This is a genomic window from Trichocoleus sp. DQ-A3 (assembly GCF_039961975.1).
Taxonomy (GTDB): Bacteria; Cyanobacteriota; Cyanobacteriia; order Cyanobacteriales; family FACHB-T130; genus FACHB-T130.
Genome location: NZ_JAMPKC010000002.1, coordinates 631,694 through 689,364 on the forward strand (window position 1 = coordinate 631,694; position 57,671 = coordinate 689,364).

48 protein-coding genes, 1 tRNA gene and 1 other RNA gene are annotated in these 57,671 nt (G+C 46.8%); 23 read left to right on the forward strand and 27 right to left on the reverse strand.

Annotated elements, in window-relative coordinates; translation table 11 throughout:
* Positions 1 to 74: 74 nt before the first annotated feature.
* From NDI44_RS06000 to NDI44_RS06015, 4 genes are all read right to left on the reverse strand, one after another.
* Positions 75 to 1,874, reverse strand: coding sequence for an EAL domain-containing protein (locus NDI44_RS06000; RefSeq protein ID WP_190412790.1), 1,800 nt, complete (start codon positions 1,872 to 1,874; stop codon positions 75 to 77).
* A 519-nt stretch (positions 1,875 to 2,393) separates the two neighbouring features.
* On the reverse strand, positions 2,394 to 6,482 hold the full coding sequence (locus NDI44_RS06005) for a PAS domain S-box protein (protein ID WP_190412791.1): 4,089 nt from the start codon (positions 6,480 to 6,482) through the stop codon (positions 2,394 to 2,396).
* 461 nt (positions 6,483 to 6,943) lie between these two features.
* Entirely contained in the window at positions 6,944 to 8,071 is a 1,128-nt protein-coding gene (locus NDI44_RS06010; RefSeq protein ID WP_190412792.1) for an aldo/keto reductase, read from the reverse strand.
* A gap of 100 nt (positions 8,072 to 8,171) precedes the next feature.
* Positions 8,172 to 8,672 (reverse strand): bifunctional nuclease family protein, encoded by a 501-nt coding sequence (locus tag NDI44_RS06015; RefSeq protein WP_190412793.1) that lies wholly within the window; start codon positions 8,670 to 8,672, stop codon positions 8,172 to 8,174.
* A gap of 132 nt (positions 8,673 to 8,804) precedes the next feature.
* Between NDI44_RS06015 and NDI44_RS06020 the strand changes: the two genes are divergently transcribed.
* Positions 8,805 to 8,975, forward strand: a complete 171-nt coding sequence (locus NDI44_RS06020; RefSeq protein WP_190412794.1) for a hypothetical protein — start codon at positions 8,805 to 8,807, stop codon at positions 8,973 to 8,975.
* A gap of 88 nt (positions 8,976 to 9,063) precedes the next feature.
* A complete protein-coding gene (locus tag NDI44_RS06025) occupies positions 9,064 to 9,771 on the forward strand; it encodes a riboflavin synthase (protein WP_190412795.1) in 708 nt (235 codons plus the stop codon).
* A gap of 33 nt (positions 9,772 to 9,804) precedes the next feature.
* On the opposite strand, the gene NDI44_RS06030 is transcribed toward NDI44_RS06025, so the two are convergent.
* Complete coding sequence (locus tag NDI44_RS06030) at positions 9,805 to 11,478, reverse strand: M23 family metallopeptidase (protein WP_242037061.1); 1,674 nt, start codon at positions 11,476 to 11,478, stop codon at positions 9,805 to 9,807.
* 118 nt (positions 11,479 to 11,596) lie between these two features.
* Positions 11,597 to 12,424 (reverse strand): biotin--[acetyl-CoA-carboxylase] ligase, encoded by an 828-nt coding sequence (locus NDI44_RS06035; RefSeq protein ID WP_190412796.1) that lies wholly within the window; start codon positions 12,422 to 12,424, stop codon positions 11,597 to 11,599.
* Between the two features lie 95 nt (positions 12,425 to 12,519).
* Between NDI44_RS06035 and pgeF the strand changes: the two genes are divergently transcribed.
* Positions 12,520 to 13,311: a peptidoglycan editing factor PgeF gene (gene pgeF / locus NDI44_RS06040; RefSeq protein WP_347276905.1), complete on the forward strand. Its 792-nt coding sequence runs from the start codon at positions 12,520 to 12,522 to the stop codon at positions 13,309 to 13,311.
* Positions 13,312 to 13,536: 225 nt separating this feature from the next.
* Here pgeF and NDI44_RS06045 read toward each other — a convergent pair whose 3' ends face one another.
* The 3 genes from NDI44_RS06045 to NDI44_RS06055 all read right to left on the reverse strand — a co-directional run bounded on the left by NDI44_RS06045 (position 13,537) and on the right by NDI44_RS06055 (position 19,847).
* Positions 13,537 to 16,080: a hypothetical protein gene (locus NDI44_RS06045; RefSeq protein ID WP_190412797.1), complete on the reverse strand. Its 2,544-nt coding sequence runs from the start codon at positions 16,078 to 16,080 to the stop codon at positions 13,537 to 13,539.
* A 467-nt stretch (positions 16,081 to 16,547) separates the two neighbouring features.
* Complete coding sequence (locus NDI44_RS06050) at positions 16,548 to 18,701, reverse strand: iron uptake porin (RefSeq protein WP_339380669.1); 2,154 nt, start codon at positions 18,699 to 18,701, stop codon at positions 16,548 to 16,550.
* A 453-nt stretch (positions 18,702 to 19,154) separates the two neighbouring features.
* A complete protein-coding gene (locus NDI44_RS06055) occupies positions 19,155 to 19,847 on the reverse strand; it encodes a RibD family protein (protein ID WP_190412798.1) in 693 nt (230 codons plus the stop codon).
* A gap of 263 nt (positions 19,848 to 20,110) precedes the next feature.
* Between NDI44_RS06055 and NDI44_RS06060 the strand changes: the two genes are divergently transcribed.
* Complete coding sequence (locus NDI44_RS06060) at positions 20,111 to 22,282, forward strand: sensor histidine kinase (protein ID WP_190412799.1); 2,172 nt, start codon at positions 20,111 to 20,113, stop codon at positions 22,280 to 22,282.
* Positions 22,283 to 22,459: 177 nt separating this feature from the next.
* Here NDI44_RS06060 and NDI44_RS06065 read toward each other — a convergent pair whose 3' ends face one another.
* The 3 genes from NDI44_RS06065 to NDI44_RS06075 form a co-directional block, all read right to left on the reverse strand.
* A complete protein-coding gene (locus NDI44_RS06065) occupies positions 22,460 to 23,542 on the reverse strand; it encodes a Gfo/Idh/MocA family oxidoreductase (protein ID WP_190412800.1) in 1,083 nt (360 codons plus the stop codon).
* 89 nt (positions 23,543 to 23,631) lie between these two features.
* Complete coding sequence (gene rnc, locus NDI44_RS06070) at positions 23,632 to 24,261, reverse strand: ribonuclease III (RefSeq protein ID WP_190412910.1); 630 nt, start codon at positions 24,259 to 24,261, stop codon at positions 23,632 to 23,634.
* Positions 24,197 to 25,606: a DICT sensory domain-containing protein gene (locus tag NDI44_RS06075; protein ID WP_190412801.1), complete on the reverse strand. Its 1,410-nt coding sequence runs from the start codon at positions 25,604 to 25,606 to the stop codon at positions 24,197 to 24,199. Before NDI44_RS06075 ends, rnc begins: the two co-directional genes overlap by 65 nt.
* A gap of 220 nt (positions 25,607 to 25,826) precedes the next feature.
* On the opposite strand from NDI44_RS06075, the gene NDI44_RS06080 reads away from it, so the two are divergent.
* On the forward strand, positions 25,827 to 25,949 hold the full coding sequence (locus NDI44_RS06080; protein WP_277877569.1) for a hypothetical protein: 123 nt from the start codon (positions 25,827 to 25,829) through the stop codon (positions 25,947 to 25,949).
* Between the two features lie 71 nt (positions 25,950 to 26,020).
* On the opposite strand, the gene rnpB is transcribed toward NDI44_RS06080, so the two are convergent.
* Positions 26,021 to 26,436: RNase P RNA component class A (gene rnpB / locus NDI44_RS06085), an RNA gene on the reverse strand.
* A gap of 176 nt (positions 26,437 to 26,612) precedes the next feature.
* Here rnpB and NDI44_RS06090 point away from each other — a divergent pair.
* The 3 genes from NDI44_RS06090 to NDI44_RS06100 all read left to right on the forward strand — a co-directional run bounded on the left by NDI44_RS06090 (position 26,613) and on the right by NDI44_RS06100 (position 29,622).
* Positions 26,613 to 27,491 (forward strand): 6-carboxytetrahydropterin synthase, encoded by an 879-nt coding sequence (locus tag NDI44_RS06090; RefSeq protein WP_190412802.1) that lies wholly within the window; start codon positions 26,613 to 26,615, stop codon positions 27,489 to 27,491.
* A 264-nt stretch (positions 27,492 to 27,755) separates the two neighbouring features.
* Positions 27,756 to 28,814 carry a tetratricopeptide repeat protein gene (locus NDI44_RS06095; RefSeq protein WP_190412803.1) on the forward strand — a complete coding sequence of 353 codons (1,059 nt, stop codon included), beginning with the start codon at positions 27,756 to 27,758 and terminating at the stop codon, positions 28,812 to 28,814.
* Between the two features lie 421 nt (positions 28,815 to 29,235).
* Positions 29,236 to 29,622 (forward strand): CAAD domain-containing protein, encoded by a 387-nt coding sequence (locus NDI44_RS06100; protein WP_347275920.1) that lies wholly within the window; start codon positions 29,236 to 29,238, stop codon positions 29,620 to 29,622.
* Between the two features lie 293 nt (positions 29,623 to 29,915).
* Here the strand turns inward: NDI44_RS06100 and NDI44_RS06105 are convergent, their stop codons facing one another.
* From NDI44_RS06105 to NDI44_RS06115, 3 genes are all read right to left on the reverse strand, one after another.
* Positions 29,916 to 30,512 (reverse strand): pentapeptide repeat-containing protein, encoded by a 597-nt coding sequence (locus NDI44_RS06105; RefSeq protein WP_190412805.1) that lies wholly within the window; start codon positions 30,510 to 30,512, stop codon positions 29,916 to 29,918.
* A gap of 168 nt (positions 30,513 to 30,680) precedes the next feature.
* Positions 30,681 to 31,517 (reverse strand): pentapeptide repeat-containing protein, encoded by an 837-nt coding sequence (locus NDI44_RS06110; protein ID WP_190412806.1) that lies wholly within the window; start codon positions 31,515 to 31,517, stop codon positions 30,681 to 30,683.
* Entirely contained in the window at positions 31,504 to 31,695 is a 192-nt protein-coding gene (locus tag NDI44_RS06115) for a hypothetical protein (RefSeq protein WP_190412807.1), read from the reverse strand. Before NDI44_RS06115 ends, NDI44_RS06110 begins: the two co-directional genes overlap by 14 nt.
* A gap of 662 nt (positions 31,696 to 32,357) precedes the next feature.
* Between NDI44_RS06115 and ilvD the strand changes: the two genes are divergently transcribed.
* The 4 genes from ilvD (at position 32,358) to NDI44_RS06135 (ending at position 37,315) form a co-directional block, all read left to right on the forward strand.
* Complete coding sequence (gene ilvD / locus NDI44_RS06120; RefSeq protein ID WP_190412808.1) at positions 32,358 to 34,043, forward strand: dihydroxy-acid dehydratase; 1,686 nt, start codon at positions 32,358 to 32,360, stop codon at positions 34,041 to 34,043.
* A gap of 109 nt (positions 34,044 to 34,152) precedes the next feature.
* On the forward strand, positions 34,153 to 35,484 hold the full coding sequence (locus tag NDI44_RS06125; protein WP_190412809.1) for a cytochrome P450: 1,332 nt from the start codon (positions 34,153 to 34,155) through the stop codon (positions 35,482 to 35,484).
* Positions 35,474 to 36,067, forward strand: a complete 594-nt coding sequence (locus tag NDI44_RS06130) for a hypothetical protein (protein WP_190412810.1) — start codon at positions 35,474 to 35,476, stop codon at positions 36,065 to 36,067. Before NDI44_RS06125 ends, NDI44_RS06130 begins: the two co-directional genes overlap by 11 nt.
* Positions 36,068 to 36,457: 390 nt before the next feature.
* Positions 36,458 to 37,315 carry a DUF559 domain-containing protein gene (locus NDI44_RS06135; protein WP_190412811.1) on the forward strand — a complete coding sequence of 286 codons (858 nt, stop codon included), beginning with the start codon at positions 36,458 to 36,460 and terminating at the stop codon, positions 37,313 to 37,315.
* Between the two features lie 222 nt (positions 37,316 to 37,537).
* Here NDI44_RS06135 and groL read toward each other — a convergent pair whose 3' ends face one another.
* Positions 37,538 to 39,175, reverse strand: coding sequence for a chaperonin GroEL (groL, locus tag NDI44_RS06140; protein WP_190412812.1), 1,638 nt, complete (start codon positions 39,173 to 39,175; stop codon positions 37,538 to 37,540).
* 121 nt (positions 39,176 to 39,296) lie between these two features.
* Positions 39,297 to 39,608, reverse strand: a complete 312-nt coding sequence (groES, locus tag NDI44_RS06145) for a co-chaperone GroES (RefSeq protein ID WP_190412813.1) — start codon at positions 39,606 to 39,608, stop codon at positions 39,297 to 39,299.
* A gap of 305 nt (positions 39,609 to 39,913) precedes the next feature.
* Here groES and NDI44_RS06150 point away from each other — a divergent pair, with 305 nt between their 5' ends.
* Both NDI44_RS06150 and NDI44_RS06155 read left to right on the forward strand, forming a co-directional pair.
* Positions 39,914 to 40,366, forward strand: coding sequence for a ferredoxin (locus tag NDI44_RS06150; RefSeq protein ID WP_190412814.1), 453 nt, complete (start codon positions 39,914 to 39,916; stop codon positions 40,364 to 40,366).
* A gap of 201 nt (positions 40,367 to 40,567) precedes the next feature.
* Positions 40,568 to 41,215, forward strand: coding sequence for a response regulator transcription factor (locus tag NDI44_RS06155; protein ID WP_190412815.1), 648 nt, complete (start codon positions 40,568 to 40,570; stop codon positions 41,213 to 41,215).
* Between the two features lie 58 nt (positions 41,216 to 41,273).
* On the opposite strand, the gene NDI44_RS06160 is transcribed toward NDI44_RS06155, so the two are convergent.
* The 4 genes from NDI44_RS06160 to NDI44_RS06175 all read right to left on the reverse strand — a co-directional run bounded on the left by NDI44_RS06160 (position 41,274) and on the right by NDI44_RS06175 (position 44,627).
* Positions 41,274 to 41,519 carry an NIL domain-containing protein gene (locus NDI44_RS06160; protein WP_347275919.1) on the reverse strand — a complete coding sequence of 82 codons (246 nt, stop codon included), beginning with the start codon at positions 41,517 to 41,519 and terminating at the stop codon, positions 41,274 to 41,276.
* 99 nt (positions 41,520 to 41,618) lie between these two features.
* The gene (cysW, locus tag NDI44_RS06165) at positions 41,619 to 42,500 is read right to left on the reverse strand and encodes a sulfate ABC transporter permease subunit CysW (protein ID WP_190412817.1); all 882 of its coding nucleotides are present in this window, start codon (positions 42,498 to 42,500) and stop codon (positions 41,619 to 41,621) included.
* Positions 42,490 to 43,347: a sulfate ABC transporter permease subunit CysT gene (gene cysT, locus NDI44_RS06170; protein ID WP_190412818.1), complete on the reverse strand. Its 858-nt coding sequence runs from the start codon at positions 43,345 to 43,347 to the stop codon at positions 42,490 to 42,492. The genes cysW and cysT overlap by 11 nt, the downstream gene beginning before the upstream one ends.
* A 134-nt stretch (positions 43,348 to 43,481) precedes the next feature.
* Positions 43,482 to 44,627 (reverse strand): sulfate ABC transporter substrate-binding protein, encoded by a 1,146-nt coding sequence (locus NDI44_RS06175; RefSeq protein ID WP_190412900.1) that lies wholly within the window; start codon positions 44,625 to 44,627, stop codon positions 43,482 to 43,484.
* A gap of 268 nt (positions 44,628 to 44,895) precedes the next feature.
* On the opposite strand from NDI44_RS06175, the gene NDI44_RS06180 reads away from it, so the two are divergent.
* From NDI44_RS06180 to NDI44_RS06200, 5 genes are all read left to right on the forward strand, one after another.
* Positions 44,896 to 44,967 (forward strand) — tRNA-Thr (locus NDI44_RS06180).
* A 373-nt stretch (positions 44,968 to 45,340) separates the two neighbouring features.
* The gene (locus NDI44_RS06185) at positions 45,341 to 45,808 is read left to right on the forward strand and encodes a GNAT family N-acetyltransferase (RefSeq protein ID WP_190412820.1); all 468 of its coding nucleotides are present in this window, start codon (positions 45,341 to 45,343) and stop codon (positions 45,806 to 45,808) included.
* 198 nt (positions 45,809 to 46,006) lie between these two features.
* Entirely contained in the window at positions 46,007 to 46,822 is an 816-nt protein-coding gene (locus tag NDI44_RS06190; protein ID WP_190412821.1) for a hypothetical protein, read from the forward strand.
* Between the two features lie 6 nt (positions 46,823 to 46,828).
* Positions 46,829 to 47,275, forward strand: coding sequence for a DUF488 domain-containing protein (locus tag NDI44_RS06195; protein ID WP_190412822.1), 447 nt, complete (start codon positions 46,829 to 46,831; stop codon positions 47,273 to 47,275).
* A gap of 539 nt (positions 47,276 to 47,814) precedes the next feature.
* A complete protein-coding gene (locus NDI44_RS06200) occupies positions 47,815 to 48,720 on the forward strand; it encodes a DUF4394 domain-containing protein (protein ID WP_242037062.1) in 906 nt (301 codons plus the stop codon).
* 79 nt (positions 48,721 to 48,799) lie between these two features.
* Here NDI44_RS06200 and asnS read toward each other — a convergent pair whose 3' ends face one another.
* On the reverse strand, positions 48,800 to 50,191 hold the full coding sequence (gene asnS / locus NDI44_RS06205) for an asparagine--tRNA ligase (protein WP_190412823.1): 1,392 nt from the start codon (positions 50,189 to 50,191) through the stop codon (positions 48,800 to 48,802).
* A gap of 109 nt (positions 50,192 to 50,300) precedes the next feature.
* Positions 50,301 to 50,678 (reverse strand): DUF2203 domain-containing protein, encoded by a 378-nt coding sequence (locus NDI44_RS06210; RefSeq protein ID WP_190412824.1) that lies wholly within the window; start codon positions 50,676 to 50,678, stop codon positions 50,301 to 50,303.
* Between the two features lie 37 nt (positions 50,679 to 50,715).
* On the opposite strand from NDI44_RS06210, the gene NDI44_RS06215 reads away from it, so the two are divergent.
* Entirely contained in the window at positions 50,716 to 50,997 is a 282-nt protein-coding gene (locus NDI44_RS06215) for a DUF6439 family protein (protein WP_190412825.1), read from the forward strand.
* A gap of 12 nt (positions 50,998 to 51,009) precedes the next feature.
* Here the strand turns inward: NDI44_RS06215 and NDI44_RS06220 are convergent, their stop codons facing one another.
* Positions 51,010 to 51,459 carry an ATP-binding protein gene (locus NDI44_RS06220; RefSeq protein ID WP_190412826.1) on the reverse strand — a complete coding sequence of 150 codons (450 nt, stop codon included), beginning with the start codon at positions 51,457 to 51,459 and terminating at the stop codon, positions 51,010 to 51,012.
* A gap of 446 nt (positions 51,460 to 51,905) precedes the next feature.
* Positions 51,906 to 53,333, reverse strand: coding sequence for a 23S rRNA (uracil(1939)-C(5))-methyltransferase RlmD (gene rlmD / locus NDI44_RS06225; RefSeq protein WP_190412827.1), 1,428 nt, complete (start codon positions 53,331 to 53,333; stop codon positions 51,906 to 51,908).
* Between the two features lie 75 nt (positions 53,334 to 53,408).
* Between rlmD and apcD the strand changes: the two genes are divergently transcribed.
* The gene (apcD, locus tag NDI44_RS06230; RefSeq protein ID WP_190412828.1) at positions 53,409 to 53,894 is read left to right on the forward strand and encodes an allophycocyanin subunit alpha-B; all 486 of its coding nucleotides are present in this window, start codon (positions 53,409 to 53,411) and stop codon (positions 53,892 to 53,894) included.
* A gap of 437 nt (positions 53,895 to 54,331) precedes the next feature.
* A complete protein-coding gene (locus NDI44_RS06235; RefSeq protein ID WP_190412829.1) occupies positions 54,332 to 54,760 on the forward strand; it encodes a hypothetical protein in 429 nt (142 codons plus the stop codon).
* Positions 54,761 to 55,031: 271 nt separating this feature from the next.
* On the opposite strand, the gene NDI44_RS06240 is transcribed toward NDI44_RS06235, so the two are convergent.
* On the reverse strand, positions 55,032 to 55,832 hold the full coding sequence (locus tag NDI44_RS06240; protein WP_190412830.1) for a hypothetical protein: 801 nt from the start codon (positions 55,830 to 55,832) through the stop codon (positions 55,032 to 55,034).
* Positions 55,833 to 56,033: 201 nt separating this feature from the next.
* Between NDI44_RS06240 and NDI44_RS06245 the strand changes: the two genes are divergently transcribed.
* Positions 56,034 to 57,623 (forward strand): FkbM family methyltransferase, encoded by a 1,590-nt coding sequence (locus tag NDI44_RS06245; RefSeq protein WP_190412831.1) that lies wholly within the window; start codon positions 56,034 to 56,036, stop codon positions 57,621 to 57,623.
* Positions 57,624 to 57,671: the final 48 nt, after the last annotated feature.

Sequence of the window (57,671 nt, forward strand, 5' to 3'; positions counted from 1 at the left end):
TATTGTCTGGTAAGAATTGCTAATGGTTCCAGCGATTGATTCAGCGAACGGTTTGTAAATAAACGTAGATTAATTCATACAACTTGCATCGGCAACCGTTTACCGGCACTTAACAAGGTTTCAAATTCTGCTGCGGGTACGGGACGACTAAATAGATAGCCTTGCATGGCATCGCAATGCTGCTGGCTTAAGAAAGCTAGTTCAGCGCGAGTTTCTACCCCCTCAGCCGTAACTTTCAAATTCAGATTGTGAGCGAGTTGAATCACGGCGGTCATAATCGCTCGGTTTTGGGTATCGCTAGTAACATCCTGAACAAAGCATCGGTCAATTTTCAAAGTGTCAAAGGGAAATTGTTTGAGATAGCTCAAGGAAGCATAGCCAGTACCGAAATCATCAATTGCGATGTGAATCCCCAACTGTTTCAGTTCATTTAAAGTAGCGATCGCCATCGAAGCATTTTGCACGAGGATACTTTCAGTCAGCTCTAATTCCAATGCATCTGGGTTCAAACCTGTAGTTTCCAATACTCGGACAATTCGCTGGCTTAAATCAGCTTGGCTAAATTGACGCCCCGACAAGTTCACTGACACGCGGAACGATATAAATCCAGCGTCTCGCCATTTTTGCGTTTGGGCACTGGCAGTTTGCAATACCCACTCGCCAAGCGGGACAATTAAACCCGTTTCTTCTGCCATAGGAATAAATTCAGCGGGTGAAACCAGCCCCCGCGTCGGGTGCTGCCAACGCACTAAGGCTTCTGCACCGCTAATTTCTCCGGTTTGGAGATTTACTTGGGGCTGATAATACACGTGAAATTCACTTTGTTCTAAGGCACGGCGCAGACTCGCTTCTAGCACCAGCGCTTCGCCATAATCAGCCTTGATGTCCGTCGCATAAAACTGATAGTGATTTCCTCCCAGCTTTTGGGTGTAGGACATCGCCGCTGCTGTCATCTTCATCAGGGTGTCTAAATCTTGCCCGTCGTTGGGATAGAAGGTAATGCCAATGCTGGCAGTGAGGAAGATTTGACCGTCTTCTAAGGAGAAGGGTTCATTCAGCGATGACAAAATCGCTTGGGCGACACTGGCAACCGTTTGTCTTTGACTTAAGGTTGCCAGAATAATTGCAAATTGATCTAAATTCAATCGCGCAATCGTGTCCTGTCGGCTGAGACAGGTGGTGATTCGTTCGACAATTAGTTTAATTAATCGGTCACTCCCTTGATTTCCCAAGGTGTCACTAATCCGTTGAAACCGATCTAATCCTAGAAACAGCAGCGGGACAGGTTGAACGTTGAGTGGCTGCTGGGCAGAGGCAAGAGGCGATTCGTTCTCCTGGGTTTTGGAATCGCTTTTGTGTTCATCTTGTCGCTTACTGATAACTTGATTAAACCGCTCTCGCAATAGCAAGCGATTGGGAAGGTTTGTCACGCTATCGTAATGAACTAAGTGATTGAGTCTTTCTGCTGCTTGCCTGAGCGCTAAGGTATAGGGTTGAGTAATGGCTCGTTGTCTTTCGAGTCGGGCAGCGATCGCTTTGAGTATTTCCTCAGGCGTACAAGGCTTGGTTAAATAGTCGTCTGCCCCTAATTCCATCGCTTGACGCAAATCGGCTTTTTCAGCTTTGGCAGTCAGAAAAATGAAGGGAATTGTTGCGGTGACAGGATCTTGACGCAGCGCCATCAAAACACCAAAACCATCTAAATCGGGCATCATGACATCGCAAATAATTAAATCTGGGCGAATCGTTCTTGCTATCTGTACGCCAGCAAGACCATTTTCTGCACCTGTCGCCTCGAACTCTTCTGCCTCCAATAGTTCTAATATGTTTTCGCGGATTGCTTCTTCATCTTCAATAACTAGAATTTTTGCCATTTCTCTAAATTTCCTTTAATTTATGGTTTTTCTTACAAAATCAAACTTTTTATTTCCCCGATGTTGTGCAAACTATTTAATTTATAAAGGTTGTCCTACTTCCTGAGTTTAGATTTTATCAATCTGTAATAACATTTGTTTAAGTGAAATTATGCACCCCCTCACTGGATAAAAGTCTATTTTTATACTTTTTCAAAGCCAGATTTACCAGCAATATCTATGGGGTTATCCATAAATATTAGACAATTAATTCATTATAATTTCACTTGCAAGGGAAAGTAAAATAATTGGATTCAAAATTTTATATTTAATGCTTATCAAAAATAAATATAAGAAGTTCTTACCTTCCTATAGTAACTAACCTTATTAATCGAACCTAGGTAACGGTCAAGCCGCCTAGAATGAAAAAATCAGCGAAGACAGGAAAAGAATGTAGAGGAAGATTTTTGCCAAGTTTGGTATATAAAGATACCGTTATTAAAATCCTTGCTATAACGGGTTAAAACTAGCCCCTGAAGCTTAACAATCCCCGCTCAACGGTAACTTAATCGTAAAGGTTGTACCCACTCCGACTTCACTTTCTACGGTGATTTTGCCTTTGTGTAAGTCTACAAAGTTTTTAATAATCGCTAATCCTAAGCCAGTTCCAGGAATATTGCCAACATTAGAAGCTCTATGGAAGGTTTCAAACAATCGTTGCCGATCTTGTGGAGGAATGCCAATTCCTCGATCTTTAATTTGGAAGATGGCTTCCCCATTGTGGCAGCTAAGTTCGCATTTTATAATACCCCCCCCTGGGGTATATTTGATAGCATTTGAGAGTAAATTGCTGAGGATGTGGCGCAGCAGTTTTTCATCAATGCAAGCTGCGAGACATTCTCCCTGACTTGAGAAAATTAGGGAATGGCGATCGCCCGCTGTTAGTTGCATTTCTGCTACAAGGTCTTGGCAGAATGTTTCTAGCTGTATCGGGGCGGGGTTAAACTCTGTCTTGCTAGCTTCATTTTTGCCAATAAGCAACACTTCATCTAACATCCCGTCCATCCGTTGAACAGCAGTTTTAATTCGATGCAGATGAATCCTTTTCTTCTCTTCTGTCCATTTAAAGCCGTAATTTTCAAGCAATCCAGCCGAAAACAAAATAGTCGATAACGGGGTACGAAATTCGTGAGAAGTCATAGAAACAAAACGGGATTTTAGTTCGTGCAGTTCCTTTTCTTTTTCCAAAGCATTGCGAATTTCTTCTTCTGCTCGCTTGCGCTGCATGAATAATCCCAATTCAGTTGAAGCGGAAATCAGTTCGATGAGTCGTTCGTCTTGTTCGCAAGATTCAAACATATAAAACACAAGGACAGCCAAAACAGTATCATCAGCAATAATTGGAATTCCTAAAGCGGCTTTTAATCCAATTTTCATTGCCAAATTTACCCTGAAATAAACTTGATGCGACTCACCGGAAACATCTCGTTGCCACTCTGGTTGTTTTGAGACCCAGACACGACCGGGTAACCCAATCCCTGGTGCAAAGGTCAAGTTCTCGCCTCCTTGCCGGAATTCCTCTAGACAAGTGGCACGGCTATACCAACCTCGACTGCATTCGAGAACGCTGTTGTCAGATTGTGGAATCCAGGCTTCCCCAAAATCCCAGCCAGTGGCTTCACACACTTTCTGGAGTGCTACGAATAGCGCTGAGTGAAAGTCTGGAGACTCAAAAATAGCTTGGGTCATGGTTTGCAGAAAATAAACCTCCTCCTCCGTTCGCTTGCGATCGCTAATATCCTCCGCAATTCCGGCAATTCGATAGACTTGCCCTGTCTCGTCCCGAACTGGAAAGGAGCGATCGCGTATCCACCGAATCGTCCCATCCGGGCGGATAATCCGATATTCGTAGTCGTCCACTTCTTGCTGGCGTTTTTCAAGCCCATCTATCACCGACTGCCGATCTTCTGGATAAATAGAATCCAGCCAAGATTCAGGCTGCTGATAAAGGCTTTCGCAAGTTTGCCCCCATACCTGCTCGTAAGGGGGACTGATATAGAGTATTTGTTTCTCATCGGGAGTCGTCATCCAGAAAACTTGCGGAATATTTTTCGCTAATTGGCGGAAACGCTCTTCCGATTCCCGTAGCGCTGCTTCTATCTGCTTGCGTTCGGTAATGTCTTGAATGGTGGCAGTACTAAATTGCGGGGCACCACTGGCAGTGCGAATCAAAGAAACGGTCAAATAGCCCCAAGCCACATGACCATCCTTGCAGATATAGCGCTTTTCCAATTGGTAAGAATCCTGCTTTCCAGTCATTAACTCTTGGTAAAGTTCCCGGTCTTGCATGGCGTCATCTGGATGCGCCAACTCACTGAAAAGCATCCCTTGTAGTTCTTGTTCGCTATAACCTAAAATTTCCCGAAACTTGGGATTACTTGCCAAAAGCCGCCCCTCTAAAGTGGTCAGGACGACACCCATGGCTTCTCTTTCAAAAATTGTTCGGAATCGCTCTTCACTTTCCCTCAGAGCTTCTTCAGCTTGTTTGCGTTCGGTAATATCCCGATCTATACCGCGATAGCCACGAAATTTTCCAGAGCTATCAAAAACTGGGACGCCACTGGTTTCCAGAACAACTCGATGACCGTTTTTGTGGATGTTGATATTTTCTAGGCAAGAGAATGGTATTGCTTGGGCAGCAATTGGCCCAAAAGTGTTCGCAATCCGGAAGGCTTCTTCCGGCGGCATTAAGTCAAAGGGCGTTTTTCCCAAAACTTCTTCAGGTTCGTAACCTAAGATGTCGCGCACTTTGGGACTTGTGTAAATATAAACAGCATTCTCATCTACCTCCCATACCCAATCGCTGGTAGTTTCCAGCAAATTGCGGAACCGTTCCTCGCTTTTTTGCAATGCCTCCTCTGCCAGTTTGCGTAGCGTGACGTGCCGGAGGCTTTCGCTGATATCCCGAATAATACTTAATAAAACTCTTTGATTGTCAATTACCCAGCTTTGGGAACTGACTTCCACTGGAAAAGTGCTGCCATCTTTGCGGCGGTGAGTGGTAGTAAATAAGATGCCTCGCTGTTCTGCTTGCTCCAGTTGTTGAGCGATCGCTGTATGAGTTGGAGGATCTCGCAAGTCCTGAATGTTTAAGGCAACAATCTCTTCGCGTTCGTAACCGTATGTCTGAATTGCCGCCTGATTCGCTTCGATAATTTGCCCTTGATTCCCAATAAACAAAACAATGTCACGGGCATGTTCCGATAGCAATTGATAATGCTTTAAGGTTTCTTGAGCGAGCTTGCGTTCGGCAATCTCTCCTTGGAGTGCCTGGACAACATCTTCTAGCTCAACGGTACGCTCTTGGACTCGGATTTCTAACGCCTCATTTGCCTGCCGTAAGGCTGTTTCTGCCTGCTTGCATAACATCGTCTGCCGCTGCCTTTCGCTGATATCTGCGGTACTGCCGTAGTAATAGAGAACGCCATCCTCTATGGCAGGTCTCGCTGTAATTTCAAACCAGCGATCGCCTCTATGAAGAGTGTGAAAAAGATAAACAACCTGATAGGGTTCGCCTTTGGTAATTGCTTCCCAAGCTATCCGAATTGCTTCTTGGGATTCATGCCCTAAATCGACTCGATCGTCCCAAACTTGATAATTCTCAAAAAATGCCTGTGTAGAAATGCCACTGAGTTCGGTTAGAATATCGCTGGCATAGATAAACTGGGTGGTCGCAGGGCAGAACTTCCAGACAAAACTGGGCAGCATATTAAAAATTTGATTAATCTCGCCAGCACTTCGCTGAAGTAACGCTTCAGCGGCTTTGCAGTCTGTGATATCTTGCAATGCCCCCAAAACCCGAATAACTCTTTGTTTTTGCTCATCCCATTGCGATCGCGCATAATTTCGTAACCATCGAACTTCACCGCTACGGGTCACGATCCGGTGTTCGCTAATCTCAGAGTGACCAGAAACTAGGTTGAGAAAATTTTGCTGAACTTTTAACCAGTCGTCGGGATGAATAAGCGGCCGCCAGCCATCAAGAGTGATAATTTCCGCGAACGTGTAACCGCTCACTCGCAAAAAGGTCTCTGACACCCATTCGGTTGTCATTTGACCGTCAGGGGCAACTGTTACGCAATAGGTATCAGAGGTCAGTTCTGAGATAACGCGATATTGTTCCTTACTGTCGAACAGTGCTTGCTCTGTTTGCCTACGGCTGGTAATGTCTTCAACGGTGCCTTCGTAGTAAAGTAGTTTGCCACTGCGATCGCGCACAGCACGGGCATTAGAAGAAATCCAAATGCAACTGCCGTCGGGGCGATTAACCTGAGATTCAAATCCCGTTACGGCATCAGTTTTTTGGAGTAATTGGTACAACTCCAAATTGCTTGCGTGCCAATGAAGATTGCCAATAAGTTCATTTGGTGAGTTGTAGCCATAAATGCGTGCTAGTGCTGGATTTGCATTCATATAGCGTCCATCATCCGTAACTTGATAAATTCCCTCAACGGTGTTCTCAAAGATACGGCGATAATTATGCTCGGATTGTTGCAATTGTAAGCCAGCGCGAATTAGAACATACAACAACCCGCTAATAGATAGAATAAATCCCCACTCTTTCAGCATCTCTAACTGGATTAAAAACGCTAAATTCTTGCTCAGTAAATTAAGTATTTCATTCCCAGAAACAATATAAATAATGCTAATTAATATATAACATAGATACAATTCTGCGAACTAGATTTTCTGTAGAGGTAAGCTGATTTTTCATGACTACCAAATATAGTTATGGAATATTCAAAGCCCACCTTCTCAAAGTCAAACTTTAAACCAACCTTAACCAATGGATTAGCAAAATTCTTTTTTAAGCTATTTTACATAAATCAATGTGTCGGTAATCCAGATCACTAAACATCTTAACAAGAATATATCTTTAGATAGGTGTAAAACTTAAACCAATAAGCTAAAGATACTGTTCATCGTCGGAGTGATAACAGCATCAGGCAAGGGCACAAATACCCTGTCCATACATCCTGGTTGCCTTAAAATCTGTTCACGCAACTATCTTTACGCAACTACCGTTACGATTATTCCCAAAGCCGACGCCTAGGTTGTCCATTCAGACGCTGGTGAGAATCTCGCAAAAGGGCTGGAATGTCTAAATGTTGAGGGCATCGGGGCAGACAGTCACCACAGTCAGTGCAGCGATCGCCTTTCATCCCCGGAAACCAGTGACCGGCATTTTCAAACATTCGGTAGCGGTATTGACCATACGCTGTCATGTCATAGGCAACCGCTAAATTACGCAGGCGCAATATTTCTGGAATATTGATATTTTCTGGGCAGGGCAAACAAGCGTAGCATTGACTACATAAATCTGGAGAAATTACTCCTAAATGAGCTTGTAAGCGGTCGAAAACTGCAATTTCCTCTGGTTTCAGCGGTTCATCGCGCTCAGCAACCGCCAAACATTCCGTCAATTCGCTGGGGTTCGCTGGGCCAACACTGAGCGTGGTAACGCGGCGATCGCTCAACAGAAACCGATAATTTAGTTCTAGGGGTGAAAAGGGATGGCACAGATGTTGAAGCGTTTCCGGTGGCGTGTAGAGTAGCCCCCCCTTATCCGCTGGTGAAATAATAAAAATTCCCATATCCTTTTGGTTGGCTAACTCAACCGCCGGGGCATGGCGCTGGAAAAAGTAATAATAATGCAGGTTGATGAATTCAAATAAATTGCTGTTAATCGCCGCTAGAATCACATCCAGCGCCCCGTGGGTAGAGAAGCCAACGTGTCGAACTCTGCCATCTGCCACGGCTTCCTGCACCGCCTGCATACAACCTCCATCCGCTTGCACCCAGTTTAAATGTTCCCAGGTGTTAAGGCCATGAATCGCCAGACAATCTACGAAATCAGTCTGGAGGTTCAATAGCGACTCATCAATCCACCGACGCATTGTATCGGCGTCATTACTTGGGGGAAGTTTGGTAGTGATGTAAAGCTGTTCTCGCGACTGGGGCAATCCCGCAGCTAAAGCGGCACCGAGATATTCTTCGCTTTTGCCGTAACCCCTCGCGGTTTCTAAGTGATTAATTCCACAAGCAACGGCTTGATGCACCGTCTGGTAGGCATCTTCAAAGGAAGCCAGACAGCGCATCGTCCCGCAAGAAAACACTGAAAGCGGTAAATTTGTTTTTCCAAACCGCCGATAACGCATAAAAAGTAAAAAGAAAGAGCAAGAGAAAGCCGCGATCGCTAAGTAAAAAGTTCATTTTCTGGCTTTTGGCTTTTGCCTTTTTACTTTTATCTTTGGTGTGCTATGATTCCGTGCTGGAGCCTCCTCGCTGGATCAAATCTTCCGGTCGAAGCTTCGATACAAAATCACGGAAGGCTCGGCGTTCTGCCTCATCGGCATCGCGATCGACAGGGATAGAAGCATCAGCAATGACTTCTTCCATCACCCAAATCGGACTGCCAGTGCGGATGGCGATCGCGATCGCATCACTAGGCCGAGCATCAATCTCCTTTTTTACCTCACCCTGCCGGACACTCAAGATCGCATAAAAGGTATTGTCCTGAAGCGAGTGAATAATGATCCGCTCTAAGGTCATATTCCAAACGTCCAGGATATTCACCAGGAGGTCATGAGTCAGGGGACGGGGAGGGGTTTGTTTTTCCAAAGCGCTGATAATTGCCTTTGCCTGATCTTGTCCAATATAAATTGGCAAGGCTCGTCGCTCCGAGGCATCTTTGAGCAACACAATCGGGCTGCGCGTCACGGCATCTAATGCAATTCCAGCGACTTTCATTTCAATCATCAGCTTGGCCTCTAGAACACGGTAGGCGTCGGGGGGGATAAAGCAAAGCTATAAACTGGTACTGGAGGTAGTGGGGTTTAACAAACACGCTTGCGGTTCTAATCACCTTACCAAGCGAAGGCACAACCAGCTATGAAGACTTGGTTAAGTTGGGATCAACAAAGCTGTATCTCCCAGTATGCCTCAGTCTTAGGACGATTCGCTGGAGATTTTACTAAAAAATATAGACCGATTGCCTTCATCCCTTCGCTGGTTGTTCGCTATCAGTTATCAGTAGGTCGAAATCCGATTAATTACATCTAAAAACAAGTTGTTTTTCGGTTTTTTCACTGAATCATGAGCGACGATCGTTTGCCAATGACCGTTATTTACCTAATTTCACTTAAAAACAGTGTTTACCGGATTAATTCAAGCTCTAGGAACTATTAATTCTCTGGGAGAAGACCGTTTTGGGCTTTCCTGCATGGGAGATACTTGTCAGTTGATACTGTCAGATTTAGCGATTGGCGATAGTGTGGCGGTGGATGGCGTTTGTCTGACGGTAGAGGAAATTTCGCCTCAAGGCTTTGTGGCAACCGCTTCTCCGGAAACTCTTAGTCGCACCACCTTAGGACAGCGAGAACAAGCCGCCGCCTACGTGAATTTAGAAACCTCTCTCCGGGTTGGCAGCAAGCTAGGAGGACATTTTGTGACAGGGCACATAGACGGAATAGGCTGTCTGCAAGAGTCGGTACAAACTGCTACTTCCTGGGAAATGCGCTTTGAGATACCGGCAGCAGAGGATGGGGAGCAGCGCCAGATTGCTCGGTACATTATCCCCAAAGGCAGTATTGCCGTTAATGGGGTGAGTCTGACGGTGGCAGATTGCGACCCTGATGGAAGTTGGTTTACGGTAGCGGTGATTCCTCATACTTATGCCGAGACAAACCTACCTTATTTACAGACTGGCAGTTTGGTGAATTTGGAAGGAGATATTCTGGGCAAGTACGTGGAAAAATTTCTGCGTTATCCAGCACGAACATCTGAGCAGAATGCACCCGCTACGATCGGGATGGATGGAATTACACCCGCTTTCTTGGTAGAACACGGGTATTCTTAGAAATCAAAATTCAAAAAGATGAATTTTTAATTCTTAGCTACCTGGTTGCGGGGTTAACGCAGCTGATGACGTTGCTGGAGCTGCGGGAGCAGAATGGGCGGTTTGCAAAGCTTTAATCATTTGCGCCAGACCATATTCCAAGTAGGCATCTGAGTCCACCGCCATCCAGCCTTCTTGCGTTAGCTGGCGGATTTCAAAGTGAAGGTGGGGACCTGTGGAATTGCCGGTACTACCAACCCGCCCAATCACGGTTCCTTGTTCGATCTGTTGACCGGGTTGAACCAAAATTTCCGACAGGTGAGCATAGAGAGTTTCTTGGGTTTCGTTGTGTTTGAGGACAACAGCTTGACCATAGCCGCCCATCCAGTCAGCGATCGCAACCTTCCCCGCAAAAGCTGCCAGGACGGGTGTACCCAGAGGTGCCCCCAAGTCAGTACCCGCATGGAACCGGCGAGTGCCGGAAATTGGATGCGTCCGCCACCCGAAAAGCGAGGTAATTGGCGCAGGAATCGCCAGTGGGAAAATTAAACTGGTATTGCCGTTAGCCAAGCCCCGGAAAATGGTCGGAATCGGGGCTTTGTATTCGGGCACATTGAATGGAATAGAGCTTTGGCTGCTGCTAACGTTATTAGAAGCGATCGCCGTCGCTCGAGTAACGGCAGAGGAACCCAAAGACCTGGAGCGACGACGGTTAATTGAGCGAATGCCTTGAGGGCGATCGCGAAGTGGGCCAATTGCGACAGGACTTGCAGAGGCAACCAAGATTTGCTGACGGATCTCCCGTTCTGGCTGGTTTACCGCCAAACGGGCGCGGCTGACTCTACGATTCGCCAAGCCAGAGGTCCGTAATGCTTCCGGTACGTCTGTGTCACTTGCGTACTCCCTACGGCTTCTGGTCGGGTAGGTTAATCTAGCAGTTTCCCTTAGACGGTTGGTGTTCCTAGAAGGGATCCGTGCAACACCACAGCTTCCACCAGATAAACCTTGCCCGCTCTGCAAGACTCTTTGACATCCTGTTGACCGTTCCGACAGCACAACGGCAGGTGGTTCATCGTAAGAACGAATCGGCTCCTTGCCTCGACTCGTTGCACCAAGACTATAGTCAGTCGGATCGATATAACTATTGTTGTAATCGCTGGAACTTATCCCGCTCTTTTCAGCTTTGCTCGGTCTAAGCTTGGGAGGCTTTACATAAGAAATCGTGTTTGGCTCCACCAACCTGGGAGGAGAAAGTTTTGCTTTTCTTGGAACAGCAACCGAAGTCTCTGGTGCTGATACTGGAAGCGAGCGACGACGGACAACAGCAGGTTCTGGAGCTGAACGGCGACGACGGACAGATGTTGTCTCTAACGCACGCTGACGAGCCAAGCGGCGGCGACGGACACCCGCTGAAGCCTTCTCTGCGGCTGGAGCCGGAGCCGAGCGACGGCGTACAAAATTTGGCTCTGGTTCTGGCGCTGAAACTGAACGGCGACGAACAACAGTCCGCTCAGTCCCTTTCCGGGGGTTAATCTCCATTTTTACAGTAGGCGGTGCCTCTTGGGTAGTAGGCGTGCCTATTGTGTCTATGCTTGGATCGCTTTGTGCCCAAACAAAGCCGCTGCTGAGGACACCAAGACCCCCAATCCAACTAAGCCCCTGCACTAGCAGAGGACGGCGGCAAAACAGACCAAACGGAGTACAACTAGGGTGGTTTCGCTGGCTCATTTCCGAATCACTCCTCATCTCACTCACTCTATGGGGTCATACTGGTTAGTGTTTTTGGTATAAAGACATGGCTATCGTCTCTACCCCATCCATTTTCACTTCCAGAGCTTGTGTAAAATTACTGATCGTAGCCAAGACTGATTGTACCGGGCTTGAGGCAGATTTCCTCAGCAGCGGCTAAAGAGTTCAGGCGGACTTGAAGTTCGCCGGTGGATGCGACACCCACAATGACTCCAGAGCGTCCGTCTACGATGACAGAACGCCCTCTGCAACTGAGAAGCTCCACGTAAGCGGGAAGTAGGGCGTCTATTCCTTCTAGGGAAACGTGTCGATATCCGGATAAAATGCCCTGCAAAGTTATTGCCGCTAATCTTTCCAAGGCGTTAGCGAAACATGCGTGTAAGGCATTCGCTTCGATTGGCTGCTGCTCCAAAAACGATTCCAGATTGATGCCAGTTTCCGGGACTGGATTCGCCCAGTTAATTCCCACACCCACAACGGCTTTGGTAATCCGTCCTTGTTGCACTCTAGTTTCGGTGAGAATGCCCCCTAATTTGCGTTTGCACAAGATTAGGTCATTTGGCCATTTAATCAACGCTGGGATGCCGTAACTCCGCAATGTGGTAGCAATTCCCCAAGCGCTGCATAGGGTCAAATGAGCGCTATTGGTTGCAACTAAATCGGGAGCTAGCGCGATAGATAGGTAAAGTCCGCCTGTACTGGATTGCCACTGGCGTCCCCACTGACCCCGCCCAGCGGTTTGCTGAAGGGCAATGACAACGGTTCCCGGTGTTGCTCCTCGATCGAGCAGTTCCCAAAGAGTTTGATTTGTGGAAGGTAAAGTCTCAAAGATATGGAAAGAAAGCGGTAGAGAAACATCCCCTAAAAAGGCTTCCAGACAATGCCAATCGAATGCCACGGTTGCTAACAAATTGATTCGTAGCATAAGTTAGCATAATGTCACCGATATTTCAGGAGTTCCGAATGGCGATGCTTTCCCGCACCAATTTGAACCTGGGCGCAGGAGAATCACAAACTTCTATAAATACCTGGCACTGGCGGACTTGGGAAGGATTGCCCTATCTAACTTGTAGCTTGCTAGAACGCTGGTCTCACGGATTTTTTACTCAACAATTTTCGCCCCGTTCTCCGGCTGAATTAGTCAACGTTTTACAGCCGGATGCTAGGGTTTATCGAGTGAAACAGGTGCATGGCAATACGGTGATGACGCCCTCAGAGATCGAAGCGGCAACCAGTGAAGGCCAAGAGGGGGACTCACTACCCCCCGCTGATGGGATTGTCAGCGAGCAGGTTCAGCAGGCAGTGTGGGTGTGCAGTGCCGATTGCACGCCGGTTTTAATTGCCGACCCCCAGACGGGACAGGTGGCAGCGATTCATGCGGGTTGGCGCGGGACTGCTACCCGAATTGTCCCCCAAGCGATCGCCCGTTTCCTAGCTTCCGGCAGTCAACTCCAAAATCTGCTGATTGCGATGGGTCCAGCGATCGCAGGTGATGTCTATCAGGTGTCTGTGAATGTCGCATCCGAAGTGGGAGCCAGCATTTTACCAGATAAAGATCCGCAGCAAGATACAGAATCCATTCTTGATGCCTTGCAGCAGTTGCCCTATTCACCGTTATTAGAAGATTCGCAACCAGGACGGGTGCGACTAGACGTGCGGCGAGTCAACCAGCTGCAACTGGAACAACTAGGAATTTCTAGCGAACAGATAGCGATCGCGCCTCACTGCACCTACCAAGAACCCGATTATTTCTTCTCTTACCGGCGGGACAAGCTGAAAAAAGTCCAGTGGTCGGGGATTGTGAGTAGATAAGCTGCTTTAACCCTTAGAAGGGAGCGCACTTCAACGTGCGCCCCTTTGTTGTTTATGGACATCTACAAAAAATCGCCTCCAAGTCATGACTTGGAGGCGATCGCTACACAATTGGTCTAACTCAAACTAGAACACCTTGTTGTTGGTCTATTTTCCTGTTTTCAGGAGCATGAGCGAAACCTTTGTCTTCAAACATATAGCGATCGCTATATGTTTGAGTTGTGACTATTGTTGAGTGGCAGGGGCTGTTGTATCGCTGGATGGGGCAGCATTTAAGCCTTCTGTACCACCTGTGGTTGGAGTAGTAGTCGATGTGCTGGCGTCATCGTCATCGCCATCATCATCGCCATCATCATCGCCATCATCATCGGCTTCAGGAGCTGATGTTTCAGCATCATCATCATCACCATCGTCATCGGCTTCAGGAGTCGATGTGTTGGCGTCGTCATCCTCAGAGGTGTTTGTAGTAGGAGCTGGCTCACCCGGTGCAACAGTTGCGGGAGTAGACGGAGTGGTGGTTGAAGTCGTGCCTTGAGTTTCCGTTGTGGTAGAAGTTTGTTCAGCGCCAGCGTCACCTTCGACATTAGAAACCTCCTCGGTCGAAATCTGACGGAGACCGACCAAACCAAAACCCAAACGGCTTTCTGGTCCTAATTGCTGATAGGCTGCGACTGCCCGACCTTTCTTTTGCTTGTAGGTACCGAGAGCCAGACCCTGGCTATTTTGGCGTACAACCAGTAACCTTTTCTTGCCACGACCTTTCTCCACAAAGACTCCAACAGGGCCGCTGGATGTAGAAGCAACGTTGTAGACCTTATTAGAACTCTGGACGAAGGAATTAGACAGAGAAATCAGATTGAAGGTTGTGCTGTTGTAAATGGTGATAAGCGATCCGCCATTCCCCCCGGCGCTAGTGCTGCCGCCGCTGCCGCCGCTGCTACCGCTGGTGCTACCGCCTGTGCTACCACCTGTACTGGTGCCGCCGCCTGTGCTACCACCTGTGCTACCGCCGAAGCTACCACCGCCGCTGTTGCCGCCGCTGCTTCCTGTGCCTATGCTGCCACTACCGAAGCTGCCGCTAGAGTTGTCGATAACGCTGTTAAAGTTACCACCATTTTGGAAGATGAGGTTGTAGCTCAAGCTTGTTTTAGAACCAAAGCCTGTGTTTTGACCTGTAGTTGCGCCTGCGCCACCTGAGTAGTTGCTGTTGGAGCTATTGTAAGAGAAATTGTTCGTAGCAACATTGTATCCACTCGTTCCATTCAATTGGCTGGCAACTGCACCAACAGTGAATTGGGTACGACCTTGACTTTCACCTTTGAGTTTGAAGGCATTCGATCCTTCTTGCCCAAATTCAAACTGGGTTTTGCTGTTATCGCTCAAATAGCCAACCGTGGTGTTGCCATTTATCGTGGTGATGCCATTCCCTTCGCCTGTAACTTTGAACTTGATTGCAGAATTACTAAAAGAGCTAGGATTTGTCAGCTCAAGCTTAGTGGTACCACCGAGTTTAATATCTGTGCCAACCCCGGTACCCTCAATCTTGAATTTTTGACCGCCCTGGCTGCTATCACCTTCAATTTTGAATTTGGTTTGAGCATTATTGCTGCTGAAGGCTACTTTGTTAGTGCTGCTAAAGGTTTGTGCGTCGGCAGTGCCACTAGCGCTTGTAATTTGACTGCTTGTTTGTGAGTCGTCGCTATTGGTTGTAGTTGCAGTATCAGTATCGCAGCCGCAGGGAGTTTGAGTCCCAGATTGGGTGCCGCCAGTTGCGGTTGTAGTGCCGCCAGTTGCGGTTGTGGTGCCGCCAGTTGTGGTGCCGCCAGTTGTGGTGCCGCCAGTTGTGGTGCCGCCAGTTGTGGTGCCGCCAGTTGTGGTGCCGCCAGTTGTGGTGCCGCCAGTTGTGGTGCCACCTGTTTGCGTGCCGCCAGTTGTGGTTGTGGAGCTTTGAGTTGTGGGTTGATCCGAAAAAGTGCTGCTTAAGGTTCCGAATCCTGCCCCTTCCAGCTCAAATTTTGTCTTTTGCCCCAAGCTAGTAGATGGAGGAAGAGGAACAGAGCTGCCTCCATTGAACTTCAGGGATGTTGGCAAGCCGATATTGCCTGCGGTTAGTTTGCCTTCAAAATTACCAACTTCTAAGACCCCAGATTTGGTAGTGTAGTTAGCCTGAGACTGAGTAGATAGTTGGACATTTGTAACAGGCAGGAAGACCAGCGGAGCCGAACCTGTCTCCTTAGGAGAAATCAACGAACCGCCCAAAAAGGCGCTGCTGGCAAAGGAATTCAGAGTAAACTGTAGTTTCGTGGGGATGTTCGAGAAGGGAACAGCCGCGCCACCAGAAGTGAAGGCTAGACCTGATAGGGTACCGATGAAGGTACCTGTGTCATCTTTTCCAGGACGACCAACATTTCCAGCACCGACATCTTTGAAGTCTGCTGCCTGCGGTACGAAGCGAGCAGAGCTGGTGTTACCGGAAGTTGTTTGCAGTTGCAGCGTGGTGACGGCAGCGTCAAACAAAACCGGGCTACTTGCACCAGCAGTAGTCCCAGAAGTCGTCTGTGACTGTAAAGGTGAAAAGAAGGCTGCTTGTCCTCCTAACAGACCGCCTGTGATCGAGATCGACTGAGATTGAGTGCTTGTACCGGAAGTAGCAGTCGTACTAGGAGCAGCAGTCGTAGTCGTCTGAGCGTGAGCTGTGGGAGCCAGAGCGATCGCCAAGCCTCCAGCGATACCGAAACAAACAGCATACTTAGTTGATTTCGCAATCATGTTAGGACTCCATCAGTGAGTATAAGAGGACAGGGTGAATAGCAGAATCTAGCTCAATTCGATAGTCAACAGGGGATCATAAGTTTCTTCAGCATTCATCCTGAGCAAGCTCAGAACTACAAGTATTAGAAGAGAGTAATAACAGCATCCTGATTGAATAAGCATTAGGGCACGTGTGACTAGCATTAAGTAAAACTAGGTCATACTTGCTTAGCTTTGCTTGTGCCGTGTTTGGATAAATGACTGTCTGGTTTCTCAACGAGTTCCCAGATTTTTGCAAAGTTTCTGTAAAGTTATTTACCAATTTTATATACGTAAATACACTTAAAAAATTGTTCTATTTTCGATTGCTACAAGGTTTGCGTTGAAATTACTTAAGAAGTTATTTGTAATGTTTTTATAAAGTTATCAGGGAGACCCCTGAAGGAATCTCCCTGACAAAGCGATCGCTACTTTTCAGCCCACTTTTAAAAAGTAAAAGTGGTTCTGATGGCACCGATTGTGATTGTGTCGTTGTCCTGGTTGTGAAGCGGATTAAATAATACGATCACCCCTGGCGTAACCGTGATATTCTCAGAAACCCGGAAGCGGTAGAAAGCTTCTACGTGAGTTGTACTTCCTGGCTGACCGCCTTCATCCCCAAAGCCACCCTCACTAATAAAATCAGGGTAGTTTCTTCCAATTGGCAGGTCACTACTGGTAATTTTAGGCGGCTGACCGACATAAATACCGCCGAGGTTGCCTTCACCAAGCAGATCGGGGAAATTGAGGTAAGCCATCCAGTTGAATGTTTCTACATTTCCGGATATTCCTTGCGCGTCAGAAGTCGTGTAGCCGCCCCAACCGCCAATTGTAATGTTGGGCGTTGCTCGGAATTCTAAACTGGCACCAAAAGCATTCGTATTAATTGGCCCTCTGCCTGCCGGAGTCGGGAGGAGAACTAAATCGTCGCCAACGCCAGTCCCCAATCTTCCAAACGGAGAGTAGGAGTTGATGTATTGCAGACCAATATCAAGCGTATCTAGGGGCGATACGACTAACTGCAAGCCAGCTGCGGTTTCTCCATCTTGTCCACCGCCGATACCCCCACGAAAAGCATCTGCGGGTCTGCTGGCAGAGTAGACGCCTTGTAAACTGATCCGTGGACTGACTTGCCAGTCAAAGCCTAAGCCTCCGCGCCCCCCGGTATTAATAATCGGGTTGCGTTGAGCAAAGCGGGAAAGCGGTCCTTGACCGGCACTTTCTACGCGGTTTGCTCCCCGGAAAACGTTCACTGGGTTAACCCCTTCCGGACCGATGATGAAGGCAAAGTTATTACCGATTAACTGACGATAAGTTAGGTCGCTCAGTACAATGTCGTTCCCAGTGTCTCCTTCATATCCCAAGAAGACCATGTCGTTATTGAGCAAACGAGGTCCCGAATTTCCAGAACCCGCTTGCAATCCAGTCAACAGCAAGCTGCGAGGACTGAACTGGGTGAACAAACTTAACTGGACGTTGCTAATGACGTTGGGATTTGTATTCCGGTCTTCCAATCGGTTCCCAGTTGATTTTCGGTTCAGGAACAACTCAAATTCATTCTCATTGCGTCCCTGAACGCCGACGACTGCCTGCCCAAATAGCTTCGTCGTGGTTGAGAACTGATGGCTTTCCAAGAAGGCAGTCCGACCTTCCAGGTTATCTACCCGCGTCCGTAGGGTCGCCAGTTCCGGACCAAACTCATCAACGAGTCGTCGCAGAGTTTCTAAATCTGCTTCGGTAGCTGCATCAGCCGAGCTAGCGGCAATTAATTTCTCAATTTGCTGGAGACAGGCATTCACCCCTGCGGCAAATTCATAGCGACTGAGTGCCCGGTTGCCGCGAAAAGTGCCATCGGGATAGCCGGCAATACAGCCGTAACGCTCTACAAGACTTCGCAATGCTTCGTAAGCCCAGTCGCTTGGTTCCACATCGCTCAACTGGGAAACATTGGTGACTTGATCCAATGGGTTGGCTTCCATATCCTCTGGGTTTCCCATTTCCAAAGGATCGCCCGCTGGAAGCATTTGTTCGCTAGCCTCTTCAGAGGGCAGCGCTTGAGCTTGCAGGGTGTTGGGATTGCTAACAGTTGCTGCGTCTACAAGAGTGCGAGCCTCTTTTGTTGTTGCAGATGCAGTGAAAGATGTATTCAAGCTGCGACGGCTAGCAGACAAAATAGGAGACTTTGTAGTCGAAAATTTTGGTAAACTAGCTGCCGGTTGCAACTGGCTTGTTTCAGTTGGGGGGGTTAAATTTACCGCAGTGGCAGATTCTTGAGTTGCCGCTAAACTAGGCGAACTTGCTGCCGGTTCCGTCTGCGATGCTTTTAGTTCTGGCAGTACATTCGCCGATGCGAGTGTGCTCTCGGATGCAGCTACGGCCAGCGAATTTGCTGTCGTTTTTGCCTCGGTTACATCCGTTCCCGTCGCTAAATCTGTAGATGTCGAGAATCCCTGGGTTGAAGACTGGACTGCCTCAGCAGCTGTGGTTGGGTCGATATCGGTGGCTGCAATCGCCGGGGAGAGGCTAACTGCTAGTAAGCCAAAGGCTGTAAACACTAGCGCTGAGGATGCTGTTTTCTCTATTCTCCACTGGGATTTCACGGGTCTAAAACTCCTCAAAACACACCATACTTGCTGAAATTTTACAACAATATTGTGTCAGTCGCTACTAACGCTTTGGATTCCTTTTCATTCGCTAGGGATTGAGGTTGGCAGTTGACGTTTACCCAAAAGGAAAGTTCCTGGCTGAGTTTCTTTTTTTTATAATCGCTGACAAAAAATTGCTCCTAGGGATTAACGGAGAAGCAATTTTTATACACGGAGGTTTGATACTCCGCGCCTAATTACTCAAGGTCATCTGAGGCAAGTGTGCGATCGCGCACTTGTCTGGGATGTACACAGCCGAAACAGGCGCGATCGCTTGTTCTGGGTCAAATTAGTTTATAAATCCTAACAATGAGTCTCCGAGCGATTTTCATCATTATTTCTGTTTCGTTCGTGCAAGGGAGATTGTGCAAATAATTGTCAACTTTCATCTACAATTACCAAATTCAACTAACGCTGCCGCCGGTAGTGTAGAAAAACTTCTTGCTCAATCGACTCGACTGACAAGAGTTCTAGCCGAGGTGCAAAATCTGCCAAAAATCCAGAACCTTCTACCGGCGTCGGTGCTGTCGCTCCTCCTAAAATTAATGGACAAACCGTGAGCCAGAATTCATCGATTAAATCAGCCGCCACTAAAGCACCGACGAGTTCCCCACCTCCCAGGACAGCTAGATGTTCCAAACCTAGCTCCCAGAGCTGTTGAAAAGCCGCAATCCAGCTAATTCCATCGGTCGTCGCCTCTACTTCTAGAACCCGCTCAAATTCTGAGCATCCTTGCCAGCGCTTGGCACCCGCCTCTCCTGTAAGTAACCACCGAGGTACGGGTTGACTAAAAAAGCGCCATTGGGAGTCGAAATTGGCTGATTGAGAGCAAACAATTTGGACTGGTTGGGGCGATCGCCCTCTCTGTTGTCGCCAGTCCAGCAAATCGGGATTCCTTACGCTCAGCGTCGTACCGTAGGCACGGAGAGTACCCGCGCCAAATAAAACCCCATCTGCTTGTGCAATTTGTTTTTCCAGGTGCGCCAGATCCGCTGGAGACGAAAATCGGGCGCGATCGCGACGAATATCCGCAATCTTGCCATCGGCACTCATTGCCAAAACAACTGTCGTAGAAGGGCGTTTCCAGACAAATCCCGTCATCGCTGCTGGTCGCTCAAATATTTAATTAAAGTTTAAGAATTGCTTATATTACGGGAATTAGTGTAGAGATTCCACAAAGTCAACCTTTCCAGAGTATACGAGGATCTGGAACCGTTCTAGGATGGAATGGATCTGTCAAACAGTATCGCTCTACCAACACGATTAACCCAGAAAAAAGTAGGCTAATCAATACCCCCACTCTGATGGGGTGATTTTTGAGAATTCTTGCTATTGGGTTTTACACCTCAAATTAGAGAAGTCCTATGGCTAAGCCGGGTCAATCCTCCTTCCGTCGCATCCTGCTGTCACGCATTTTGCTTTTGAGCGTCCCGGTACTGCTGATGGGGGTGTATGTAACCTACAGAAAAGCACGATCTAGCATACTGGAAACCGCTCGCCAAAATCTTACCGAAAGTGCAGTGAGAAAAGGAGAGAGCATGAGCGAGTCAATTAAAGCGCTCTCTGCCAACTTAGTGACTGCAAGTGAAGCAGTCGTACTGCAATCGCGATCGCCCGAAGCGCATCAAAAATTTTTAAACCAACTCGCCCAACAATTGCCAACGCAAGTCCAGTGCATTCAACTCATCAACGTCGAGACCGGAAACATTGCTGCCAGCACTTGTGGGGAGAAACCCATTAGTACGCTAGATGCAAGTCACTGGCCCCAGCAGCAACAGGAATTACTGTTAGACACTTCCAAGGTGCAGGTGAAATCGCTGCTTCCAGGCATCTCCCCCCTGAATTCAACTGTTAAAGAGAATCAACCCAGCCCAAAGAGCCAACTAAGATTGATTTTCAGTGCGCCTGTTTATGACAGCACGGGTTCTCTGCGTTATGCCCTGAGTGTCCAATCAGCTCTACTGAAACAAGAGCGTGCCAAACCAGGGTCTCTGAGTGGCTATCCAGTGGTGATTGACCAGGATGGAACCATTTTGGCGCATCCGATTACCCAGCGAGTTGGAAGAAATATTAAGCAGGAGGCAGATGGGGAAAGGCTCGAAACGGTCATGAAAAACGCGATCGCGGGTAGAAATGATTTTCTGCACTTGTTTTCTTTCGAGAAAAACGGTGTGGAATTACTCGCAGGGTATACCCCAATTCTCAGCCCGATTAGCAACCAGCCAGATCGCCAGTGGGTTATCTTAGCCGTCACTCGCTTAGATAGTGCCTTATCGGGTCTAAAAGAAATTCAACAGGTGTTGGTGATTCTGACATTTGGCTTAATCGCCGCTAGCCTGCTGGCAACGCTGTATATCTCTCGCGAACTGGCGCTGCCATTGGAGCAATTGAGAGACTACGCTGGGTCGAAAGGGCACTTTCACTCTACAGATCGAGTTCCTCAAAACTTCAAAATCCGGGAATTCAATCAATTATCGGAAGCCCTCGATAATATGGTGGAGCGACTGAAAGCATGGGCAGAAGAAATCGAAACAGCCTGGAAAGAAGCACAAGCAGCGAATCAGCTGAAAAATGAGTTTCTAGCGAATACTTCTCACGAACTAAGAACTCCCTTGAATGCGATCATTGGTTGCATTCGCCTGGTACGCGATGACTGCTGCGATGACCGCGAAGAAGAGATGGATTTCTTACAGCGAGCGGATGATGCAGCGATTCACCTCCTGGGAATCATCAATGACGTTCTGGATATTGCCAAAATTGAAGCGGGTAAGCTTTCCGTCGTTATGGAGGCAGTCGATCTGCGAAAGTTGCTTAAGGAAGTGATTGATTTACAGGCTGTTCCGATTCAGCAAAAAGGTTTGCACTTTAATACGCCAGATTTGCCAGAATCGATTCCTGTTCGTACTGACCCCGCAAAACTCAAGCAGGTGCTGCTAAATGTGGTTGGCAATGCGACTAAATTTACTGAAAAAGGCAGCGTTACGATTACCACCCGGATAGATACTAGTTATGGCAAAGAACAGGCAGTGGGGAATTCTGTCCCTCCTAGCTCTCATTTATCGAATGGGGTCGCTCAAGCCGCGACAGTGAGTCATGAAGAACAAGCAAAAATCCAGGCGGCGGCATCTGTGGGCAATGGGCAAGAAGTTAGAGGAGAAGATGCCTCTAGCATCTCGAATGGAGCTTCTAACATTTCTCGAAGCCTTCTAACAGGAACTACGAACTCTCTCAAAGAGCGTCTCGTCCCTTCTGCGCGTGTTGTTGTAACAGTTCACGATACAGGGATTGGTATTGATCCGAATCAACAGCATAAGCTCTTTCGCCCCTTTGTCATGATTGATGGCACGACGACTCGGAAATTTGGCGGCACAGGTCTGGGACTCGCAATTTCTCGGAACTTAATGGAACTGATGGGAGGTAGCATTACGCTATCAAGTGCAGGAGCTGGTCTGGGCACAACTGTGGAGATTGCCGTGCCCATGATTGATACTTCAGTGTTGCCAACTCTTGAGTCTACGAATGCGGCAAAAAATTAAGAATTCAGCTATCTGTTTGACTGCGGAATGAAACCCCTCCTCGTTAACGAGGAGGGGTTTATAGAAGGCATCTCAATGATGAAAATTTACCTCAGACTCTTTCTCAATCTCTCTGTTTACATACAGGGAAACGTAAGATTTCGCGATCGCCTTGAAAGAGGAAAAATTGAAGAAGCTTTAATTTTTCACGGACTGGGGAACTGTAACCGTCAGTCCTCCCTGTTGTAAAGATTCGCTCAGACATCGAAGAATCTGTACCAGCTGGGCACCCACCCATCCCGAAGAAATCTCTGAAGATTGATTCTGGTGGATACAGCTCAAAAAGCGATCGCAAACTCGCCCTAAAGGTTCGCCCGGTTCTATGCTCAATACTTCCCGGCTTTGATTGGCGGGCGTATAAGGACCAGCACTGGTATTTTCAAAGCGTCCATGCTGAATGGTTAGCGGTGCCTCTACTTGTAACTCATCAAAAATCAAAGTTCCCTCACTCCCCACCACACACAGGCGACGCTGTTTATCAGGATTCAGCCAGCACAGATGAATGAAGGCTTGAAAGCCGCTAGGGTAGGTGAGTGTCGCCCAAACAAGGTCTCTTAAAGGATGAAGAATCAGGGATGAGGGAGGAGTCTGAGAATTGACTTCATCTTTCATTCCGGCTTCTTGGTGCAAAAAAACGGTGCCGCTGGCTTGCACCTGAGTTGGCGTTGCCTGAAGCCAATTGTTGAAAATATTAATATCGTGGATGGCTAAGTCCCAGAGTGCGTCAACATCCTGGCGCACAGGACCTAGATGGGTACGGGTGGCGTAGCCATAGCGCAAATCTCCGAGAATTCCAGATTGGATTGCGGTTTTACCGCGTTCAACCGCTGGGTGAAACAAATAGGTGTGGTCTACGAAGAGTTGCCGGTGCTGTTGTTCTGCTAATCGGCACAGTTCCAAGGATTCAGACGGATCGAGGGTGAGTGGTTTTTCTGATAAGACGTGATAGCCTTGCCGGAGAGCGTCGGCGATCAAGGTGTAGTGTGTCGTGGCTGGGGTTGCGATCGCAACTGCCTCGACTTCCGGCATCTGCTGCACCTGGGACCATTCGGTTGTTAGCAGCACGCTGTCATCTAACTTAAACCGTTCTCGAAGTGCTTCCAGGCGCTCCTGCTTCGGGTCTAATACCGCGACCAAGCGGGATTGAGGATGCTCTAGGAAATTCCGCACGAGATGTACACCCCAGCGTCCAGCCCCCAACACAGCAATTCCAGTTTTCATCGTTGTTTATTGTTCGTTGTTTATTAAAGACTGGCTAATTGTTCATTGTCATTCGCCATTAACCAGTCTTCAATTAGCCATGAACTAGGCTAATTGCTAATGGCTAAAAAAGCTTCCCTCGCCGCAGCTTGTTCGGCAGCTTTTTTAGAATGTCCCTTACCTTGACCCAATCGACGCCCTTGCAGCCAAACCTCGGCGGTGAAGCGCTCTGGATCGCCGTGAATTCGTCTGGTTTCCTGGACGCGATATTCTGGCAGCATTTGGTAATGACCTTGCGTCCATTCCTGGAGGGCGTCCTTGTAGTTTTGGTAGGCTGGGTCTGTCCGAATTTCGGATGCCAGTTGTTTAAAATGAGAATCTAGCCACGGACGCACCAGCTCTAAGGTATGCGTACTCAGGTACAGGGCACCCAACACCGCTTCAAAGGCGTCTGCCAACCGCGAGGTAAGACCTGCTTTGTCACCTGCTGCACTTTCAGAAATTAACAGGTAGCGATCTAGTCCGTAACTATCTGCAATACCGGCTAAGGTGCGATCGCTCACCAGTACCTTCCGAATTGCCGAAAATTCACCCACAGAACAATCAGGATAAACTTCCCATAAAAATTCAGACGCTGCCATCCGCACTACCGCATCCCCCAGGAACTCCAATTGCTCATAGTTCGCCGTTGTCGAAATTGTGGGGTGGGTGAGCGCTAAGTTGAGGAGCGACCACTGCACTGGTACCTGCGGTGGAAGCCCTAACTTTTGGATCAGACTTTGCAGCTGCTTTTGACGAGGAGGATAGCTGAGATTCATGGGAATGCGTTGGACTTAGGGGAACCCCAATCATTTTTGCAACATCACTGAACAGCGCCTCAACCTGAGCCATCAGTTCTCGTTGAATTGGTAAGAGGTGGACTTCTTCCCGGAGTTTTTGCTGCAAATCGCGCAGGCGGGCGATGGGTTGACGCAACTTGGAGATTGTCTGCTCTAAGTGTTTGGCACGTCTGAGTTGTAACACGACATCCCCGCTGAGCTGGGTCTTCTGTTCGATGAGTACCGCCAGCATTTTAGCGATCGCCATCACAGTCTGACCGTCTTCCTCATTCCATTGCTTCGGTTCTCTACCACCAACCGTCACCACACCGTAAACGCGACGACGACCTTGCAACGGGGCTGCCATTAACGTTTGAGCCGTGGGCATCAGGGGTTCCATCAAACCATTCTGGCGTACATCTTCGACATAAATCAATCTACCCTCACCGATTGCTTTACCGCTAGCTCCATCGCTAATTCCGACAATTGGTTTGTTGGTGCTGATGTTGCCTGCTGCGGAAACCACCATAAAATTGTCATTGTTCAAGTTGAGGGCAATGACGGCATCGGCGGCACCAAAATTGGTAAATAATATCTGCACCGCATCTCGCAATATACAAGGCAAAGGCTGATACTGCGATAGAGCGGTGGAAAATTTATGCAAGGTAGAAAGCTGCACCCAACGGCGGTGACTCGTGAGTTCGGCTTCTTTGAGCCGTCCCAGCAGGCGTCCATTAATTTCGGCAATGTGGGCACTTTGCTGAACGTAGTTTCGCGTTCGGATCGGCTGGTAAAACGTCCCCATAACTTGGGACATCAGCAACGAAACCCGCGCCACTACCTCTTCATCGTAAGACCACAGCCCATCAAAGCTTTGACTACTGCTGTTGCGTTCTGGCCCTTCCACAGCTTGAGTCAATACCGCCGTCCAGAAATCGGGGGTATCAACCAGCCAAAACCGCTCCCTGGACAAGGCTGAGTTAGGCTCAAGCCCAATAAATTCGATTCCCGGAATTTCGGGGGGATGAACGTCGGGAACACCAAATATAAAGACCCGCCGACATACCTCGCCTAAGTAACTATATCGACGGAGATGTTCGAGGAAGTGAGAGAAACGCTGGAAGCCAGCAAACAAATCAACCGGAAGTTTGTGGTTGAGCAACTGATCTTCGAGCAGATCGCCGATAACGTTCATCGTTGCGATCGTGTGAATACCGCGCAATTCTTGGTATTGGTTCGCAATCGAGCGGAACAATGATATGTCCACTAAGCCACCCTGATTAACAAGAGTTCAAAATCGTGTAAATATCGCTTCTGGCAGACAGATTACCGCTAAATGCTACGGGTGGCTATGCAAAATTTCTTGAAGTCTTGACTTTTGTGACTGCATCAAGAGAAAAACAAGCTCATTTTTACATGAAGCTTCACTGAATTCATTAATTAAATTGATTTAGCCTTAGAAAAGGATTACTTTTCCGACCGCTCGTTTGTACAGCCTCTACAAGCGCGATCGCGATCGCCAACTAACACTGGGCTTTGCTCGTCCTGTTTTTCCGGGAAGACTCGATAGGCGATCGCTCAATTTACCCAATTTTTCAAATGCCTGTTGAGCCGGAGAGTTTCTCGAGCTAGACTCACCCTCGCCTCTCTAGCTCTTGTTCACAACAGTAAAGCAATTTAAGGGAGAGAGTCGGTCATAAGCCGGGTTCTGTTCTCCACAGCAGCAGTGCCGCTGGAAGGGCGGTTATCTATCTGGGACGCCTGTTACCAGACGCCTCAAGCGGTTTTAAAACGGAATCGGAAAAAGACCAACCGTGATTCCCTACCTTGCTCCCAACCGGGGTTTACCGAGCCAGCGCCTCTCGACGCTGCTGGTGCGCTCTTACCGCACCTTTGCACCCTTACCGGGATAATTAAACATTAAAAATTCTTCATTTTGCATTTTTAATGTTTAATTATCCCGGCGGTATCTTTCTGTGGCACTATCCTCACGGTCGCCCGCACTGGGCGTTACCCAGCAAGTTTGGTCTTTCGGGAGCCCGGACTTTCCTCAGACTCGCACAAACGGCAAATCTGCAACCACCTGCGCCTACTCTCTCCCGTTCTTCAGTGTGGCATATTCAAGAGCTTTAGAGAGCGAATCTTCGCTTTTGAATTCTCACTTTGCTGATGCAGTTTTTCAAGAAAGATTGGAGATCCCCGCCTAAATTTCGATTATCCTGAATAAAGGGAATGATTTACGTAACTTAATAATTCTGCTGGTTACTGGACTTATGAGATGCATCATCAACCGCCGCGCTCAGTTTTCGGCGAGCCACCGTTATTGGCTGCCAGAACTGAGTCAAGCGGAGAATATACAAGCGTTTGGTCGCTGCACTCAGTCGCCCGGACACGGACACAACTACGTTTTGTTTGTCTCCCTTGCCGGGGATCTGGATGAGTATGGCATGGTGCAAAACTTGTCTGAAGTCAAACGGGTGATCAAACAGGAAGTCACCAGTCAGCTAGACTTCTGTTATCTCAACGATGTGTGGTCGGAATTTCAACAAACCCTGCCCACTACAGAAAACATCGCGCGAACCATTTGGCAGCGTCTAGCACCTCACTTACCGTTGGTAAATATTCAACTATTTGAACATCCCGAACTCTGGGCTGACTATCAAGGAAACGGAATGGAAGCTTATCTGACAATTGGTACCCACTTTAGCGCCGCTCACAGACTGGCTCATCCGAACCTCAGTTACGAAGAGAACTGCGAGATTTATGGCAAATGCGCTCGTCCCAACGGTCACGGGCACAACTACCACATGGAAGTAACAGTTCAAGGCGAAATTGATCCGCGCACAGGGATGATTGTAGATTTAGGAGCCTTAAACAAGGTAGTAGAAGATTATGTGGTTGAACCGTTTGACCATACTTTCCTGAACAAGGATATCGCCTACTTTGCCCAAGTTGTTCCCACCGCTGAGAATATTGCCATTCATATCCGGAATCTTCTGCAAGAGCCTATCCGGGAATTAGGGGCAAAGTTGCATAAGGTAAAACTGGTTGAAAGTCCGAATAATTCGTGTGAAGTATACTGTAGCGAAACCGCTCAAAACTTAGCGGGAATTCAACAGAGCGATCGCTCTCTAACGCCTGTATCTACTTGATGTTTTAGCCGGGAGGCGCAAGTTTTTAGAAAATGTCGGGAACAAACCCGCTATCGATTTGCGTCTACCGAATCCTAAGCAGCGTTCGTCCAGTGGCAAGCAAGGGTTGCATTCCAACGCCTAAAGCGATAAATTGTAAGGTTTTTTGAAAAATTTGTTTAAAGCATGAGAGCTTAACCAGCCGATCCGGGAACACTAAAAAGAGACGACCTAGCCTTATACCGCAAGTCGGTGCTAAGCGAATCAAGGTGTTGAGAAAAATATATGGATCGCCGCGTTAACCATCACAACAGCCAACAGGAGGGCGACCTACCTGAGGAGGAACGCATCACTGTTGTTCCTCCTACAGATATTAGCGCTCATAGCCAGCATCAGCCAAAAACCGATAATTACACTAAGGGAGAAGCCGATCGACTGCTGGAGCAAGGTGCCCAGCAGCACCAAAACGGTCATTTCGAGGCGTCACGACTATCCTTTCATCAAGCACTCACGGTCTACGGCGAACTTCAAGACCAGCGAGGACAAGGAAGAACGCTCGGCAATTTGGGGCTAGTGTACTATGCCTTGGGAAATTTTGCCAAAGCGGTTGAGTATTCTGGGCAAAGTTTAGCGATCGCCCAAAGTATCAACGATCAGCGATTGGAAAGTCAAGCGCTGGGAAATATCGGCAATGCCTACCGTCACTTAGGCAACCATGCCAAAGCCATTGAGTTTCAGCAACAAAGTCTGCTAGTCGTGCGGGAACTGAAAGACTTGAGTGCAGAAGTGGCGGCGCTGAATAATCTCGGACTAGCTTACAAGGCACTGGGAGACTACTCAGCCGCCATTGAATACCAGCATCAAAGTCTGATAGTGGCGCGGGAACTCCAAGACCAAGAGGCAGAGGGTCAGATCCTGAGAAATTTGGGAAATGCTTGCTACGCTTTGGGCGACTATGTCAAAGCGATCGCCTACTATAAGCAGCGTTTAGCACTCGTGCAGCAGACTGGAGATCACCGTATTGAGGTACAGATTCTGAGAAATCTGGGGAACGCCTGCTACGCAATCGGGGACTACTCTGCGGCAATTGACTATGGAGAGCAACGCCTAGCGATCGCTTCGGCAACGGATGACCTCCGCTCCCAAGAGCAGGCACTTTCGCATTTAGGAGTGGCTTACGAGGCATTGAGCAACTACGCTAAAGCAATTGACTACTATGAACAACGCTTAAGGATAGCGCGAATCCTCCAAGACAGCCGAGTCGAAGGGCAGGCTCTGGGAAGCCTCCGAGTTGCTTGCTATGCTTTGGGCGATTACGCCAAAGTGATGGAATACGACCAATAGTATTTAATTAAAAATAAAAATTTATAAGGCAATCTATGTATTGCCGAGAGCTTAGTTGCGCCCGAAAAGCTTACTCTGTATGTTTTTCAGCTTTAGTTTCTAATCTATATCCATACAGCGTAGATTGAGCTAAAAAGTTTCTTGATTTTTAATTTTTTATTTTCTCTAGCTACGTCCCGCTTTTGGGAGATGCATGGAGACCGCTCGCCCGATTATCACTAAGTTTTAACCGGAAAATTCTGGACTCAGCGAAGTGGTCTTGGGGTGTCTGATAATATGAGCAAGAGGAATTCACCCCGCAATTGTACCCAGCTATCTTGCCTAAACGATACACAATCGTACCTAAAACAACGATATGGAGGATATGGACACCATGCAAACTGATTATTCCGCTCCAGAGACCGAAAAAACCCAGGTAGAAATGAGAGTTGACGCCCCAGGCGAATTGGCAGCTCTACCCCCAGCCACCCAATCAACGGAAAAGTGGCAGCAAATTGGAGAACAAATTTCCGCATTTTTCGCAGAACTACCCGAATACTTAGGTGAGTTCTTCTCAGAGTACCAGCGCCCCTTGACCACTCTAGGTCTAATATTAGCTGGCATCATTACCGTGAAGGTGACACTGGCGGTTCTGGATGCGCTTAATGATATTCCTCTGCTAGCGCCGACCTTTGAACTGGTAGGAATTGGCTACTCAGCCTGGTTTGTGTACCGCTACTTACTCCGAGCTTCTAATCGTCAGGAGTTGTCCGAGGAGTTTAAAGCTCTCAAGTCGCAAGTTGTCGGCGGGGATTCCAATAACTCGTAAATTTCTCATTTCCGCATAGCTCATTTCCGCACAGCATTGTTGCCCTGCGTCTCTGATTTTCTGACTTAGGGGTAGCACACTAGTGACTGCCCCTAATAATTTTAGTTGTAAATTTCTTAATACTGGTAGAAAGCGCGTGTGCCCATCACGTGATATTTTTAAGCGAGTCGAATCCAAAATGATATTTTGGATTTTAGCTTCTAGATTGTAGAAGACTGGCAGGAATTGCATCTCTACCACTAAGTTTGGCGCGATCGTGGGATTTGATCGTTGAATTTACCAGCGATCGCGGCTCATTTGCTCTCGCTGGGTGTAAAGTGTTCAACTGGCATAATTGTCCCGCTCAATTCCGCTCCACTTAAATCGGCTCCGTTCAAATCAGTTTCACTTAAGTCGGCTTGACTCAAATTCGCCTTAATTAAGTCGGTTCTATTCAGATTTACTCCAATGAGGAGGGCGCTAGTCAGATTGGCTTCACACAAGATTGCATCGCTGAGGTTGGCGTAGCTCAAGTTTGCCCTTCTCATATCTGCGCCAGTTAGATTTGCGCCAGTTAAGTTCGCTCCAGTTAGCTCAGCACCAATCGGTTCGGTTTTAACAAGCCTTGTTCCAATCAGTCTGGCTTTATCAAAATTGGTTCCGATCAAGTCAGCACCCGTGAGATCGGCACCCGTGAGATCAGCACGACTCAAGTTTGCTCCACTCAGATCGGCACCTGTTAGGTTCACCCCCCGCAGGTTGGCTCCGGCTAGGTTAACTCCCTCCAGAATCGTCTCGCTGAAATCGACCTGGCGTAGGTTAGCTCCTTCCAGATTTGCCGCCTTCAAATCTAACTTCTGGAAATCCCGTTCTCCAGCAGCATATCGTGTTAAAACCTCATCCCCATCCATTTCTATTGCCTCTAAATTGCTTCCAGTTAGCGTGGACTTAGGAATTTTGGATTTTAGATTGATTTTCGATGAATTGCCAATCTAAAATCTGGCTGGCGATCGCGTACAGCCCTTTGGGCATGAAAACAGCGAAGCAAGGCGTTAGCCTAGCGCTGACTTGTCACTTCGCTACTCGTGCGTGGCTGCATTAGGCATGATGGCACCAGTCATATCGGCGTCACGGAAATTGACCCGATTTAGGTTAGCGTCAATGAGAACCGCTTCAGTGAGAATTGCCCCAGTCAGGTTTGACCAGCATAGTTTTGACCTGTACAAGTTAGCTCCGGTGAGATTCGCTCCTCGCAGAGTCGCCCAACTTACATTTGCTCCCCTCAGATTGGCTTTAATTAAGATGACATTTGTCAGATTGGTTCCGCTCATCTTGGCGCGGCTCAAGTCTGCTTGCGTGAGATTTGCTCCAATTGCACTGGCTCCATTTAAAACAGCGTTCGCTAAGTTGGCTTTCTCCAGGTTGGCTCCAATTAGAATGGCATTCGTTAAGTTTGCACCTTCCAGCACAGCTCCAATCAACGTAGCATTCGTCAAGTTGCTTCGACTCAAGGGTGCATCAATCAGTTTGGCTCCAGTCAGATTGGCATCGCGGAGAATAGTCTCGCTCAAAAGAGCGTGACTCAGGTTAGCTCCGGCGAGGTTGGCTCCGCTGAGATTGGCAGCTCGCAAACTCGCTTCAGTTAAAATCGCTTCGCTCAGGTTGGCGTCAATCAGGCTAGCGCCGATAAGATTTGCCTCACTGAGATTGGCGCGGAGAACCGCTCCATTTAGATTTGCCTCGCGTAGGTTCACTCCGATGAGGTATGCCCCAATTAGATTTGCTTCACGCAGGTCTGCTCCCCGCAGGTTCGCTTCGCTCAGGTCAATTCCCATTAGGTCTGCTCTCCGCAGACTTACCTCTCGAAAATCTCGTTCGCCTGCTGCGTAGAGACGTTTCAGTTCATCGGCATCCATCTAGACCTCCCTTCAGGGTACTGCCGCTACAGTCGTTAGGGATGGGGTTCAACCCCTCTCCTAGAGTGGCAGGAAAATAGCGATCGCAGTCTATGCCAACTGCCCAAGGGTGGGATGACAGACGCTCAAAGCCAAAAATAAAGGTTCTAATCGACGATTGGGATCGACACAGAACCATGACACGTTGAAGCAGGAGGCGACACTCCCTAACCCTTGAGTGCGTAAAACCTCCTGGGTACACAGGTAGAGCGAACATTTGTTTAGATCCTTCACTTCGAGCGGGATTCAAAAACGGTGGAACTCGCGTTTGGAGCCTGGGTCAGTTTAATTGTTGGACATTCAGTCAGTGTAGATGCTAGAGCGAGTTTGCCTGTTGGATACTAGAACCAGTAGCCGTGAGGTTGAGAAAGCTTACACTATAACCGTAAGGTTAAGTGTGGGATAAAGTCACTATGCTTCACCGCGCCTAGAATTTTGACGGAGGGGTGGCAATAGCGTACAGCCCTTTGGGCATGAAAACAGCGAAGCGAGGCGTTAGCCTAGCGCTGACTTGTTAGTTCGCGCATTTTCTATCAAAGATTTACAAGGCTGGAAACTCCTAAATAATCATGAGAACTAGAGGTTAATCTCTAGCTACTGAATCTTATTCCTAACTTGAGCGCTCAACTCCGCTCAATTAACTCTAATTGTTACAAAATAGCTGCCACCTGGTAGCTGTCAGCGGGTAGCTCTTTGACAAGAAGATTCCTGTAATCTAGTTATATGGGGAGACCTTCTCTCAAACACCAAACCTGCAAAGAGAATAGCCGATCCACCGAAAAGCAATCTTAAGGACAGAGAATGCCGGAGAATTTGAGAAGCCAAGTCGTCACCCAAGGCGTACAGCGATCGCCCAACCGGGCTATGTTACGTGCTGTTGGTTTTGGAGATGAGGATTTTACGAAACCCATTGTGGGAATTGCCAATGGGTACAGCACCATTACCCCCTGCAATATGGGGTTAAATGATTTAGCGAAACGGGCTGAAGCTGGAGCCAAGGTGGCTGGGGCGATGCCTCAGATGTTCGGCACGATTACCATCAGCGACGGCATTTCGATGGGCACCGAAGGGATGAAGTATTCCCTGGTGTCGCGGGAAGTCATCGCCGATTCGATTGAGACTGCCTGCAACGGGCAGAGTATGGATGGAGTGCTGGCAATTGGGGGCTGCGATAAGAATATGCCCGGAGCGATGATTGCGATCGCTCGGATGAATATTCCGGCTATTTTCGTGTATGGCGGTACGATTAAACCGGGACATCACAACGGGCGCGATTTGACGGTTGTGAGTGCTTTTGAAGCGGTGGGGCAACACAGTGCCGGGAAAATTGACACGGATGAGTTGCTGCAAGTAGAACGCAAGGCTTGTCCGGGTGCCGGTTCTTGCGGCGGAATGTACACTGCCAATACAATGTCTTCCGCTTTTGAAGCGATGGGGATGAGCTTGCCTTATTCTTCCACAATGGCAGCAGAAGATGCTGAAAAAGCAGAAAGTGCTGAGAAATCTGCTTTTGTCCTAGTAGAGGCAATTAAAAAACAACTTTTACCGCGACAGATTGTTACCCGAAAAGCGTTTGAGAATGCCATTTCTGTAATTATGGCAGTGGGCGGTTCTACGAATGCCGTGCTGCACTTACTCGCGATCGCCCATACGATTGGGGTCGAATTATCCCTGGATGATTTTGAAACGATTCGTGCCCGCGTTCCAGTTTTGTGCGACCTCAAGCCTAGCGGTCAGTATGTCGCCACTGACCTCCACAAAGCCGGTGGAATTCCCCAGGTGATGAAGATGCTCCTGGTCCGCGATTTGCTACACGGAGACGCCCTGACTATCACCGGACAAACCATTGCTGAAGTCTTGGCAGATGTCCCAGAACAGCCCCGTGCTGATCAAGATGTTATCCGTCCCTGGGATAACCCGATGTATGCTCAAGGGCACCTAGCCATCCTGAGAGGCAATCTGGCAACGGAAGGGGCTGTTGCCAAAATTACCGGCGTCAAAACCCCTTCAATAACCGGCCCAGCGCGGGTGTTTGAATCTGAAGAAGCTTCTTTAGCAGCCATTCTGGCTGGCAAGATCAACCGTGGAGATGTCCTAGTGATTCGCTACGAAGGTCCCAAGGGTGGCCCTGGAATGCGAGAAATGCTGGCTCCCACTTCTGCCCTGATTGGTGCGGGATTAGGGGATGCTGTTGGCTTGATTACCGATGGACGCTTCTCTGGTGGGACTTACGGCATGGTTGTCGGTCACGTAGCCCCAGAGGCGGCTGTAGGAGGCGCGATCGCTCTCGTGGAAGAAGGCGATACGATTACAATTGATGCACGCGATCGCCTGTTACACCTTCATGTACCCGATGAAGAGCTAGAGCGTCGTCGCGCTGCTTGGCAACCGCCTAAACCGCGTTATACAACTGGCGTACTGGCAAAATATGCCAAGTTAGTTTCTTCTAGCAGTGTCGGTGCCGTGACGGATTTAGATTTGGGTTGAAAACAGTCTTTAACTGTTAGATAAACCAAAAAATGAAGTATAAAAGAAGAACCCTGAAGTTTCTCTTTATACTTCATTTTTTTATAACTTTTAACGCAGATTAACAATAATGAACAGTGATAAACTTCCTCCTGGTAGGATGGGGTTGCCGGTGCTTGGCGAAACACTCGCGTTTGTGTTCGACCCCAAATTTATCGAAAAGCGCTATCAGCAATATGGCTCTATCTTTAAGAGTCATGTTATTGGCAAACCTACGGTTTTTATGGTGGGGCCAGAGGCAGCTGAATTTGTTCTCTCCAGCCACATGGATTGTTTCTCGTGGCAGCAGGGGTGGCCCGACAATTTTAAAATGCTGCTGGGCGAATCACTATTTGTGCAAGATGGCGAGGAGCATCGGAGAAATCGCCGCCTGATGATGCCAGCTTTGCATGGCGCAGCGTTAGGAAACTACGTTGCCACAATGGAGTCAATTACGCAAAGCTATCTCGAAAAATGGCAGCAGAAACAGGAATTTACCTGGTTTGATGAATTCAAACTGCTAACGTTTGATATTGCTAGTCAATTATTGCTGGGTACGAATCCGGGGCCAGAAGCGGTACGGTTGAGCCAGTTGTTTACAAGACTAACGAATGGGCTGTTTGCCATCAATCCGCTGCCTTTACCGTTTACGCAGTTTGGGAAAGCGATCGCGGCCCGTAACGAAATCTTAGAGCATTTGGGCAACGTGGTACGCGATCGCCAGCAACATCCGACTAAAGACGTTCTCAGCCTTTTATTACAAGCTAAGGATGAAGACGGTAACGGCATGAGCGAAAAGGAAATCCGCGCCCAAGCAATGCTGTTACTCTTCGCTGGGCATGAAACGACCACTTCAATGCTGACTTGGTTGTGCCTGGAGTTAGCCCGTCACCCAGAGGTTCTGCAACGCGCCAGGGAAGAACAGCAGCAGCTTGCCGCTAGGGGAGGAGTAAATTTAGAACAATTAGGGCAAATGCCTTATCTAGACCAAATTCTCTGCGAGACTGAACGACTGCATCAGCCCGTCGGGGGTGGTTTTCGCGGTGTCGTCAAACCATTTGAGTTTAATGGCTTTCAAGTTCCATCTGGGTGGCAGGCGGTGTATTCGATTATCGGGACTCATCGACTAGCAACGGTTTACCCCGAACCAGAGCGTTTCGATCCCGATCGCTTCAGCCCCCAACGGCAAGAACACAAGCAGCGTCCCTTTAGTTTAATTGGTTTCGGTGGTGGGCCACGAATTTGTATTGGAATCGCATTTGCGAAAATGGAGATGAAAATTGTAGCCGCCCACTTACTACGGGGTTATCAGTGGGAACTATTACCAAATCAACGCCTAGATTCAGTAGAGATTCCCACCAGCCACCCAAGAGATAGGCTGCGCGTTCGGTTTCAACCGTTGCAAGTGCTATGTGAAACATAGGTGTGACGCGATCGCACTTGTTCGGGAAAACGATAACATCACAATTGAGGAACCAAAGGCTCTATACGAACAAACGCAGCAAAAAGCGTTTAGCTCTGGTGGTGTTATGTCTAATCCAATTCAAACAGCGATCGCTTCTTCTATCAATGAGTGGCTGCAAGCTCACCCCTCCGTCTTGCGGCTACTTCAGATATTCATCTGGGCGACGAATCACCCAATTGTCAGCTTAGTTATTTTATTGTTTGCAGTAGCGATCGCAGGGAGCTTAATCAAAGGTGTCGGTCGCTTAATTGAAACAACTAGCTTATCAATATTGAAAGCTCCTTTTAAGCTAATTCAGCTCTTATTTGGAGTTAGTTTCCAATCAATCTCCAAGTTTGGAGGCTTAGCTTTCAAACAGTTAACGGGTGCTAAGAACGCTGAAATCCCAGCTTTACCGGATTCAAATTCTCCACCAACTCAGCAAGAGCAACAGCAACGACTAGCAGAGATTGCCTCTAGACTAGAATTAATTCAAAAGGAACAAAACGAGCTTTTACAAGAAGTGGCAACAATCCTCGCTTCCGAGAAAATCCATATATAAGTTTGAATTTAATTTTAAAATATCTGCAAATTGTTCTGAAAGGGCTAATATAATTAACATAGACAGATGTCTCTCTCCTATCTTAGCTATTCTTTCTGATAGTCTAAAATGTAAACAATAATTTCACAAAAATTTATAAATTGCTGAATATTGCGTGGTCAATGTACTACATACAATATCAGGTACTTGCTTTTGGGATCGCTGATACTGGGAGTAGGCGGATTATTATCCAGCCTCAACTTTGACCAGTATTTACAATTTCTTCGCTTGAAGAAGCTTTACAGCGCGGTTTTCAAACGTTAACAGTCGCCAGTAGTGCGTAGTTGTTGGTATACCTGCAAGCAGTATAGGAACAAAATACATGAATGCAAGAAGTGGGCTTGATTAAATATGAAAGAAAAAATACCCGCTAATTTTAATTGGAATAAATTTTCTGATATTGATAAGGATGTCGAGTTACTAAAGAAAGTTCGTGAAAATTTTACTAGCAAAGAGTTGACTTTATCTGTCATAAATTATAGAATTGATAAACTTTGTAAAAATTTATATTCATTTCTCTTGTCTTATGAAGATTTATCTTTATTTAAAGAAATTTTAAAATTTTCAGCAAGTAATAACGTAGATATAATCTATAAATATTCTGAATCACCAATAGAATTGATTTTTTTTAATTCCATAATTACTCATTTTCTTTTCCCTTCAGCGAAGGATTTATTATTAATTCCTCCTATACCAATTTTTACTTTACCTATTCATAATGCTACAAAAAGCATACATGAATTCATCCAAGGTTATAAAGAAAGTGTTGATATTTGTAGTCGTGGTAATATATATGAAACTATAAGTAAAGTACAGTTATTAGCTGATGATGGAACTATATCTTCAGACTTAATGAGTTCTTTTGAAGAATATTTATTACAGCATCGCCTTAACGACTACAGATATAAAACTTATCACTTTACAATTCAAGCTAGCTTTCCAGAATTAAAAATAGATGGAAAGTCAATTAGAGCCGATCTTTTAGTTTGGAAACCAGAAGATGAAAATTTTAAACTTATAGTGGAATGTGACGGTTTCGAGTATCATTCAGGAAAAAAATCGTTCGTGAATGATAGAAAAAGAGATCGTTTATTGAAGTCAAACGGATACGAAGTTTTTAGGTATTCGGGTACAGAGATATTTAATGAACCGTTTAAAGCAAGTATGGATTTATTTAATTACTTAAATGCAAAAGAGTTTCGGAAGTAGATAACTCAATAGAACTTACATAGTTCTAAAAAAGGTATTTATATCTTATTGATTCATTAATAACAATAGGTTGCAATATCCATATAGTTAAGGCTTTTTCTTGTTCTCCTATGTGACTCATTTGAGTTTCTTTCAGTAAAAAAATAAAACATCCGCTTCCTGGTAGAGGCAGATGTTTTATGAAGCGGGCGGGCAAAATGCCCACCCCACAAAGAACTAGAATTAGTAGTCGAAGTCGCCGCCCATGCCAGCGCCAGCGCCAGCAGGAGCGCCATCTTTTGGCTCAGGCTTGTCAACTACGATGCACTCGGTGGTCAGCACCATGCCAGCGATAGAAGCGGCATTTTGCAGAGCGGAACGAGTCACCTTAGCGGGGTCAACGATACCGGCTTCAAACATATCGACGAACTCATTCGTCGCGGCGTTGTAGCCGACGTTGAAGTCCTTCTCTTTGACGCGCTCAGCAATGACAGCGCCATTCTGACCGGCGTTCTCAGCAATCCGCTTCAGAGGAGCAGCCAAAGCACGAGAAACAATCATCGCACCTGTCAACTCTTCATTCTTCAGGTTGGCAGTTGCCCACTCTTCCAACTGAGGAGTCAGGTGAGCTAGGGTTGTGCCACCGCCAGGAACGATCCCTTCTTCCACAGCAGCTTTAGTCGCGTTGATGGCATCTTCCAGACGCAGCTTCTTATCCTTCATTTCGGTTTCGGTCGCAGCGCCCACTTTGACGACGGCGACGCCACCAGCCAGTTTAGCTAGACGCTCTTGCAGCTTCTCGCGGTCGTAGGAAGAATCGGTTTCGTCCATTTGACGGCGGATTTGCTCGCAACGAGACTTCACAGCAGCTTCGTTGCCTTCGGCGACAATTGTGGTGTTGTCCTTGGTGATGTTGATGCGGCGAGCTTTGCCCAGCATTTCTAACCGGGTGCTTTCCAGCTTCAGACCAGCATCTTCGGTGATCAGCTGACCGCCAGTGAGAACGGCAATGTCTTCTAGCATTGCTTTACGGCGATCGCCAAAACCAGGAGCCTTGACAGCAGCCACATTCAGCACACCCCGCAGGCGGTTAACCACTAGGGTTGCCAGTGCTTCTTTCTCGATGTCCTCAGCGATAATGATCAGAGGACGACCAGCACGAGCGACTTGCTCCAGAACGGGCACTAAGTCTTGGACAAGCGTGATTTTCTTGTCGGTCAGCAGGATGAAAGGCTCTTCCAGAACCGCTTCCATCCGCTCCATGTCGGTAGCGAAGTAGGGAGAGATGTAGCCTTTGTCAAAGCGCATCCCTTCGGTGATTTCCAGTTCGGTGGTCATGGACTTCCCTTCTTCCAGGGAGATGACGCCTTCCTTACCCACCTTATCCATCGCTTCAGCGATCATCCGACCAACTTCTTCGTCGTTACCAGCAGAGATGGTACCAACTTGAGCGATCGCTTTGGAATCTTCTACTTGTTTGGCGTGTTCGGCAATTCTTTCCACCAGGAAGCCAGTGGCTTTGTCAATCCCGCGCTTCAGAGAAATTGCATTTGCACCCGCAGCAACGTTTCTCAAGCCCTCTTTTACAATTGCATGAGCGAGAACGGTTGCAGTCGTGGTGCCATCACCAGCAGCATCATTGGTCTTAGAAGCGGCTTGACGAATTAAGGAAACACCCGTGTTTTCAACGTGATCTTCTAATTCAATTTCTTTGGCAATGGTGACACCATCATTCACGATTTGTGGTGCGCCGAACTTCTTCTCTAGTACCACGTTGCGGCCTTTAGGGCCGAGAGTGACAGCCACAGCTTCAGCTAGGATGTCCATCCCTTTTTCCAGGGCGCGACGAGCGTTTTCGTTGTAAATAATGCGCTTAGCCATAGTTCCTCAGTTGTTTTGAGTTTTGAGTTTTGAGTTTTGAAGGAGTGTTGAGCATTGAGTTTTGAGTGTTGAGTTAAGCAGATGTGTTTAACTGGGAACTCTCAACTCAGAACTCATAACTTTATGAAACGACTGCTAAAATGTCCTTCTCTGAAAGCAGAACATACTCTTCTGTGCCGAGTTTGATGTCTGTGCCAGCGTACTTGGAGTAGAGAACCTTGTCGCCCACAGAGACTTCCAACTCAACACGAGTGCCTTTGTCATCGCGCTTGCCAGGTCCCACAGCGACGACTTCCCCTACTTGAGGCTTTTCTTTGGCATTATCAGGAAGAAGAATTCCACCAGCGGTTTTCTCTTCAGCAGCGCTCACTTTCACAAAAACGCGATCGCCCAGCGGCTTAACAGTGGATACGCTTAGAGATACAGCTGCCATACAAACTTCGCTCCTATTACAGGTTTGACTCAAGACACACGATTCGTTCGTTGAGAATTAGCACTCTCAACCTCTGAGTGCTAATTTAGCCCAACCAGTGTGCGATCGCAACAAAATTCTTTGTACGGGTTCCCGAACTTATCCGGTTGTCGGAAGACTTTAGTAGAAATGCTTAAGACACAAAGAGGGCTTTAGTCATTGGGATGGCATAGCGCGATCGCACTCAATCTGCTAAAAAAAATTGGAACCGCTAAAATCTCCTAAAAAACGGATATCTCGCTTCTTCCAAGGAAATCAAATAAATAATGACTGAAAACACAGTGGCTGAGTCTAGCCCTGAAATTCCTGAAACTTGTCAATCATCAGACCCAAACGCTCTCGCCGCTTGTGTGCAGACCTTGGGACTGAATCAAATTCAGCGCCATGTCTTCATCTGTGCCGATCCAACCTTACCCCAGTGTTGCTCCAAGGAAACCAGTTTAGAATCTTGGAATTACTTGAAAAAGCGACTTAAAGAGCTAAAACTAGACAAGCCTTCCGACAAAAGCCCTCTTTGCATTTTCCGCACCAAAGCAAACTGTCTGCGAGTTTGCTCCCAAGGCCCAATTCTAGTCGTTTACCCAGATGGTGTTTGGTATCGTGGAGCGACTCCTGAAGTCATTGAGCGGATTATCCAAGAACATCTGATTGGCAACAAAATTGTGCAAGAATACGCTTTCTTAGTTCATCCACTACCAAAACCCTATACAGTAACATAGTAGCTACGTTATATTCTTCCGTGTACCTACTAGATTTTCGTCGTTGTGACCCATGTCAGTGACTATAATTTTCTAAAAAGAGATTATAGGAATTGCCTAGACTTAGTAGGAGTCGGTGCAGCAGGGTGCTGAAAAAAACGTAAACTATACGTACAAAACGGTTTAAATTTTCACAATTCCAGGCTTGGCGAGTGGCACAGCATGAAAGACACCAGTATAAGAGATAACAAACGACTGTTGCTGATTGATGACGACCCCAACCTGATTTTGCTGGTCAAGGACTACCTGGAATTTCGGGGGTACGAAGTCATCACCGCTGAAAATGGTCGGGAAGCACTGGAAGTTCTAGAGCATGATATTCCTGACATGATTATCTGTGATGTCATGATGCCAGAGATGGACGGAATTGCCCTTGTGCAACACGTCAGAGAAGATCCCCGCATCAGCTGGATTCCAGTTCTATTCCTCTCAGCGAAAGGTCAAAGTCAAGACCGAGTCAAGGGTCTCAATACTGGGGCAGATGTCTACATGGTCAAGCCCTTTGAGCCAGAAGAATTGGTGGCGCAAGTGGAATCTTCTCTTAAGCAGGCCACTCGCCTAATTCATCATCCAGCTAGAGGAACCGAAGGAGGGTCGAAACTCCAGGTACCTGACACTGTAGAATTAACCCCGACCGAGCTGAAAGTAGTTCAGTTTGTGGCAAGAGGTATGGCAAATCGAGAAATTGCTGAGCAGATGAACGTCTCTCAGCGCACGATTGAGAGCCACGTATCCAATATGTTAGGTAAAACGAATCTCCATAACCGCACGGAGTTAGCTCGTTGGGCGATTGAGAGTAATATGGCTTAACAAATAAAAAGGCAAAATTAATAATTGAAATTATTAATTTTGCCTTTTTAAATTTTCGTTACCACCCATCTTGTTCGCTGTCAGATTTGCCCCACAGTTCTAGATCCAGTTCATTCAAATAAGTTAAGGCGCTTTGAAGTTGGCGAGTCGATCCTGAGAGTTCTAGGTCAAACCAGCCATCATCTCTAGCGTTGGCTCCTAAAAGGGCAGCAGCAATATTAACTGTGACACCGTGGTGAGAGACTAGTCGCGAGATGATGGGATCTTCCTGATATTCCTTGGGAATGCGGATTCTGACACGCATTTTAGTAGGTCTGTTATCTTCGTGCCCAGTCGTAGATTGAGCAGGTTTTGATGTATTTACAGGCAAGTCATTTGTACTATACATAGTCCTCAATTCCTCCTATTCAACATCTTTAATACTGGTTTTACGCTCTAGAATTTCTTTCAAGACCAGGGTAACTAACGCAAGTGCCCCAAGTAGAACGGCGGCTGAGAAAGATGCTTGAGTCTGGTATTGCTTATAAGCTTCCTCCACAAACAACGGCAAAGTTTGAGTTTTGCCCGCAATATTGCCAGATACAACCGAGACGGCACCAAACTCGCCCATGACTCTGGCGTTGGTCAAAATGACGCCGTAGAGGAGGCCCCAGCGAATATTCGGCAGAGTGACGCGCCAGAAGATTTGCCAGTCAGTTGCACCCAACGTTTTAGCCGCTTCTTCTTGATCTGAACCAGCTTCTTCCAAAACGGGAATCACTTCACGGGCGACGAAGGGCATCGTAATAAAAGCACTCGCCAATATCATTGCAGGCGCGGCGAAAATAATTTTTATGTTTGCCGCCGCTAGCAGTGGACCAAACCAACCGTTGCGTCCATAGAGCAGCACGATCATCAGTCCAGCGACGACTGGGGATACGGCAAAGGGGATGTCTAGAAGGCTGATCAGAAAGGTTCGACCCCGGAATCGATGTCGTGCGACCACCCACGCTGCACAGAGTCCAAACACGACATTCATCGGTACGACAATTAGGGCGATCAAGATAGTCAGCTTTACGGCATGGAGAAAATGGGGTTCCGTCATATTGTGGATAAACGGGCCAAACCCTCCCTTAAATGCTTGCACAAAGACGTTGATAGCTGGAATGAACAAAATCACAGCCAAGTAAGCGATCGCTACCCCGATCAAAACAACTTTTACCCAGCTTTTTTCCTTCTGGTTTGGGGAGACTTGAGGAGTTTTTAATTCTGGATTAAAAGACTTCCCTGCTACATTAGAGTTCATACTTTCGTCCCCACGCTTGCAAAACATTAATTACGATTAGAACTAACAGCGAAATTACTAATAAAACAGTCCCAATCACCGTTGCTCCGGAATAGTCATACTGTTCCAATCGCTGAATAATCAACACGGATGCGATTAAGTCCTTAAAAGGTACATTCGCCGCCACAATTACGACCGAACCGTATTCTCCAACAGCACGCGCAAATCCCAACGCTACACCCGTTAAAATCGCTGGCATTAAAGGTGGCAAAACAACTCGCCAGAATGTCTGAAATTTAGAGGCTCCCAAAGACCAAGCGGCTTCTTCGACTTCATGCTCCATTTCTTGCAATACAGGCTGTAAGGTTCGCACGACAAATGGCAAGGAGATAAACACCATCGCCACCCCCACTCCCAAGCGCGTGAATGCCACCTTAATTCCCAAAGGTGCTAGCAGGGAACCAATCCAGCCGTTATCGCTGTAGACCGTTGCCAGTGTTAAACCCGCGACTGAGGTAGGCAGTGCAAAGGGCAAATCAATGGCTGCATCAATGAACCGTTTGAATGGGAACTCATAGCGAACCAAAACCCAAGCAATTAACACGCCAAACACTCCGTTGAGCAGTGCCGCAATGAAGGCTGTGATGAAGGTAACATCGTAGGTTGCAAGAGCAATGGGACTGGTGGCAATTCTCCAAAAATCAATCGGTTTTTCTGTACTTGCTTTCAACACAAGGGCAGACACTGGCAGGATGAGCATGATGGTGAGATACCCCAAGGTAATCCGCCAAGGCCAGGACATACTGCTTATCTGGCGAAATGGGTTTTTCCAAACAGAAGTTTGTTGAGGAGGAGCCGATACAGCCATAGAAAAGTATCCAGTATTAAAGAATGATGAAATTCGGTAATTGTTCTCGGTTTTAATTGTGGCTAATTGCTAATGAATCCTAGTCTTTTCTTGGTTGATAATGACGCAATTAGCAATTAGCTCTTAGTCAGTCTTTATCTACTGCTAGCTTGAATTTTGTCAAAAATTGTTCCGTCATCAAAAAATTTCTTCTGGATCTCGTCCCAGCCCCCCAAATCTTGAGCGGTGAAGAGAGTTTTAACTGGGGCATACTGCTTCGCGACTTCTTCCCCTACTGTTGGATCAACGGGTCGGAATCCCACTTTGGCAAATTCTCGTTGGGCTTCTGGGGTATATAGAAACTTGACAAACGCTTCTGCAATTTCTCTCGTGCCGTGTTTGTCAACGTTTTTGTCCACAACGGCGACCGGGCTGTCGATGGAGATGTTCGTATCGGGCACGACATAAGGAAGTTTCTGACCGTTTTGCCCAGCCAATACTACTTCGTTTTCATAGTTGATTAAGACATCTCCCTGTCCTTGCTTGAAAAAGACATCACTGGCTTCGCGGGCGTCTCTCGGTAGCACGGGGACATTCTTGTAAACTTTGGTGACTAATTCTTGGGCTTTGGCATCGTCACCGCCGGTTCTGGTCACTGAACCCCATAAACCTAAGAAGTTCCAGCGAGCGCCACCAGAAGTTTTGGGGTTAGCTGTAATGACTTGCACGCCATCTTTGGCTAAGTCTGTCCAGGTTTTAATTCCTTTGGGATTGCCCTCGCGAGTAACCAGTGCTGCAACAGATTTGGTTACAATTGCACCATTCGGTGCTTCTTTCTCCCAACCAGCTTCAATTAACCCGGCTTTCTCAAGCTTCTCGGTATCAAGAGCCAGGGCCAGGTTTACAACGTCCGCCTCTAAACCATCGATTACGGCACGGGTTTGGGAGCCAGATCCACCATAGCTTTGGTTGAAGGTAACGTTTTGGTTGCGTTCCTGTTTCCACTTAGCGGTGAACTGGGGAATAATTTTTTCGTAAGCAGCGCGAGTCACCGCGTAGGAGACGAGGGTTACTTGTGCATCGCCGGTTTTTGCCGCTGGGCTGGCACCACCTGCGGCAGTCGTTGTCGGGGAAGGGGAATTAGAGTTACTGGGGGCGCAAGATGCGATCGCTACGCTTAAACTCATCCCCAACAGGAACATAAACACAAAACCCTTCCGGGAAGTGACCTTTAGCCATCTGGCTGTCTGTTGTTTCCACGGTTGAAGTGCCTTAAGCCGAGTAATTTGCCACAAACGCATGAAACGCTCTCCTTTTATCCCCGGTAAGTCGGTCGGGATACCGTAATTTATGGTTACGAACATACATCCTACAGCAACTGAGAACGTTTGTGTCTAGTTACGCAAGGAAATTTCAGCCAGAGGTTTGGCAAAGATGAAGGCGAGGGCAATCGCGACTCCAGCCCAAATTAGTTTTGATGATTTGGCTGATGTTCCTGGGAAAGAATTGAGTATTAATACTGAAAGGACTGGATATTTAATTCAAAAATTGCTATTCTATACATTGGTTGCTGGTGTAGCTCAGGGGTAGAGCAGCTGATTTGTAATCAGCCGGTCGCAAGTTCAAATCTTGTCACCAGCTTTTTTTGTGAGTTTGTGCCTTCTAGCTTCCTTGTGACTTTACCCATAACTTTGCCGCAACGGCAGGCTTATGCTTCCATTTAACAGTGGCAATATTATGGTTCCAGCTTTCACTAAAATTACTTCATTGGTGTAAATAGAGCTTACTTCTCAATTAGCGCTTTACCTGCCCTAAAGCTAGAATTTGGTGGAATAAGCTATGGGCTGCCCAAGCTATATAGACGCCTAATGCACCATAAGCAATAACTTCCAAGAAGTAATTTATAGATAATCGCGCCATCGCTACAAGTACACCTATAACAGCGACTTGGGTTTTGGAATCAAGCGGAACTCATCATGCCTTGGAACTTTAGAAAGTCTACGAGAACGGCTGGATGACTCAGGAGATAGAGCAATTAGTTAAAGATAAGCAAGGTCGCCAGTACCAGATGAAAGGCGATTATGACGATGAATCCGGGCTTCTTGTCGTCAAGCTGCAATATCAAAATAATGAAGTTGGTCGGCTTCAATGCGTCGTCGATCCACCAGGAGAAATGAAAATAAGCGACTTGATTATCTCCAATGATGATGATGATGTCGTAGAGATCCCAAGGTGGCGGAAAGTATTTAAACTCAAACCTAGAAACTACCGCAACAAAGGACTAGGCACTTACCTTCTGAAGTTTGCGCTTGACTTCGCTCGCCAGAAGGGGATGACACACATCTACGGTTGCTTGACTCACAAAGATATCGCCACCACTCCAGGTCTTATCAACTGGTACAAAAAGCACGGGTTTGAGCTAGAGTCGCCTGCGCCAAAAGACCCTTCTACGACAGCGCATAGAATATCTCAACAGCTTTGAGCGAGTGGGGCGATGGTTCCAGCAAAAGCGAACGGACTTCTTCGGCGCAACGCGATCGCTCTTTTGCATCGAAAATTTCACGGTTTGGCAGAGATCCCGTGCGCCAACAATCACTAGCAGGCCTTGTAGCCTAGCCTATAACCAACTTTTCCCCTTTGCACCGCCAAGCCACCTTGAATTTAAAGAAGGTTAACTTATATGGAAAGAAATAAAATACTAATTGCAACAAAGACTTATCCTTCAATAAGCACCAAATACAAAGAAACTGTTTGTACGGCTGGAATCTTATTGGATGACGACGAAAATCCTAAAAGTTGGATTCGCATTTATCCTATTCGTTTCCGCGAGCTAGAAGTCGATAAAAAATTTCCTAGATGGAGTATTATCAGCGCTCGAATAGAAAAAAATGATAAGGATGCTAGACCTGAAAGTTATAGGATAGATGATGATTCTATAAGTGTCCTTAGAAAAGTCGGGACGGAGAATAATTGGGGAAAAATAAAATCTTTCATTTTCCCTTTTCAGTTTGATTCCATCAATAGTATTAAAAAACAAAATAAAACTCTAGGTTTAATTAAGCCTAAAAATATAAGTAAATATTTTTGCAAGCCAGTAGAACGTGAATGGAGCGATAAGCAGCAAGCCGTGCAGGATCAGCTCGAGTTGCTCGATTTACTAGAACCAAGCAATCCATTGTCAACATTAGAGAAAATTCCTTATAAGTTTGGATATGAATTTACAGATAATGATGACGTTAAACACAAATATACAATCACCGACTGGGAAATCATGCAGTTGTACAGAAATTGTAGAGAACGCTCAAAATTAGCTGATTTATACTCTAAGGAGAATGAAGCATTGGAGAAAGTTAGGCAAAAACTCGAAAGCAGCTTTATGTATGATAAAGAGCTTTATTTTATTGTTGGGAATTTAAAAAGCCATCCCCAGAATTTTATGATTATTGGTTTAGTGTACCCACCTATAGTAAAATATGAACAGCTCAGTTTTTTCTGAATAAAAATGGCTATTATTGCTACAGAAGATGATTCTAAAACTATTTCTAATATGGATAGACTCATCCTGACTTTTGGTTATGGAAATAGAACAAACCACGAAGTTTTTTTAGATTACTTACATGAATTTAATGTCACTTGTGTAATAGACGTTAGATTAAGCCCTCGTGCTTGGAGTCGTCAATGGTACAAAGAGCAGATAGAAAAAATTTGTAGTTATAAAAAAATTAAGTATTTATCAAAAGAATCTCTAGGTAATACATCTGGTAAAAGTAACTGGATTCCTCCTGATTATGATAAAGCGCGTGAAACACTAATAGAAATTTCAAAGCTTGCTGAAGTCGGCACGATTTTACTATTGTGTGCTGAGATGGACTCATCTAAATGTCATAGAGTAGATGTTGCTTGCGAACTACAGAAGCTTGTTGATGTTCCAATTAAACATTTGAAGTAAACTAAAAAAGCACCGCCTCAATTAAAAACCTTCAAGCGTTACATCGAAAATTTCGTAGTGGAACACTCTCTAAAGCGTCAACTCTTACGGAATCAACAAAGAAGTGTTTTAACGCAAATCCTTGGCTCAAGTCTTGGCTCAAAAGTTGAATTCGCAAACAACTCGACCAGTTTGTTTGTCTACGCGATGCTATGGAGTATGTTCTATACTTAGCGTCCTAACCGCCCTGGCTGTTGCTATACTTCCACACTGCCTTGAAACACAAACTGAAAGTTTCTGCTTTCCGTAGTTTTACAATGCGTAGTTTAAACAAGCATTTCAGCAAAACTTCATCAAAACTTCATCTTTTGAGAGAAAAGAGGCTGCTAATTAAAGAATTTGTAAAGATAGACTCTGACCGAAAACCGTAGTGATAGTTCCTCCGTACAGTACACAGTCATTGTCAATCACCGTTAAAACTAAGCATATTTGCGTAGTTTTAGTTACTTGTTGAGCTTGGCTGACAAAACTAGAAAAAATTAGCAGTCGGAGAACTACCCATGAAACTAATTAAGCTTGGTACAGCGATCGCGGCATTAATTGTAGCTACGATGTTCGATCTGCTCGGCGTTGCTAAACCCGCAGAGGCAGCGACCATGAAGCTGATTGGTCTGAACGACGATAACAGCCTAGTTTTCTTTAACCGCAAACTTTCCAAGATTTCTAGCACCGTAAAGATTGCAGGGGTTGATGGGACTGTGCTAGGGATTGACTTTCGACCAGCCGATGGTCTCCTCTACGGTGTCACAGACAAAAACGGTATTTATACCATTGACACCACCACGGGTGCTGCTACTTTCGTGAAGACCCTCAGCACTCCCTTCACGGGAGGATTCGAGTCTGGATTTGACTTCAACCCAGTACCCGACCGCCTGCGGCTTGTCGGTAGCAATGACCAAAACCTTCGCATAAACGTGGACACTGGTGCAGTGATTACTGATGGAACCTTAAACTATGCATCTGGCGATCCCAACTTCGGAGCTAACCCCAATATTACCGCTGCGACCTACACCAACAACTTCGCTGGGACAACTACAACCGCACTATACGGAATTGACTTTGCTCTCGACACATTGGTTCAGCAGAACCCACCCAATGCTGGCATCCTGAACACGATAGGCTCCCTGGGTGTTGATTTCGGCGAAACTGGAGGATTTGACATTGTAACGACCAAGAAGGGAGGTAGCATCGTCAATAATGCCTTCGCAGCTTCTGGCTCGAACATTTACAGCATCAACTTGGGCACAGGTGCTGCTACGACACTAGGCACTTTCAGTGGCGGCGGCAATATTGTTGGTCTTGCTGCCACTTCCGTCCCTGAGCCTGGTACTGTTGGCTCTTTGCTCGGTTTCGGTGCGCTTGCCCTACTAAGTCGCAGCCGCCGTCGTGTCAAGTCAGCTAATTAAATATAGTTTCAAGATTTCATACTTTGCCCTTGTGCTTTTTGGGCTTTCAGTAGAGTGGGTATTGCCCACTCTACTGAACTTAAAAATCTACAGTCAATGGCGCACGAGGGAAGGGGATCACATCTCGAATATTGCCCATTCCGGTCATAAATTGTACTAAGCGCTCAAACCCCAAACCAAAGCCAGCGTGAGGAACCGTGCCATAGCGACGTAAATCGAGATACCACCAATAATCTGCTGGATTTAGCCCTTGAGCTTGAATTCGTCGTTCTAGCACATCCAGACGTTCTTCCCGCTGCGATCCCCCAATAATTTCGCCAATTTTGGGAGCGAGGATATCCATTGCGCGGACGGTTTTTTCATCGTCGCTCAAACGCATATAAAAGGCTTTAATTTCTACTGGGTAGTCGGTGAGGATGACAGGTTTTTTGAAGACTTCTTCAGCCAGATAGCGTTCGTGTTCTGACTGCAAATCCAAGCCCCATTTGACGGGATACTCGAATTTTTTATCGGCTTTTTCCAAAAGCGCGATCGCATCCGTATAAGCCAACCGTTCAAACTCGTTGTTAATGATATTGTCTGCTGTAGCGAGAACGGAGTTATCAATCCGCTGGTTAAAAAACTCCATATCTTCAGGACACGTATCCAGCACATACTTAAAAACGTGCTTCAGGAAGGCTTCTGCTAAGTCCATATTGCCTTCTAAATCGCAGAAAGCCATTTCTGGTTCTACCATCCAAAATTCTGCCAAGTGGCGAGAAGTATTGGAATTTTCTGCTCGGAAGGTGGGGCCAAAAGTATAAACATTGCTGAATGCCATCGCCATGACTTCCGCTTCCAGTTGCCCGCTGACGGTGAGATAGGCAGGGCGTCCAAAAAAGTCTTTGCTGTAGTCAATCTCCTGAGCGTTTGTGCGGGGGATATCCTTCAGGTTGAGGTTGGTGACGGTAAACATCTCTCCCGCCCCTTCACAGTCGCTAGCGCTGATAATCGGAGTATGAACCCAGAGGAATCCTCGCTCTTGAAAGAATTGGTGAATTGCATAGGAACAGGCGTTGCGGACGCGGAACACTGCGCCAAAGGAATTGGTGCGCGATCGCAAATGTCCAATTGTTCGCAAAAACTCAAATGAGTGACGTTTCTTTTGCAACGGATAGGTTTCGGGATCGGCTTCCCCATAAACTTTCACCGTTTCTGCCTTCAGCTCAATCCGCTGTCCTTTTGCCGGAGACTCTACCAGCACACCCGCAACTTCTACAGAAGCACCCGTGTTCAGCTGCTTGATGATGTTTCCATAATCTGACAAATCCGGATTGAGTACAACTTGAAGATTAGCCATTGATGAGCCATCGTTGACTTCAACAAAGGCACATTCTTTCAATTCTCGCTTCGTTCGTACCCAGCCTTTGATCGTCAGCGGCTCATCTGGCTGACCATTTCGCAATATGTCTGCAATCCGTCGAGTCACCATGTTGTTATCTGTTGTTATCTGCTAAGTGAAGGTTTCGATAGTTAAAGGGTTGAAAATTGAGGGTTGAAGCTTTAACTTTCAACTTGCCACCTTTTCAACCTGCTAACCCCTACCCAGCGCAGGACTTCAAGATCCAGCCTACAACAATGCCAAGTCCTGCAAAGCGGACAGCTTGCCAAAAAGGTTCTTTTAAACTGTCCCAAGAAAATAGACGACTTTCTAAGTTAAGTTCTATAGTATCCAGCTCTTCTTTGATGCGCCGCAGCTCGACTTGAAGTTGTCGCTGCTGGGAAAGCTTTTGTTCCTTTTTTATCTCGTCTAATCGTTCCTGGAGTTCTGCTTGCCGTTGCTTGTCTTGCTGCACTTGGGCATAGCGTTCTTTGAGATCCGCAAGCGAAGTCTCAACGTCCAAGAGCGATCGCTCAAATTGCTCTTGATCCCCAAGTGGGGAAGGTGATGGATCTGATCCTTTGGGACGGCGCGGCATACAGTAGAGTAGGGATAAATGCGAGTCTATCTTCAGTATGTCTCAACCGACCCAGCTTTCTAAAACCTCTGACTTGAACGAACTAAGTACCCTGGAACTCGCTCAAGCTCTGGCAGAACGTTTGAGTATTCACCCGAATGATTGGCATCGGCTCAAGTCTAACCGCAAAGTTCGCGCTGGCGAACAAGCCATCGCCGCACTGGTATTTCTCCTCAAAGATCAACCGGAAGAAGCGTTAGTGCGCTTTCAGCAGGCTTCTGGCTGGCTGGACAAATCTATCTCAGCACCGCCTTGCCCAACTCATGGACACAACCGTTAGAAAAGTCGGGCGTTAGAAAAGCAGGGGTTGCCGGAAGCGATTTTTGACTTGCTTGCAGAGTCTAAGTTCCGTTCCCTGGTGGTTCCAGTGGACTTGATCGAAGATTTGGTGGAGGATACACATTCCTCTGCCGCTTTCTGCTTCGTCGTCAGGGAGATGTTGTTCGGGGTCAGAATGGCAATCACAGGGGGGAGAAAAGCCCGTTCCTTCGTCTGAAATTACCCACCAGTATTGTCCTTCTACCATCGAAAAGCGGACGGACACGGTCTTACTGGGATCGAGCTTGTTGCCGTGTTTTGCTGCATTGACTAGCGCCTCTTGCAGCCCTAACCGAATTTCTGCTTGCCACCGAGATGGAATCTGAGCTAAGAGAAGATCCAGGACGGGACAAAGGTAGAGGGTAGAAGCGAAGCTTATCGTGCCCCAAGTTCGCCTTACCGGACGCTGTGAGATAGCAATCACTCAAAAAACCTCTAGACTTTCATTCAATAGAATTAACAGTCAGATGCCGAAGGGTATGCGCGTAGCGCTATACAGCTTTGATACGAGTAGTTTTAGACCCATCTTATGCGTACAACATCTCTTGCGTACAATCAGGTGCGTACAATCAGAGGAATCACGTAGATTCGAGATGATGTCCAGGCTTAAGTACACCTATCGCCAAGCATTAATCATTGCGTATTTGTCCGGTACTCTCTTTTTTTAATCGAGGATACCAACTACATTTTTCCGTTAGATTACTTGGCAAATTGCTAGCTTTCTGACGGATACGAATAACTTGCTAACTTCTGACCTCTAGAGGAGTGCTTTCTATCCTAAAAGTTGTAGGATAAACCACTTTCTCTATTGTAACAAAATCTTCTAAAAAAGCCACCCCGAACCTCAGTCAAGTACACTACAGAGGGCCGTCATTGGCGTACAAGAACGGCGGCACATTCAACGTGAGACGTTTGGGGAAAGAAGTCAGCAGGTTGTACGCGGGTTAGCTTATAGCCGCCCGATTGACACAATAATTTGAGATCGCGGGCTAGGGTAGCGGGTTTACAGCTGACGTAGACAATCCGACTCGGCTGAATTTCTAAGAGGGTTTCTAAGACATCACGACCGTCCTTCGGATGTCCTGAGCTAAAGCATCCTTGACGCGGGGGATCGAGCAATACAATATCTGGCTTCACCTCCAGCTTGGGCAACAACGTCTCTACGGTTCCCGTATAAAAGTTTACATTCGTGATGTTATTCAATTGGGCATTGAGAGTCGCTTGCTCGACTGCTTCTGGCTGTATCTCCAACCCAATCGCCTGCTTTACTTTCTGCGCCAACGGCAAGGTTAACGTGCCAATGCCGCAGTAGGCATCTACTAGCACCTCATTGCCTTGGAGCTCCAGTTCATCAGCGATCGCCTGTAACAGCGCTTCAGCTTGCTCTGTATAAACTTGAAAAAAGGTGTCGGGACGCACTTGGAACTGTAAACCCGCGAATTCCTCAAGCAAGTAAGGTTGTCCGGCGATACAGCGGGTTTCCCTGCCAAAAATTGCATTGGTGCGATCGGGATTGCAGTTCAGCGAGACGCCCACTAGCTGGGGGTACCGAGTTAACCACTCCTGAGCTTGAGCATCGATCCCGGCAAGATTCCAATCTTTGACGACCAAGGTTAGCAATATTTCGCCCGTGCGTCGCCCAATCCGCAGCCCCAAATGACGGATTTTCCCTCGGTGAAGTTTTTCGTCATAAATTCCCCAACCCCGCTCCTGGATGTCTTGCTTGACTTCTGCCAGCAAGGGATTCAAACGCGAGTCTTGAACCGGGCATTGATTCAAGTTAATCAGGTGGTGGCTGCCTTTTTGGTAATAACCTGCTTGGACTTGACCCGTAGATGACCGTTTTACCGGATAGGTCGCTTTGTTGCGATAGCCCAACGGATCGGCAGCGGCTAGGACGGGATCGACCGTTGGCTGGGCGATCCCGCCAATGCGTTCTAGGGCTTGGATCACCTGATTTCTCTTGGCTTCTAGCTGGTGTTGGTAGTCAATATGCTGCCACTGACAGCCCCCACACTTATCTGCCACAATGCAGGATGGACGGATGCGATCGCTAGATGCTTCCAAAATCTCGTCCAATTTGCCGTGGGCATATTGAGGTTTGACTCGCACTAAGCGTACGAGAACGCGATCGCCCGGAACCGTATCCGGGACAAAAACCACCCGACCTCCCAAACGACCCACCCCGTCACCGCTGTCACTAAGATCGCTGATGATTATTTCCACCAGTTGACCTTGTTGCCAAAGGTCTTCACCCGCCTCGCTAGAACCTGTATTTAGTGATTTTGTTAGTGACATATTATCTCTGTCTCTTTATTTGTGTCCCACGGACTCGTTAAACTACGAATGATATTCTGAATCATCCCGATAATCATGAGTGTAGTTAGCCAAGTTATTCTCAAAGCAGACGACGAACTTCGTTACCCCAGTAGTGGCGAACTCAACAGCATCAAAGACTTTTTGCAAACTGGCGCACAGCGGGTGCGTATCGCCAATACGCTGGCTGAAAATGAGAAAAAAATTGTTCAAGAAGCCAGTAAGCAGCTCTGGCAAAAACGTCCTGACTTCATTGCGCCAGGGGGCAATGCCTACGGGGAGCGGCAACGGGCGCTGTGCCTGCGGGATTACGGCTGGTACTTGCGTCTAATTACCTACGGAGTTCTTTCCGGTGACAAGGAACCGATTGAAAAAATTGGTTTGATTGGCGTGCGGGAAATGTACAATTCCCTCGGCGTTCCTGTCCCAGGCATGGCTGAATCTATCCGTTGCTTGAAAAAAGCCTCTCTCGACTTACTCAACGAGGACGATGCAATAGCAGCGGCTCCTTATTTCGACTACATTATTCAAGCCATGTCCTGATTCTATCGCTATCAAACAGAACATGCGATCGCGGGTGAAGAAGAATCTTTCTTCTTCACTTCTTGTCTCTATGCTTGTAGCGACATGCTTGTAACGACAAAAAACCGACAGTCTCTCTACAGAATCTGTCGGCTGGTCGTGTGTTCCCTATTGATGACTCGGCTAGAGTTCAGTCGTCTCTTAGTATGACCACTCAGCCATACAGGTAGAGCGATATCAATCATCTTCTTCTGTGATTGCGATCGCACAAGAAGATCGCTTACGAATGCGTAGGACAAAGTTGCAGGCGCAGTAGTATCTTGCGCGATCGCCCAAAAGACAAAAATCTCCCCAGCCTAAAAAAAGCCTAAAAAGGAGACCATAGTTTGCTAGCTCAGTGTAGACTCTTGGTACAAGATTGATACGCCAAAGGGAGCGCAACGAATGGAATGTCTTTCTTGAAAAGATTGCCTAGGGCAACCCTGGCGTTGCTTCTGGGTACTTATTGCGTATACGGCTGGTTGTTTTCCTTTACATATACCTGGGAGATTTTGCTGTTAGAGATAGGAGTAGCCTTGTTGATAGCTTTGGTTTTAACGGCTCCTATCAGGCTCTTAAGAATCTTTTTTGCCCGTTGGATGAATTCCGATACTAGAGCCTTCCTTTCAGTCATAACCGGAGCTTTGGCTGGGGTCTTCATCCTCACCTGGATTAATATTTTTGCCAATATTTTTGTTCTACTCTCAGCAGGTGCCCTAGCTAGACTAGACCTTCAAACTGCTAAATTCAATGCACTGCAAGCTTTTTGGATTCTCGTTGCCGTATCTTGGAGCGGGTTTGGTTTAGGCTTGATACTAAATCGTTTGTTGCTACATCCATCTTTTTAGCCAACGCCTCCATCAGCTTCTGTCTTGCGTTTAGTAGGCACAACACCATAGATTGCAGCCTATTGCGCCTTTAATTTCTCTCAATGGACACTGTAAATACCGTCACACAGGGCGAGTCAATGGGTGCTAGATTTCTGGAAACTAGAGTAAGCGTTTAACTGTCCTCTTGCTCTACAGCAGTCTTGCTGTGGGGCAGTTTTGTTTTTAGCTGCAAGCAAAGTCAAAGGTAGCGAACTCTTCTCTTGTCATAAAGTCTGTTTGCGCGATCGCCTTAATCTCTCTCCGGCAACTGGACTTTAACCTGTCCTTCCGGCGTAATAATGACTTTTCCACCCAGCGCCTCAATCCGACTGACGGCAACCTTCCGTGTGCGAGCGTCAACCGCATTCTGTAAAACCATTGTCCAAGCACCCACTTGAGCAAACTTGCTATTAGGATTTTGGGCTAGAAACTGTGCGGTTTGGCGAGAAATAGCTACTACATTCTGGCTTTCTGGATCGGAATACGTACTCGCCCATTCCGCTGCCTTTTCAAATGATTTCCTAGCAGCTTGGGCATCCCCTAAAAACAACAATTCATCAGTTCCTTTATAGCGCCAAACGTAATAGGATTTGGGTGGAGTTTGAGGTGTCAGTGATTTTAGTCCTTTCTCCATCAAGGCAACAGACCGTTCTGGCATTCCTGCATATAAAGAACTACTACCAGAGAGAAAAAAATATGCCTCCCGAAACCTGGGGTCACGGTCTATAATTATTTCAAAGTATTCCGGACTGATATTGTAGCCAGTAATTTGTCGTGCTGGATCATCACCAAAATATTGTGCAAACCCAAGAAATACCCAATTAGCAACAAGATTGTTAAATCCAAAACCGGGAACTTTATGAAACAGGTTGAGACGGAGTTTTTCTGCCTCTACTTCTTTGTTGAGCTGTTCTGGTAAAGCCGTTTTCGCTTTTGTACTGAGTTGATTTAATTGAGGTAATTGTACAAATCCAATTGCCAAACCACACAGCAGGGTAACTGCGATCGCACCGAGCGATTGATTTAAGTTTTGACGAAATTTATAAAGCATTTACATCGTCCTCTACTTAGAAACAGCAAACACTCTAACTGTTTGCTCAATCTTTGAGCCTATATCATTTGTAGCTAAACCTATATTTTTGTAAAAAATAGGCAATGAGCGCTCAATGGTAAATATCCTTGGGAATATAGTAGGATTTGATAAACTTATAAAATTGTGTCTTTTGTCCTATTGTAATTTCCTCTCTGGATTATGGAAAGTAATTTTGCTTCTGCTGATTCTTATTGGAAATATCTGGAAAAGGCTGGCGTTTCTCTTGAGTCAGATGCTTTGTCCCGTGTAGCCACCATTCTTGAAGGTACTTCTTGGGATGACCCTACATCTGCCCTTGATTTGAACAACTTTGCAGTAGTGGCACTGATTGAGGCAGAACAGTCCGAGGATTCATCTGTCCGATCGCTTTATGTTGAAATGGCGCTACAGGCATTAAATGCGGGAGTCGAGTTGGGTAATCCACTCTGTGCTGCTCATCTTGCTCTAGTTCTCGCCATAGTTGGAGAGATTGACCAAGCGACGCAAATAGGATTTGCTAACTTTATCGCTAACCTTCAACCTGCTTATGTTAATGATAAACCAACTGCTTTAGGTATAGTATATTTGCCTCCTACTTTAACAGAACTAATAGATACTCAGAATGATAAACTTACTAGAATACTGCATAGTGAGGATGGTTACAAGCAAGCACTTATATTATTAAGCGAAGCTTTATGTTATTCAAGTCTCGTTTTTTACAACGTCTCAGGGCTTCGATTTCTACATTTAGCTAATCATCTGTCGCCCAATTCCACTTCTGTTAATTTAAAGCTAGGGATATCTAGCTTGATGAACAATCAATGGGAAGGGATTTTATATTTGCAGCATGCTAGAGAAATAACACCAAATTCAGCAATTATTACGCAAGCTCTCTACCTGGCTTATCGAAATATGGGAGAGATAAAGATTGCAAATTTTTGGCTAGGTATTGGGCGCGATTGCGTCCGTCAAAATTCTAACTTTCTAGAGTGGCAATGGACTAAATTAGAAGCTGATAGCTTATTAACTTATGTGCCTTTTGAAAATAACTTAATACTAGCAGTTGAACCAAGTTTACGTAGTATTGTCACAAGTGTCCTACTTGCTGAAGGAGACTGGTTTGAAAAAGAAATGGAATTTTGGCGAAACTGGGTAAAACCCGGCATGACAGTTATCGATGTGGGTGCAAATGTAGGCGTTTACACTTTTAGTGCTGCTCTAAAGGTAGGGTCTGAAGGTTGTGTGCTAGCCGTTGAACCTTTTTCTGGTTGCGTTCGTTGTTTGCAAGAAACGTGTAGAATTAATGAGTTAAGTTGGGTTCAAGTATGTGCAGGAGCGGCAAGCGATCGCAATGGCACAGCCCGATTGTCTCTCCATACTGCTAGTGAACTTAACGAAATAGTTTCTAGTGATGCAGAAGCAACAAACCAGCATGGTGCCTTTGAGGAAGTTGACTGCTTTTCTCTTGACAGCCTAATTGAGCGTGAAAATGTCAAGCAGGTTGATTTCTTGAAAATTGATGCTGAAGGACATGAAATGAAAGTGTTAGAGGGAAGCAGCCAGATTCTCAGCGAATTTGCTCCTGCTATACTTTACGAAAATATTGCAGGGAATAAAAGCAGTAATCTAGCTGTTGCCGATTTTCTGACATCAAGAGGCTATCAACTATTTCGATATCAGCCTTACCTACAGCAGCTTATTCCAGTTAATTCTGCTGAAGATTTGCAAGGTAGATTGAATATAATTGCTTTGCACCCCCAGGAATTATAAAACCTCAGTCGTCAATAATTATTAAACACTCAAAAGCGAGGACTATAA

Coding starts and splice junctions, on each gene's coding strand:
- NDI44_RS06000 (WP_190412790.1), bottom strand. CDS start 1,874: ATGGCAAAAATTCTAGTTATTGAAGATGAAGAAGCAATCCGCGAAAAC.
- NDI44_RS06005 (WP_190412791.1), bottom strand. CDS start 6,482: ATGCTGAAAGAGTGGGGATTTATTCTATCTATTAGCGGGTTGTTGTAT.
- NDI44_RS06010 (WP_190412792.1), bottom strand. CDS start 8,071: ATGCGTTATCGGCGGTTTGGAAAAACAAATTTACCGCTTTCAGTGTTT.
- NDI44_RS06015 (WP_190412793.1), bottom strand. CDS start 8,672: ATGATTGAAATGAAAGTCGCTGGAATTGCATTAGATGCCGTGACGCGC.
- NDI44_RS06020 (WP_190412794.1), top strand. CDS start 8,805: ATGAAGACTTGGTTAAGTTGGGATCAACAAAGCTGTATCTCCCAGTAT.
- NDI44_RS06030 (WP_242037061.1), bottom strand. CDS start 11,478: ATGAGCCAGCGAAACCACCCTAGTTGTACTCCGTTTGGTCTGTTTTGC.
- NDI44_RS06035 (WP_190412796.1), bottom strand. CDS start 12,424: ATGCTACGAATCAATTTGTTAGCAACCGTGGCATTCGATTGGCATTGT.
- NDI44_RS06045 (WP_190412797.1), bottom strand. CDS start 16,080: ATGATTGCGAAATCAACTAAGTATGCTGTTTGTTTCGGTATCGCTGGA.
- NDI44_RS06055 (WP_190412798.1), bottom strand. CDS start 19,847: ATGACGGGATTTGTCTGGAAACGCCCTTCTACGACAGTTGTTTTGGCA.
- NDI44_RS06060 (WP_190412799.1), top strand. CDS start 20,111: ATGGCTAAGCCGGGTCAATCCTCCTTCCGTCGCATCCTGCTGTCACGC.
- NDI44_RS06065 (WP_190412800.1), bottom strand. CDS start 23,542: ATGAAAACTGGAATTGCTGTGTTGGGGGCTGGACGCTGGGGTGTACAT.
- NDI44_RS06090 (WP_190412802.1), top strand. CDS start 26,613: ATGAGATGCATCATCAACCGCCGCGCTCAGTTTTCGGCGAGCCACCGT.
- NDI44_RS06095 (WP_190412803.1), top strand. CDS start 27,756: ATGGATCGCCGCGTTAACCATCACAACAGCCAACAGGAGGGCGACCTA.
- NDI44_RS06100 (WP_347275920.1), top strand. CDS start 29,236: ATGAGAGTTGACGCCCCAGGCGAATTGGCAGCTCTACCCCCAGCCACC.
- NDI44_RS06105 (WP_190412805.1), bottom strand. CDS start 30,512: ATGGATGGGGATGAGGTTTTAACACGATATGCTGCTGGAGAACGGGAT.
- NDI44_RS06110 (WP_190412806.1), bottom strand. CDS start 31,517: ATGGATGCCGATGAACTGAAACGTCTCTACGCAGCAGGCGAACGAGAT.
- NDI44_RS06115 (WP_190412807.1), bottom strand. CDS start 31,695: ATGGTTCTGTGTCGATCCCAATCGTCGATTAGAACCTTTATTTTTGGC.
- ilvD (WP_190412808.1), top strand. CDS start 32,358: ATGCCGGAGAATTTGAGAAGCCAAGTCGTCACCCAAGGCGTACAGCGA.
- NDI44_RS06125 (WP_190412809.1), top strand. CDS start 34,153: ATGAACAGTGATAAACTTCCTCCTGGTAGGATGGGGTTGCCGGTGCTT.
- NDI44_RS06135 (WP_190412811.1), top strand. CDS start 36,458: ATGAAAGAAAAAATACCCGCTAATTTTAATTGGAATAAATTTTCTGAT.
- groL (WP_190412812.1), bottom strand. CDS start 39,175: ATGGCTAAGCGCATTATTTACAACGAAAACGCTCGTCGCGCCCTGGAA.
- groES (WP_190412813.1), bottom strand. CDS start 39,608: ATGGCAGCTGTATCTCTAAGCGTATCCACTGTTAAGCCGCTGGGCGAT.
- NDI44_RS06150 (WP_190412814.1), top strand. CDS start 39,914: ATGACTGAAAACACAGTGGCTGAGTCTAGCCCTGAAATTCCTGAAACT.
- NDI44_RS06155 (WP_190412815.1), top strand. CDS start 40,568: ATGAAAGACACCAGTATAAGAGATAACAAACGACTGTTGCTGATTGAT.
- NDI44_RS06160 (WP_347275919.1), bottom strand. CDS start 41,519: ATGCGTGTCAGAATCCGCATTCCCAAGGAATATCAGGAAGATCCCATC.
- cysW (WP_190412817.1), bottom strand. CDS start 42,500: ATGAACTCTAATGTAGCAGGGAAGTCTTTTAATCCAGAATTAAAAACT.
- cysT (WP_190412818.1), bottom strand. CDS start 43,347: ATGGCTGTATCGGCTCCTCCTCAACAAACTTCTGTTTGGAAAAACCCA.
- NDI44_RS06175 (WP_190412900.1), bottom strand. CDS start 44,627: ATGCGTTTGTGGCAAATTACTCGGCTTAAGGCACTTCAACCGTGGAAA.
- NDI44_RS06185 (WP_190412820.1), top strand. CDS start 45,341: ATGACTCAGGAGATAGAGCAATTAGTTAAAGATAAGCAAGGTCGCCAG.
- NDI44_RS06190 (WP_190412821.1), top strand. CDS start 46,007: ATGGAAAGAAATAAAATACTAATTGCAACAAAGACTTATCCTTCAATA.
- NDI44_RS06195 (WP_190412822.1), top strand. CDS start 46,829: ATGGCTATTATTGCTACAGAAGATGATTCTAAAACTATTTCTAATATG.
- NDI44_RS06200 (WP_242037062.1), top strand. CDS start 47,815: ATGAAACTAATTAAGCTTGGTACAGCGATCGCGGCATTAATTGTAGCT.
- asnS (WP_190412823.1), bottom strand. CDS start 50,191: ATGGTGACTCGACGGATTGCAGACATATTGCGAAATGGTCAGCCAGAT.
- NDI44_RS06210 (WP_190412824.1), bottom strand. CDS start 50,678: ATGCCGCGCCGTCCCAAAGGATCAGATCCATCACCTTCCCCACTTGGG.
- NDI44_RS06215 (WP_190412825.1), top strand. CDS start 50,716: ATGTCTCAACCGACCCAGCTTTCTAAAACCTCTGACTTGAACGAACTA.
- rlmD (WP_190412827.1), bottom strand. CDS start 53,333: ATGTCACTAACAAAATCACTAAATACAGGTTCTAGCGAGGCGGGTGAA.
- apcD (WP_190412828.1), top strand. CDS start 53,409: ATGAGTGTAGTTAGCCAAGTTATTCTCAAAGCAGACGACGAACTTCGT.
- NDI44_RS06240 (WP_190412830.1), bottom strand. CDS start 55,832: ATGCTTTATAAATTTCGTCAAAACTTAAATCAATCGCTCGGTGCGATC.
- NDI44_RS06245 (WP_190412831.1), top strand. CDS start 56,034: ATGGAAAGTAATTTTGCTTCTGCTGATTCTTATTGGAAATATCTGGAA.